The sequence below is a fragment of the Faecalibacterium sp. genome, assembly GCF_052358865.1.
GTDB lineage: Bacteria > Bacillota > Clostridia > Oscillospirales > Ruminococcaceae > Faecalibacterium > Faecalibacterium butyricigenerans.
In genome coordinates, this window is record NZ_DAWCVJ010000005.1 from 1 (window position 1) to 55,019 (window position 55,019).

Genomic DNA, 55,019 nt, shown 5'->3' on the forward strand with positions numbered 1-55,019 from the left:
GAGGCGCGGGAGGCACGAATCAAGGGCTGCTCGCCCTTGATAATCCCGGAGGAGTAGTCGAAACGGAAAAAAGCTAGCCGCTGCGCTAAACGCTTTTTTCTCGTTTCTCCGACTTGCTGCTTCGCAGCTGGTGTTACGCCCTCGCAGGGCGTGAAGTTCAGCAGAGAGGTGAAATTTTCGGCGGAGCTGTAAATAGGAGAAGCACAAAAAAATGCGTTTAGCGCAGCGGCTAGCTTTTTTCCGTTTCGACTTCCTCTTTGGAATTGTTAAGGGCGAGCAGCCCTTAACTCGTTGCGGGGAGAGTGGAGTCCAGAGGTAGGGAGGGGGGAGTCGAAACACCCCTCCCTGCCTCTGGCCCGCGCGGAGCGCAAGCCGCTTGACCGCAAGAAAAAACATTCCCCGCGCCACCAGCGCGAGAACCTACTTAAAGAAAAAAAGCCCTACTGCAACGGCAATCTGCCCCGCACCCACCCAAAAGCAAGAATCCTGTCATAAATCGCTGCCCAATCGAAGAAAGGATGCCCATTATCATGGAAAAAAATATCGCTGTCATCTGGGGCGACTGCTCCAGTCCCGAGATCGTGAAGCAGACCCTCCGCGTTCTCGATAAGGTGGCCGAAAAGTACGGCCACACCTTCCACTACACCGACGCCGCAATGGGCGGCGAGGCCATCGACAAGTACGGCGACCCGCTGCCTCAGCACGAGCTGGACAAATGCCTTGCGGCAGACAGCGTTCTTCTGGGCGCAGTGGGCGGCCCCAAGTGGGAGGGCCTGCCCGGCGAGCAGCGCCCCGAAAAGGGTCTGCTCCGCCTCCGCGCCGGGATGGGCCTCTACTCCAACAACCGCCCGGCAAAGATCTGGCCTCAGCTGGCCCCGGCCAGCCCCCTCAAGCCCGAGATCGTGGCCAAGGGCATCGACTTCATCATCGTGCGTGAGCTGATCGGCGGCGTCTACTTCGGCAAGCACGAGACCTATACGCTGGAAAACGGCGAGAAGCAGGCCGTGGACTCCATGCCCTACTCGGAGCACGAGATCGAGCGCATCGGCCGCATCGGCTTCGAGACGGCGATGAAGCGCCGCAAGAAGCTCTGCTGCGTGGACAAGGCCAACGTGCTGGACACCAGCCGCCTCTGGCGTGCCGTCATGCACCGCCTGCAGGCCGAGTATCCCGAGGTGGAGTACAGCGAGATGTTCGTGGACAACTGCGCGATGCAGGTCGTGAAGGATCCCAGCCAGTTTGACGTCATCGTCACCGAGAATATGTTCGGCGACATCATCTCCGACGAGGCTTCGATGATCACCGGCTCCATCGGCATGATCCCCTCGTCCAGTCTGGGCGACGGCACCCGGGGTCTGTATGAGCCGATCCACGGCTCTGCTCCCGACATCGCGGGCAAGGACATCGTCAACCCCACCGCCTGCATCCTCTCCGCCGCCATGATGCTGCGGTACTCCTTCGGCATGACCGAGGAGGCCGACGCCATCGAGAGCGCGGTGAACAAGGTGCTGGACAAGGGCCTGCGCACCGCCGATAATATGAGCGAGGGCTGCACCTGCCTCGGCTGTACCGCAATGGGCGATGCCATCCTCGCGGAGATCTGAGCCAGAGCAGGCAATGTACGAGCGCCGCAGACGGCAGAGCACAATAGGCTGTTCCGGCAGGCACTGTCTTTGAAACTTGCGATAAAATAAAATGCACCGCCGTCTCTCACGATTTTGTGGGAGGCGGCGGCTTTGTATTGTGCTTTGCAGGATTTTGTGTTATTCTGTAACTAATGCCAGCAATGGCAGGAAAAAGGCGCTGTGTCTAAAACGCAGGCGGCTGACTCCTTACCGGCACCTAAGCGCCGGGCAAGGCAGTTTTTCTTGAAGTTGCCACTCCCCGGATGCTCAAGGGCAGGAAGGGGGTGTGGTTCATGACGTTCTCCGATGTTGCAATTTTACTGACGCTTCTTGGCGGAGCAATTTTTGTTACATTTCAGATCACATGGACGATCGCACATGAGAACCATGACGATAAAAAACGCAAGAAAAAATGACCGCCTCACAGTTCCCCAACTTGGTCGGTCATTTTCTCTTGACTAATCTGGTAAGGAGCTAGTCGTTTTGCAGACACAGCGCCTTTCTATATGTAGTATAGTCAAATTTCTTTGGGTTGTCAAGCGGGGTCGGCATCCTGCACAGACAAATACAATGTTTGCAAATTCCGCTTTCGGCCTTAAAGTGTGAAATAGATTCATTTGACAAATCAAATTATGTAAACTATACTAAGTCCTGTCTTTAACGATGAAAAATACCCCGTGTGCCGGGATGGATAAAAAGAGATAGGATGGGAAAACCGATATGCTGACACTGGATAAGATCTACCACGCCGCCTTTGTCCTCAAGGATGTAGCACGCAAGACAGACCTCATCGAAGCCCCCAAGCTCTCGAAGGACTGCCAGCTCTACCTCAAGACCGAGAACCTGCAGGTGACCGGCAGCTTCAAGGTGCGCGGCGCTTATTATAAGATCAGCCAGCTCTCCAAGGAGGAGAGCGACAAGGGCGTCATCGCCTGCTCGGCAGGCAACCACGCACAGGGCGTGGCGCTGGCCGCTACCCGCCGGGGCATCCGGAGCATCGTCTGTATGCCGGACGGCGCACCCATTATGAAGGTGGAGAACACCAAGAACCTCGGTGCGGAGGTCTGCCTCGTGCCCGGCACCTATGACGATGCCCACGACAAGGCCGTCGAGCTGCAGGAAGAGACGGGCATGACCTTCATCCACCCTTACGACGACGAGCAGGTCATCGCCGGTCAGGGCACCATCGGCCTTGAGATCCTCGACCAGCTGCCCGATGTGGATGCCGTCATCGTGCCTGTGGGCGGCGGCGGACTCATCTCCGGCGTGGCCTTCGCCATCAAGAGTCTCAAGCCGGAGGTCAAGGTCTACGGTGTGCAGGCCGAGGGCGCACCCAGTATGTACCGCTCCCTCCACGAGCACAAATACCAGACCCTTTCTGCCGTCTCCACCTTTGCGGACGGCATTCAGGTCAAGACCCCCGGTGAGCTGACCTACAAGCTCTGCGAGGAGTATGTGGACGACATCGTCACTGTCACCGAGGACGAGACCGCAGCGGCCATCCTCTCCCTGATGGAGAACCAGAAGCTGGTGGCCGAGGGCGCGGGGGCTGTGCCTGTGGCGGCGGCGCTCTTCCACAAGCTGCCCATCGAGGGCAAGAAGGTCGTCTGCCTCATCTCCGGCGGCAACATCGACGTGAACATCCTCAACCGCGTCATCACCCGCGGCCTCGTCATGAGCGGCCGCAAGGCCAACCTGACCATCGCGCTGGAGGATAAGCCCGGCCAGCTGCAGCAGGTGGCCAACATCGTCTCCCGCTGCGGCAGCAATGTGGTGTCCGTCCTCCACGACGGCTCCGACCCCAATATGCCCATCTCCAGCTGCTTCCTCAAGCTGACCCTTGAGACCCGCGACAATGCCCAGATCGAGCAGATCCGGCAGGAGCTTGCCAAGGCGGGCTTCCAGCTGGTGGCAGAGCGCGTATAACGAATCAGAAGACACAGAAAAGCCGCCCATCCGGGCGGCTTTTCTGCGGTTTGTCAGCCGATGATCTCGTACTGGAAATATTCGCACTTGAGCTTGCTGCCTACGTCGATCTCCGGCGGCAGGAGCGCCAGCGCCACCGGGTTCAGCTCATCGCTCTCGATGTCGGTGCGGCGCAGGTTGACGTAATCGCCGTCAAAGCTGACGACTTCATAATACCAAGGCCCCATAGGTGAACTCTCTCTCTCGTGTCAGGTGTCGTTTTCTTTTTCCTGTTTCCGCCAGTGATAGTACGGCCCGAGGATGCAGACCGCCGAAAGGATCATCACGGCGAGGAGGATGCCGGTGACGGTCGGGTCGTCGGAGAAAAGGCAGAACAGCACCTGTACGCCGCCTACGATGAGTTCCAGCACGCCCAGAAGCCGCTGCCAGAGGCGGCGGCCCTCTTCGCTGGATGATTCCAGCCGCCGCGCCAGCACGCCGGGCAGCTGGACGCGGAGGACGTCTGCAATGCCCCAGACGAGGAAGATGACGCCGATGACAAGATGGTGCACCATAAGCCGCGCTCCTTTCTGCGCTGTGCGCTGAACAGAAAAACTTTTACACAGCAAGTATACCATATCCGCCGTCCCCCGGCAAGGATGGGGAACGGGCGGAATAGAATAGAAAGTTTTTGCGGAAGCCCCGGCGGCTCTTGTGGAATCCGGAAAAATATGCTATACTATTTTCTACCGATGCGCCATCGCCAAGCGGTAAGGCAGGGGACTTTGACTCCCCCATCGTAGGTTCGACTCCTGCTGGCGCAACTGTATGAAAAAACTGCACGGACTGCTGGACTTCAGCGTTCGTGCAGTTTTTCTTTTATGCCTCTGTAAAAACAGGAACGGGGGACGGCATCAGAACCGTCCCCCCTCGAAAAGCATTTGGCAGGCGTGGCGTTCTCCTGCATCTCTCAGGGCAGATGCCCTTGTCGTTACCATCGGCGTGTGGCTGCCACGAAATTGACCACCTCAAATGCTTCTCTTATCCAGTATATCATGCCGGATTCATTTTGTATAGAGAAACCGTCCCGCCAAAACGCAAAAAGCCGCCCGGCTTTCATACCGGGCGGCAATGGAGAAGAAAAATCGCAAAAGCGATGAAAATATCAGTTTACAGGATGTCGATGTACTCACCGGCCAGAGCCTTGTTCATGCTGCGGACGGCGCAGAACTTGCCGCACATGGAGCAGGTGTCGCTGTGGTCATCCTCGGGCAGGCGGGCGTCACGGATGGCCTTTGCGGTCTCGGGGTCGAGGGCACAGGCAAACTGTGCGTCCCAGTCCAGCACACGGCGGGCGTCGCCCATCTTGTCGTCGATGTCCCGGGCGTGGGGGATGCCCTTGGCGATGTCGGCGGCGTGGGCGGCGATCTTGGAGGCCACGATGCCCTGCTTGACGTCGTCCACATTGGGCAGAGCCAGATGCTCGGCGGGGGTGACATAGCACAGGAAAGCCGCACCGCTCATGGCTGCGACAGCACCGCCGATGGCAGCGGTGATGTGGTCATAACCGGGGGCGATGTCGGTGACGATGGGGCCGAGGACATAGAAGGGCGCGCCCATGCAGATGGTCTTCTGGATCTCCATGTTGGCGGCGACCTGATTCAGGGGCACATGGCCCGGGCCTTCCACCATGACCTGAACATTGTGTGCCCAAGCCCGCTTGGTCAGCTCGCCCAGACGGACCAGCTCTTCGATCTGGCAGACGTCGGTGGCGTCGGCGAGGCAGCCGGGGCGGCAGGCGTCGCCCAGAGAGATGGTGACATCGTGCTCCTCGCAGATGTCGAGGATCTCGTCGAAGTGCTCGTAGAAGGGATTCTCATTGCCGGTCATACACATCCATGCAAAGACCAGAGAGCCGCCGCGGCTGACGATGTTCATCTTCCGCTTGTGCTTGCGGATCTGCTCGATGGTCTTGCGGGTGATGCCGCAGTGGAGGGTGACGAAGTCCACGCCGTCCTCTGCGTGCAGACGCACCACATCGATGAAGTCCTGCGCGGTCAGGGTGGCGAGGTCGCGCTGGTAGTGGATGACCGAGTCATACACCGGCACGGTGCCGATCATGACAGGGCACTCGTGGGTCAGCTTCTGGCGGAAGGGCTGGGTGTTGCCGTGGCTGGACAGGTCCATGATGGCCTCTGCGCCCATGTTGACCGCGCTCATGACCTTCTGCATCTCGATGCTGTAGTCCTTGCAGTCGCGGGAGACGCCGAGGTTGACGTTGATCTTGGTGCGAAGCATGGAGCCGATGCCCTCGGGCTCGAGGCAGGTGTGATGCTTGTTGGCCGGGATGGCTACCTTGCCCTCAGCGACCAGCTGACGGATCTCCTCGACGGTGCGGTACTCCTTCTTGGCGACCGTCTCCATCTGGGGCGTGACGATGCCCTTGCGTGCGGCATCCATCTGTGTGGTGTAAGTCTGCATGGTTCAAATCCTCCGAAAATACGCTCTTTATTTATCCTGTACAGCGTCTGGGACGCCGTGCATCCAGTTTTCGACCCCTGTGCCGCCCAAGGTGTGGTCCAGCGGGCCGGAGCCTTGGCCCAAGTCGAGCTGAGCGTTCAGCGCGTCGGTCAGATAGGCCTTGGCCCGGGCGATGGAGTCCGCCAGCCCGAAGCCCTTGGCGAGGTTTGCCGCGATGGCGCTGGACAGGGTGCAGCCGGTGCCGTGGGTGTTGGGGTTATCGACCCGCTGCCCCGGGAACCAGAGCAGCTGCCCGTCCCGGAGCGCCAGAAGGTCGTCGGCGTCGGTGTCGCTGTGGCCGCCCTTCAGCAGGACGTTGCAGCCATAGCGGCCGGCGATGGTCTGCGCGGCGCGTACCATGTCATCGCGGCTATGAATGGCCATTTCGGCCAGAACTTCCGCCTCGTGGCGGTTGGGGGTGATAAGCGCCGAGAGGGGGAACAGCTCCCGGCAGAGGGTGCGCACAGCGTCCGAGGCGATGAGGTCAGAGCCGGAGGTGGCTACCATCACGGGGTCTACGACGATGTTCTCTGCCTTGTAGAAGCGGAGGCGCTCGGCGATGGTCTCGATGAGCGGGGCCGAGGACACCATCCCGATCTTGACCGCGCAGGGGCGGATGTCGGTGAAGACAGCGTCGATCTGCTGGGCCAGAAACGCGGGGCTGACCTCATAGATGCCGGACACGCCGGTGGTGTTCTGGGCCGTCAGGGCGGTGATGGCGCTCATGGCGAAGACGCCGTTCATGGTCATGGCCTTGAGGTCGGCCTGAATGCCGGCGCCGCCGCTGGAATCGCTGCCCGCGATGGTAAGTGCAGTTTTCATGGGTTTGCTCCTTTAGATGATCTGTTCCGCCAGCGCCTTCAACTCCCGGCACTCGGCTTCGATGTCCTCGGCACCGAAGATGGCGCTCACGAGGGCCACGCCGTCTGCGCCAGAGCCTTTCAGCTGGAGGATGTTGTCCTTATGGATGCCGCCGATGGCGACGACCGGCACATCCACAGCGTCGCATATCTTTTTCAGCTCGCCCTCGGGCAGGACGTCCACATCCGTCTTGGTGTGGGTGGAAAAGGCTGCGCCGACGCCGAGATAATCCGCTCCGTGGGCCACGGCCAGCCGGGCCTCCTCCACCGAGTGGGCCGACACGCCAAGGAGCATATCGGGGCCGACTTTGGCCCGGACATCGGCTGCGGCCATGTCCTCCTGCCCGACGTGGATGCCGTCCGCATGGCACTGGATGGCGATGTCCACGTTATCGTTGATGATGAAGGGGACGCCATAGCTGCGGCAGAGGGCAGAAAGCTCCATGGCTTCCTGTAAAAATGCCGCGTCGTCCAGCTCTTTTTCCCGCAGCTGGACGCAGGTGACGCCGCCCTTCAGTGCATCCTCCACCTGCTGGCGGAGGGTCTCGCGGCCCGTCCATGCCCGGTCGGTGACGGCGTAGAGAAGCATGGTGTGTTTATCGCATTTCATAGCGTGCTCCTTCCTCGAGCTGCTCTGGGGTCATGTTGTAGATGGCGTCGATGATATAATTGCGGTAGGTGGCGCTGCCGTCCCGCTTCGTAAGGCGGCTGTGGGCCACTTCGCCCGCAAGGCCCATGGCGCAGACAGCCGCTGCCGCAGCCTCCAAGGGCTTGTCGGGGTTGGCGGCGCAGAAGGCCGCCGTCAGGGCCGAGAGCTGACAGCCGGTGCCGGTGACGGCGCTCATCATGGGGTGGCCGTTGCGGATGCAGAACGCCCGCTGGCCGTCGGCCACGATGTCGATGGCCCCGGTGACGGCGATGACCGCCCCAGTGCGGGCCGCGAAGGACTTGACGAAGGCCACGGCCCGATCCAGAGTCTCTTCCGTGATCTTGTCGGATGCGGCGGCGTCCACGCCCTTGGTGGTGCCGCTGCCCACCGCCAGTGTCCGCATCTCGGAGATGTTGCCCCGGATGACGGTAGGCTTTACCTCCCGCAGCAGCCGCAGGGCCGTCTCGGTGCGGAGATGGGACGCTCCCGCACCCACCGGGTCCAGCACGACGGGCCGGCCCAGCCGGTGGGCGGTATGGCCCGCCAGAAGCATGGAGGGGATGGTGCGGCTGTTCAGAGTGCCGATGTTCAGGTTCAGCCCGGCACACAGAGAGGTGATGTCCTCTACCTCGGCGGCATCGTCCGCCATGATGGGGGACGCGCCGCAGGCCAGCACCATGTTGGCGCAGTCATTGACGGTGACGTAGTTGGTGATGTTATGGACGAGGGGGCTTCGGGCCCGGACGTTGGCGAAGATGCTCTGGAACATGGGTCGTGTTACTCCTTCCGCTCAGCTCAGGCTGGCCTGCATGGCGCGGAGCGCGCCTGCACGGGAAAGTGCGGCCAGCAGCACGCCTGCGATGACCGCGCCGCCTGCGGTAGAGACGAGGAAGGGCACGATGTAGGCGTAGAAGGCGATGTCACCGGCGCTCTTGCCCATCAGCAGGATGGCGACGGGATAGGCGCACAGACCGCCGAGGATGGAGGTGCCGAACACCTCGCCCACGAGGGTGGGCAGCAGCTTCTTCGTCTTGTGGAAGACGAGGCCGCAGAGCAGCGCGCCGAACATACTGCCCGGGAAAGCCATCAGGCTGCCCAGACCCAGCAGGTTGCGCAGCAGGGAGGCCACGAAGGCTACGCCCACGCCATAGTAAGGCCCCAGCAGGACGGCACAGAGGATGTTGACCATGTGCTGGACGGGGGCGCATTTGCTGCCGAAAACGGGGAAGGAGAAGACGCTGCCCACGACGGCGAGGGCGCAGAACATACCGGCCAGCGCCAGCTTTTTTGCAGAGTAGTGTTTCATGATGAGTGCTCCTTTTCAATAAAAATATCATGCGGGAGCAGACAGACCGCCGCCCCCGCACACGAACAGAACCGGCACCCGCGCAGATGCCAGAAACGGAAGAAGCGGTCGAGGCTCATTGGCCTCCTCTCACGCCGGAACACGGCTTCCCATCGCAACATATAACCCAGACTCAGGGCGCTCCCCCTCAGCCGGTAACACGAGAAGCCGTTTTCTAAGCGCTGCACGCCGCCTGAGCGGCCTTTTTGCCCGCTTACGAAAACAGCTTCTAACAAAAAACAGGAGACGCCCTCTGCGGCGTCTCCTGTAAAAATCCATAAACAGCGTTATGACTTCCTACGGCGGCATTATCCGCATCAGGTGCAGAGGCTGTCCAAAGACAGCCTCCAAGGGTCGAAGTTCGAGAACTTCCTCTCAGCCTGCGTTTACAAGCTCCCCTGTATTTGTTTGTCGGGAGTATTCTACACCCATCGGGGAGAAAATGCAAGGGTTTTCTTTTTTCGCCGCCTGTTTTGTGGTATACTGAGGGAAAGCCCACGCGCAGAACAGCGGGCAGAAAAAGGAGATATGGCTTATGGGTCTTGTCAAAGCGGCACTGGGTGCAGCATCCGGAGTGATGGGCGACCAGTGGAAGGAATACTTTTATTGCAGCGCTCTCCCGGCGGAGGTGCTGGCCGTCAAGGGACAAAAGAAGGTCTCCGGACGCTCTTCGAACCGTCACGGCACCGAGAACGTCATCACCGATGGTTCCATCGTGGCGGTGGCCGAGGGCCAGTGCGCCCTCATTGTGGAGCAGGGCAAGGTGGTGGACCTCTGCGCCGAGGCGGGCGAGTATACCTACAACACCGGCACCCAGCCCTCTCTGCTGAGCAAGGGTCTGGCCAAGAACATCGACGAGGTCTTTGCAGAGATCGGCAAGCGGTTCAGCTTCGGCGGTCAGGCCGCCACCGACCAGCGCATCTACTACATCAACACCAAGGAGCTGATGGGCAACAAGTACGGCACTCCCAGCCCGGTGCCCTTCCGTGTGGTGGACCAGCGGGCAGGCATCGACATCGACGTGAGCATCCGGTGCTTCGGCGAGTACAGCTACCGCATCGTCAACCCCATCCTGTTTTACACCAACGTCTGCGGAAATGTGGAAAATGAGTACACCCGCGACGCCCTCGAGGGCCAGATGCGCACCGAGATGATGACGGCGCTGCAGCCTGCGTTCGCCCGCATCAGTGAGATGGGCATCCGCTATTCGTCCCTGCCCGGCCACACCGCCGAGCTGGCCGAGGCCCTGAATCAGGAGCTTTCCGAAAAGTGGAGCAAGCTGCGCGGCATCGAGATCGTCTCCCTCGGCGTGTCCGGCGTCAAGGCCAGCGAGGAAGACGAGCAGATGATCAAGGAGCTGCAGCGCAGCGCTGCCTTCATGGACCCCACCCGCGCTGCCGCCCATATGGTGGGCGCACAGGCCTCGGCCATGCAGGCCGCGGCGTCGAACACCTCCGCCGGCCCGGCCATGGCCTTTATGGGGATGAATCAGGCCGCAGCCGCCGGGGGCATCAACACACAGGCCCTCTACCAGATGGGCGCACAGCAGCCTGCTCCCGCCCCTGCCGCCCCGGCAGCGGGCGGCTGGAGCTGCTCCTGCGGACAGAACGGCAATACCGGCAAGTTCTGCACCGCCTGCGGCAAGCCCCGCCCCGAGGCGGGCTGGGTGTGCAGCTGCGGCACACACAACACCGGCAAATTCTGCTCGGAGTGCGGCAGGCCCCGTCCGGCGGCCAAGTGTCCGAACTGCGGCTGGACGCCCGCCGACCCCACGGACCCGCCGAAGTTCTGCCCCGAGTGCGGCAAGCCCTTCGGCGCCTGAAAGGGGGGCTGAACGATGGCAGAAAACACCACGAATTACCAGTGCCCGGCCTGTACCGGCCCGCTGCGGTTCGACAGCGCCAGCGGCAAGCTCTGCTGTGATTACTGCGGCTCGACCTACGATGTCGCACAGGTAGAGGCCCTCTACGGCGAGAAGCAGACACAGGCAGACAAGGCCGCCGAAGCAGCCGAAAAGGCTGCGGCCAATGGCCCGGTCTGGGGAGAGCGGGAGGCCGGAGGCCTCAGCAGCCGCACCTGCACCTCCTGCGGCGCAGAGCTGGTCTGCGGCCCCGAGACAGCAGCCACCACCTGCCCCTACTGCGGCAACCCCACCGTGCTGGGCGGACAGCTTTCCGGCAAGCTCAAGCCGGAGTACATCATCCCCTTCAAGATGGACAGGAAGACGGCCATCGAGAACCTGAAGAAGTATTATAAGGGCAAGGCCTTCCTCCCCAAAGCCTTCAAGGACGGAAACCACATCGAGGAGATCCAGGGCGTCTATGTGCCCTTCTGGCTCTACGATGGCCGGATGGAGGCCCGGGGCGCTTACAAAGCCGAGATCAGCGAGAGCCACCGCGAGGGCGACTATGTCGTCACCACCACCAAGCACTTCGATGTGGCCCGCGTAGGCGATGCGGACTTCGTCCGGGTGCCGGTGGACGGCTCCAGCAAGATGCCGGACACCCACATGGACGCCATCGAACCCTTCGACTACAGCGCCCTCAAGCCCTTCTCCACGGCCTACCTGCCCGGCTTTCTGGCCGACCGGTATGACGAGGACGACAAGAAGTGTGCCGCCCGCGCTCTGGGCCGGATGAAGCACAGCGCCGAAGCGGCCCTCCACGGGACGCTGGGCGGCTACACCAGCATCCAGACCCTCTCGGAACAGATCGACCCGCGGACCCTCGAGCCGCACTACGCCCTGCTGCCGGTCTGGATGCTCCACACCCGCTGGAAGGAGCAGGACTTCCTCTTTGCCATGAACGGCCAGACCGGCAAGCTCATCGGCGACCTGCCCGTGGATAAGGGCAGGGTGGCCGCGTGGTTTGCCGGCATCAGCATCCCGCTGATGATCCTGACGGCCCTGTTCATGCTGCTGTGAGAGGGGGAGACGGGAATATGAAACATTGCAAAAAACTGTTTGCCCTTCTGGCGGCGGCCCTGCTCTGCATGGCCCTGACCCTGCCGGCCGGGGCAGCCGCCCCGCTGGTGCGGGACGAATGCGGCATCTTCGACGCTGACACGCTGGCCGACCTCGAAGAGGAAGCTGAGAGCGCCTCCGACGGCCACGGCGTGGATGTCTATTTCCTCGTGGTGGACAGCATCGGCGACGCAGACCAGCGGGAATACGCCAAGAATTATTACATCTCCAACGGCCTCGGCTATGGCGACGAGCAGAGCGGCATCCTCTTCCTGCTGGCCGTCGGCTCCCGCAAGTATGTCACCATTACCTACGGCGGGGGCGTCACCGCCTTTACCGACTACCGCATCGAGCAGCAGGAGGACGAGATCGTCCCACTGCTCTCCGATGAGGAGTGGGAGGACGCGGCAGATACCTACATCGAGATGTGCGGTGAGGCGCTGGACTACTACGCCGACCACGGCGAACCCATCGACATAGACAATGACCGTGGCTGGGACGGCAGAGCTGTTTTTCTGTGGAGAGGTGAGACGATATAATGAAGTACTGCAAAAAACTGTTTGCCCTTCTGGCAGCGGCCCTGCTCTGCATGGCCCTGACCCTGCCGGCCGGGGCAGCCGCCCCGCTGGTGCGGGACGAATGCGGCATCTTCGACGCTGACACGCTGGCCGACCTCGAAGAGGAAGCTGAGAGCGCCTCCGACGGCCACGGCGTGGATGTCTATTTCCTCGTGGTGGACAGCATCGGCGACGCAGACCAGCGGGAATACGCCAAGAATTATTACATCTCCAACGGCCTCGGCTATGGCGACGAGCAGAGCGGCATCCTCTTCCTGCTGGCCGTCGGCTCCCGCAAGTATGTCACCATTACCTACGGCGGGGGCGTCACCGCCTTTACCGACTACCGCATCGAGCAGCAGGAGGACGAGATCGTCCCACTGCTCTCCGATGAGGAGTGGGAGGACGCGGCAGATACCTACATCGAGATGTGCGGTGAGGCGCTGGACTACTACGCCGACCACGGCGAACCCATCGACATAGACAATGACGTCGGGCTGGGAGACCTGATGGTTGCCATGCTCTTTCCCCTCGGCATCTCGGCCATTATCTGCTTTGTCCTGTACAGCCAGATGAAGACGGCCAAGCGGAAGACCCGGGCCGATGAGTATATGCCCGGCTTCGCCCTGCGGGTCAAGCGCGACCGCTACACCCACACCACCCGAGAGCGGGTCTATGACCCGCCCAAGAAGGAGTCAAGCTCCTCCGGCGGCTCGTCCACAGACTCCGACGGCTTCGGCGGCTCGTCGGGAGGGTCGTTCTGAAATAACCTCTCCGTCAGGCGTGACGGAGAGGTTTAACAAAAAAGCACCATGCTGCGTCATGCGGCATGGTGCTTTTTCGATCTCGGATTTACAGCATCTTGGAAAGGAATGCCTTCAGGCGGGGATGCTTGGGGTTGGTGAACAGCTCCTGCGGCGGCTCATCCTCCTGAATGCGGCCCTCGTCGATGAAGATGACGCGGTTGGAGACTTCGCGGGCGAAGCCCATCTCGTGGGTGACCACCAGCATGGTGATGCCGGTATGGGCCAGCTCTTTCATCAGCTCGAGGACCTCGCCGACCATCTCGGGGTCGAGGGCGCTGGTCGGCTCGTCGAAGAGGATGACGTCCGGGTCCATCGCCAGCGCACGGGCGATGGCGATGCGCTGCTGCTGACCACCGGACAGGCTCTTGGGGTAGGCGTTGGCCTTGTCGGCCAGACCCACGCGGGCCAGAAGCTCGTCGGCGCGGGCAGAGATGGCCTCTTTGTCCTTGAGCTTGAGGAGGCTGGGGGCCAGTTCGAGGTTCTTCTTGACGGTCAGGTGGGGGAAGAGGTTGAAGTGCTGGAACACCATGCCCATCTTCTGGCGGACGGCGTCGATGTGGTCATCGTCCACCTCCACGCCCTCAAACTTGATGCTGCCGCCGGTGGGGATCTCCAGCCGGTTCAGGCAGCGCAGGAAGGTGGACTTGCCGCAGCCCGAGGGGCCGATGAGGCAGACCACGTCGCCGCGGTAGATGTCGATGTCGATGCCCTTCAGCACGTCGAGGGTGGGGGTGGGCTGCTTTGCGCCCTTCCGCTTTTCGCCGCCGTAGGTCTTGGTCAGACCGCGGACTTCAAGGATCTTATCGGTCACTTTGTGCCAGCCTCCTCTCAAACTTTGCGAGCAGCCATGTGAACAGCATCACCAGCACCAGATAGATGAGGGCGACGCCGCACAGGGGGAACATGGCCTCGTAGGTGCGGTTCATGATGCCCTGTGCCGCATACAGCAGCTCCTTGCCGCCGATGACGGTGATGAGGGACGTATCCTTCAGCAGCATGATGAACTCGTTGCCGAGGGCGGGAAGCACGGCGCGGATGGCCTGCGGGATGATGATGACCACCATCGTGGTTATGTAGTTGAGGCCGAGGCTGCGGCCGGCCTCCATCTGGCCGGGGTCAACGGCCATCAGGCCGCCGCGGATGATCTCGGAGACATAGGCGCCCGAGTTGATGCCCAGCGCCAGCGCGCCGACCATCGTGAAGTTGCGGCTGTTGGCAAAGATGACCATGCTCATGATGAGCAGCTGCACCATCATAGGCGTGCCGCGGATGATGGTGGTGTACACCTGACACACCGCGTTGAAGAAGCCCAGCACCGGGTTCATGCGGCCGGTGCGCTGCTGGTCGTGGGCCACACGCACCAGCGCCACCACGCTGCCCAGCATGACGCCCATCGCCAGCGCGATGGCTGTGACCAGCAGGGTGGTGCCCACGCCGTTGATATACTGGAGCCAGCGGTCCTTCAGGATGAATGCCTGATAAAACTTAAAGAAAATGTTCTGCCCGAAGCTGAGCGGCGTCCCGCTGTTGAGAAGCTCTTTCAGCAGCTCGTATTGTGCGGCCATTCGCATCCTCACCTTTCTTTTTGTAAAAATTTTGTAACCGGTGGATTTCAAAAAAGGGGAGGAGCCTTTTCAGGCCGCCTCCCCCTGACGCGGAAAGAAACGCGCTGATTATTCAGCGGTGATGTACTTGTCCACGATGGACTGCAGGGTGCCGTCTGCCTTCAGCTCTTCCAGAGCAGCGTTGACAGCGTCTTCCAGAGCGGTGTTGCCCTTGGCCATGCCGATGGCGTAGTCCTCCTCGGCGTAGCTGGTGTCCAGAAGAACCAGACCGGGGTTGGCAGCGACGAACTCCTTGGCGGGGGCATTGTCGATGACGACAGCGTCCACCTGACCGTTGTTCAGAGCCTGCACAGCGGTCAGACCATCGTCGTAAGCCACGACTGCATCGTCGCCGAAGTCATCGGAGCAGTAGATGTAGCCAGTGGTGCCGCGCTGGGTGCCGATCATCTTGCCGGCCAGATCGTCGGGAGAAGCGATGTCAGAACCCTCGGGCACGATGATGGACTGGATGCCGGTAGCGTAGCTGTCGGAGAAATCCATGACGTTCTTGCGCTCGTCGGTGACGGTGACGCCAGCCATGGCGATGTCGGCCTTGCCCTGCTGGACGCTCAGAAGAGCAGCGTCAAAGTCCATGTCGTCGATCTGCAGCTCGAGGCCCAGCTTGTCGGCGATGGCCTGAGCGGTATCGATATCAATGCCCTCAAATGCGCCTGCATCGGTGGTCATCTCGTACGGAGGGAAGGCGGCGTTGGTGGCCATGGTCAGCTTGCCAGCCTCAACGGTGGTCAGCTCAGCAGCGGCAGCGCTGGTGGAAGCAGCCTCGGAAGAAGCAGCCACAGAGCTTGCAGCGGAAGAAGCGGTGGAGGCAGAGCCGCCGCAGGCAGTCAGAGCCAGAGCAGCAATGGTCAGACCGGAAGCAGCGAGAAAGCTGCGGCGAGAGATCTTTTTCATATTCAAACACTCCTCTTTATGTGCATATCATTTGCAGTTCTCTGCTGCGATGCGATTCATCGAAAAATCAGAGAGCGTGTTTAGTATAGGTTGTACAATTTGAAAAGTCAAGTGTTGTGCAAAAATTCCATCAAATTGAAACCGAATTGCAAACAATTATGCAGAATAAAGCCGAGGAACGATGTATATATGCAAAACCTCTCCGTCACGGCTTCGCCGTGCCCCTGCCCGGGTTGCGGCTCCCAGCGTCTGCATCGCTGTCGCTTGCATCTTGCTGGCCGCTGCCCCAACAGCGACTCCCTGTTTCCGCCACTGGCGGCGGTCGTCGCCGTTGCCTACCGAGGAGAGGCCTTGGCATTCCGTAAAGCTTCATCTCTTCGCCAGAGGCTCCCCTACAAGGGGAGCTGTCTGCGAAGCAGACTGAGAGGTTGTACGAAGGAGCGCCTGTCCTACGCCGTCAGGCGTGACGGAGAGGTTACACGCTCCGCGCCAGCTCCTCCCTGCTCCGTTTGGGCACACAGTAGTTGCGGTCCTCGTCCAGATAATATTTGATGCCCGTCTCTTCGGTCATGGGCACGACCTTGGCGGTGTGGGCGGGATAGCCAAGCGCCACCATGAAGGCCAGCTTGTCCGGCTCGGCGATGCCCAACAGCTCGCTCAGGGCAGGCTTGTTGATGGCGCCCATGATGCAGCTGCCCACGCCCTTGTCCCACGCGGCAAGGGTGATGTTGGCCAGCGCGATGCCGGTGTCGGTGTTGAGGTCGCCGGGGATGGCGCTGTCCTGCACGACGGCCAGATACATCACCGGCTGCTCGTCGGCTTTTGGCGTGCCCTGCTCCGGCGGCAGATAACCGGCCCACTTGACCAGCGGGTGGACTTTCGCCACCATTTCAGGGCTTTGCACCACCACCAGCTTCACGGCCTGACGGTTCGCGCCGCAGGACGAAAGGCGCAAAGCCTCGACCATATCCTCCACCACATCCTGCGGCACCGGCTTCTGGGCGAAGCGGCGGTAGGTGCGGCGGGCGGCAAGCGTTTCCATAATAGACATCAGCGGACACTCCTTTACTATATAAGTACAGCCTGATTATAGCATAGGAGCAGGCACAGTGCAAGAAATTTGGAATCAGCGGAAAACACGGGAAAGGCCTGTCTGAGGAATGAAGAAATGAGAGAAAAATCCATAAACCGGAGATAAAAAATGATGATATAATGTTAATGAACGCTAACATACTGGAAAAATATTGACAAAAAGCAGGAGATGACCTATCATTAGTTATAGCAAACTAACCGCCTTTTGCGGAGACGCGCAAAGGAAAACAAGAAGAAACAAAACAGTTTATGAGGTGCAAGAAAATGACTAATATGACTCGTCGTAATTTCCTGAAGAGCGCTGGTGTGATGGCTCTGGCCGTGGCAGCAGCGGGTGTTCTCTCTGGCTGCGATAGCAGCAAAAACCCTGTGATGGCAGATGTTGAAGTCCAGTACTGGTATGAAAGCCTCATTTTGGGTCAGAAGCAGGTTGACGACGGCTCGTATACAGAAACCGTCAGTGTCGTCAAGGGCGGCACGGTCAAAAAGGAGCAGATCGACGAGACCCTGAAAAAAATTCGGGTGAACAATAGCTTTAAGATGGCAGATGAAACGCTGACAGAGTTTGACGTTGACTGGACGGCACAAAAGCCTGTTGCGAAAATTAAGATGGTCACTGCATAATTGAAACTGCGCGATAAAGCGCATTTTTGAACAAAGAAACACCCGCAGCACGTTTCCATATCATGTGGAAACAGCACTGCGGGTACTTTTTGTTGTTACAGCTTATTTACTCTTCCACCTATGCCCCTTCGGCATGGGCAGGCCCAGCACCAGCGCGATGCCCACGGCCAGCGCGACGGCGACCTTGAAGGTGGAGATGCCGTTGGCCAGCGAGAGGGCGTTTTCGCCTTGGATGAAGTAGTAGGCCGTGTAGTAGATGCCTGCGCCGGGCACGAGGGGGAAGATGCCGGTGAGCAGAAAGACCGTTACCGGCGTTTTGAGCAGGATGGCGAAGAGCCGGGACACCAGCGTCAGCGGGATGACCGCGATGAGGGAAGCCGCCGCGGCATCGGCTCCGTACAAGACCGCCAGCTCATAGACGAACCAGCCCGCTGCGCCCACCAGTGCGCAGCAGGGGAGGGTGCGCCGGGGGCAGGCGAAGAGGATGGCGAAGCTCAGCGTCCCCGCCCCGGCCAGAAAGAACTGGGCCACCAGCTGGCCGATCTGGGCATTTGTCAGCGTCATCATACCACCGTCACCCCCGTCAGGATCGAAGTAAGGCTCAGCACGAGACCGGTGCCGATGGCGATGCTGGCCGCGATCAGCAGGGCGTCGATCATCCGGATGGTCCCCGAGAGGTAGTCGCCCTGCACGAAGTCCCGGATGCCCATGGTGAAAGCGATGCCGGGGGTCAGGATCATCAGGGTGCCGATGATGGCATGGCTGGACTCGATGCCCAGCAGGGAGCACCCGACGATGCAGACCAGCGTGATAAGGGCCGCCGCCGAGATCTTGCGGAAGCCGCTGGATAACCCCTTTTTCTCGCAGAGCAGCAGATAGCCGCTGACGAGGAAGCCGGCCACAGCCGCCGCCAGCGCCGAGCGCACCGTGCCGCCGAAGATGAGGGCGAAGCAGGCTGCGCCGCTCATCCCGGCCAGAAGCTGGGTCCGGCCCTTGGGAAAGGGGATGCGCCGGGCCTCGGCCAGACGGCACTCGGCCTCGTCCAGCGTGACGCCCCCGGCGGCGATCTGACGGGAAAGGGCGTTCACCGCCACCACCCGGCCCAAGTGGGTCGTCCGCACCGGTACGTTCCGCACCTCGGCGATCTCCGCCGTGCCTGCGCTGGCGAAGATGCCGTTGGTCAGCACATAGACGTGGAACTCCCGCAGATGGAAGCTGCGGGCCATGATCTCCATCGTCTGCTCCACCCGAAAGACCTCCGCTCCGTTTTCCAGCAGCGTCTCGCCTGCCGCCATGATGAAATCCATGATGCGGCGGCGCTGCTCGTCGGTGGGGTATAACTCTCTGCTGTCCATTCCGGCCCTCCTTGTCCTGCCTGTCAGAGGCGGACCTGTTCTCTCCTGCTATACTTTATCACAATTCCCGGAGCTTGCAAAGGCGTCTTTTCACATTTTCGCACAACTTCCGTCCTTGCCGTCGGGGGCACAGTGTGTTACACTGATACTGACTATGGAAATGTCGAAAACGACAGGAGGAAAATGACTGTGAAGCAGAGTCTGAGTTTCGCGCGCCGTCTGGCGGCGCTGGTGCTGGCAGCGGTGATGCTGTGTGTGGCTGTCCCGGCGGTGTTTGCCGAGGATGCCGCGCCCGGGGCCACCACCATCGGCGGCGCAAACACCACCCTCGTCCCGGGGGAAGAAGAAAATTGTCTGAGCTGGCTCTTCGGCTCCAAAGATAAGATTACCATGCCCTATCTGAACATCAAGGGCAAGGGCCTGCGCAGGAACGTGACCCTCGACCTCGTGGACTGCCTCGTGGGCATCACCTACACCGAGCTTGGCTCCATCGGCAGCTATGTCAGCGCCAGCGCGGCGCAGGAGGCGTGGAAAGCGCAGGCCGTGGCCATCCACTCCTACCTCGAGTACCACAAGCAGTACGGCTCTTCGGCCAACGCCCTCATCTACACCCCGGTGGAGGACATCCCCGCCTCGGCCCGCTCGGCCATCCGTAAGGCGGTGGAGTCGGTGAAGGATGAGGTGCTGACCTACAACGGCAGCGTCATCGATGCCGTCTGGTCGGCCAGCGCGGGCTATAACACCCAGACCGGCGTTTACGGCACCTGCTCCAGCCTCGATGCGTGGGGTTCGGATGTGCCCTACCTCAAGAGCGTCGAAAGCCCCTACGAGCGCCAGTACCACGAAAAGCTCCGCCGGGTCATCGGCAAGGACTACGACTACACCGAGTACAAGGACAGCCGCACCGGTGAGCCTTACCAGAGCGCCGATACCACCCACAAAGACCTCGGCGGCTTCGTCCAGTACAACACGCTGGTGTCCAACGGCCGCAGCTACCGCTACATCAACCAGTTCGTGTCCTCCCGCTACTGCTTCGATTTCAGCGCAGATGCTGCGGGCGTGCCCTGCATGAACTACTATGGCTTCGGCCACGGCGTGGGCATGAGCCAGTGCGGCGCAGTGGGCTATGCCGCCGAGGAGGGGATGGGCTACCGCGACATCCTCAAGCACTACTACTCCGGCGTTTCCATCCGGACGGTGGGCAGCGGCAGCTCTTCCGGCGGCGGACTGTTCAGCTGGCTGCGCCGCCTGCTCGGGATGTAAAAAACGAAAGGAATTGCGCAAAATACTTCTCAAATGAGGCGCGATTTGGTATACTGTACACGTTTGTACTCAAGAAACGGCTCTTTTGCGCTTCACGTCCCGAAATCGCTGGGACGATACGATAAATGATATTAGGTGGAGAGAACGGAATGCAGTTGGAGAAGGAAAAGAAAGAAAAGCAGGAGCGGGAGCGCTGCCGTGCACTGGCGCAGCGCATCGCAGAGGAGGCGGCTGCCGCCTCGGCGGCCCTGCTGGGAGAGCAGAGCCTTCTGCTGACCAAGGCGCTGTGCCGGGCAGGCGTAGCGGCAGAGGCGTGGGCGGAAGGCTCGGAGGCAGAGCTTCTGGTCGTGGTGGACCCGGCTTATGAGACGCTGCCGGAGAAGCTGCCCGCCCGGGTGCTGCTGGTGAGCAGCGAGAGCACCGTCATGGCGGGCTGGGCCGAGCAGCTGGCGCAGAGAGGATATTTCCGCGACTTCGGCTGGCGCAGCAAGGGCCGCGCCCAGCAGTCCGCCCTCTTCTGCGTCTCCCAGCCCACCGGGTATAAGATGGTGCGGGGCTATGAGCTGGAAATGGACATCCTGCGCGACCGGATGGTGCGCGCCGAGCGCACCTGCGGCGAGGAAGCCGAGCTGATCGCCAGGCTGCGCAGCGACCTTTCCCTCAGCCGCAGCCACGAGCAGCAGCTGGAAAAGACGCTGGCCGAAGTGACCGGCTCGACCTTCTGGAAGATGACATGGCCCATGCGCTACGCCGTCAGCAAGAGCCGCCAGCTCTGGCACACCCTGCCCCTCTTCGTCCTGCTGCGGGAGCTGCGCCGGGGCGGGATCGAGGGCTTGCGGGAGCAGGCCCGTGCCCGCCGCGAGTATGCCGCCCTCTTCCCGGGCAGGGTCATGCGCGCGGACCGCTTCGCCTCGGTGGAGCTGCTGGTGCATCAGGCGGAAGATCAGCCCGCAGGCCCCAAGATCAGCATCGTGGTGCCCCTGTACAACACCCCGCTGGACTTCCTCGAGGAGCTGCTGGACTCGGTCGTGAACCAGACCTACCGGAACTGGGAGCTTTGCTGTGTGGACGCCGGCACCGCCCCGGGCGTGGGGGAGATGGTCCGGCAGCGTGCCGCCGCAGACCCCCGCATCCGCTACCAGAAGCTGGAAAAGAACGAGCTGATCCCCGGCAACACCAATAAGGGCATCGAGATGGCCACCGGCGATTTCATCGCCCTGCTGGACCACGACGACATCCTCCACCCCTGCGCCCTCTGGTATGCCGCCAAGGCCATCGCCGAGCAGGGGGCCGACTTCGTCTACACCGACGAGGCGACCTTCGAGGGCAAGGTGGAGAATGTGGTGCTCTACCACTTCAAGCCCGATTTCATGCTGGACAACCTCCGCTCCAACAACTATATCTGCCACCTGACCCTCTTCAGCCGTCGGCTGATGGACGCCGCAGGCGGCCCCGAGCGGATGGAGTACAACGGCAGTCAGGACTACGAGCTGTTCCTCCGCCTGACGGAAAAGGCGAGGAAGATCGTCCACATCCCCCATGCCCTCTATTACTGGCGCTCCAGCCCCGGCAGCACGGCCAGCGACATCTCCGCCAAGACCTACTGCATCGACGCGGGCATCGCGGCCCTCAAGGCCCATTATGCCCGCTGCGGCGTGGCCGTGGACGATGTCTCCCTCATCCCGGGTACGCCGGGCTATTACAAGACCGACTACACCATCGCCCATCCGGGCCGGGTGAGCATCCTCATCCCCACCTGCGATCACATCCACGATCTGGAGACCTGTGTGGAGTCCATTTATGCCCGCACGACCTATCCGGATCTTGAGATCATCCTCATCGAAAACAACAGTAAGGCCCCCGAGACCTTCCGGGCCTACGAGCGGATGCAGAAGGAGCACCCCGACACCCTCAAGGTCGTCACGTGGGAGGGCAAGGGCTTCAATTACAGCGCCCTGAACAACTTCGGCGAGAAGTTCGCCACCGGCGAATATCTGCTGCTCCTCAACAACGACACTGAGGTCATCACGGCCGCATGGCTGGAAGAGATGGTCATGTACGCCCAGCAGAAGCGGGTGGGCTGCGTGGGCGCAAAGCTGCTCTACCCGGACGATACCATCCAGCACGCCGGCGTCGGCTTCGGCATCGGCGGCGTGGCAGGCCATCTGCACAAGTATTATCCCGCCAGCTCCGACGGCTATATGGGACGGCTGAACTATGTACAGGACGTCTACGCCGACACTGCCGCCTGTCTGCTCATCCGCAAGGAGATCTACGACGAGGTGGGCGGTCTGGATGAGAGCTATGCCGTGGCCTTCAACGATGTGGACTTCTGCGTCCGCGTTCGTCAGGCAGGCTACACCAACGTCTTCACTCCCTTCGCCCAGCTCTACCACTACGAGAGCAAGAGCCGCGGCGTGGAGGACAACCCCGAAAAGCAGAAGCGCTTTCAGGGCGAGGTGCTGCGTTTTCAGGCCCGCTGGGGCGACCTGCTGGCTGCAGGCGACCCCTGCACCAACCCCAACTTCGACATCCAGCGCGAGGATTTCAGCCTGAAGATCCTGCCGCTGGAATAAACAAAAGAGGAACAACCTCTCAGTCTCGCTTCGCTCGCCAAGGCCGGGTTGCGGCTCCCAGCATCCGCGGCGCTTCGCTCGCGTCTTGCTGGCCGCTGCCCCAACAATGACTCCCTGTTTCCGCCACTGGCGGCGGTCGTCATTGTTGCCCCATCGAGGGGGAGCCTTTGGCATGGCGGAAAGGTCTGAGCCATAAAACAAGGAGCATAAAACTTGGAACTCTCTGCTTGCATCGTTGTTTATAACGGCTGCGACGAAGCCCTCCGGGCGGCGCAGACGGTGCTGCAATATACCCGCCGCCACCCGCTGACCCTCTATCTGGTGGACAACGCCAGCCCCGACGGCAGCGGTGCACGGCTGGAAGCCGCTGTCCGGAGCGGCGCTCTGAGCACCCTGCCGGGCCAGCGGGTGGAGGTGCGCTGCCGGAAGGAGAACGGCGGCTTCGGCACCGGCCACAACACCATCCTGCCCGAGCTGACGAGCGACTATCACTTCATCCTGAACCCCGACATCCAGCTCACCGCCGACACCCTCAGCGATCTGGCCGACTGGATGGCCGCCCACCCGGATGCTGTGATGGCCCGGCCGGGGCTGTGCTTCCCGGACGGCCGCACCCAGCATCTGCCCCTGCGGCGCTGCGCCCTCCGGCCGATGGTCTACCGCCAGCTGCCGTTCCTGAAATTCTGGGAGAAATATAACCGCGCCTATCTCATGGAAGGGGAAGACTTGTCTGCCCCCGTGGAGATCGAGTTCTGCACCGGCAGCTTCTCGGCGGTGCGGACGGCAGAGTTCAAGGCCGTGGGCGGCTTTGATGAGCACTACTTCATGTATGTGGAGGATGCGGACCTGACCCAGAAGATGCGCACCAAGGGAAAGGCTTATCTCGTGCCCCAGTACACCGCCATCCATGCATGGCATCGTGCGGCCCACCGCAGTCTCAGGCCCTTTCTGTGGCAGACCGGGAGCCTGCTGCGGTATTTCTGTAAATGGGGGTTCAAGTTCTGAATCTCTGCCGCGACGAAACAAGAGAGCGCCCGCCACAAAATTTTTGAGGCGGGCGCTCTTTCCTTGCTTTTTTTTCGATTTGATAGTAGAATAAGGTGTAATACTATCGCAAGCCTGTACGGTGAGCAGAGTGTATTGCGCAACATTGTTTACAGCGGACGCAGCTCCGCTTTGAATCCATACAGGGCAGGGCGGATACGCCGCCGTGCCTTGTACAAGCTGCACAACTTTTTTATTTCATAATATAAGGAGTGCACAAAATGAAAGGTATCATTCTGGCCGGCGGTGCCGGCACCCGGCTTTATCCGCTTACGATGGTCACCAGCAAGCAGCTGCTGCCCGTCTACGACAAGCCGATGATCTACTATCCTCTGTCCACCCTCATGCTGGCGGGCATTCAGGACATCCTCATCATCTCTACCCCCACCGACACGCCCCGCTTCGAGGCGCTGCTGGGCGATGGCAGCCAGTACGGCATCCATCTGCAATATAAGGTCCAGCCGTCTCCGGACGGTCTGGCGCAGGCCTTTATCCTCGGCGAGGAGTTCATCGGCGACGACTGCTGCGCCATGATCCTCGGCGACAACATCTTCTACGGCAACGGCTTCTCCAAGATCCTGAAGACCGCCGTGGCCAACGCGGAGAACAAGGGCCGCTGCACCGTCTTCGGCTACTATGTGCCGGACCCCGAGCGCTTCGGCATCGTGGAGTTCGACGGAAACGGCAAGGTGCTCAGCGTCGAAGAAAAGCCCCAGCACCCCAAGAGCAACTACGCCATCACCGGCCTGTACTTCTACAACAAGGAAGTCGTCCGGATGGCAAAGCAGGTCAAGCCCTCCGCCCGCGGCGAGCTGGAGATCACGACCCTGAACGATATGTACCTCAAGCAGGATGAGCTGGACGTCCAGCTGCTGGGCCGTGGCTTTGCATGGCTGGACACCGGTACGATGGACAGCCTCGTGGAGGCAGCGGACTTTGTGCGGATGATCGAGAAGCGTCAGGGCATCAAGATCAGCGCCCCCGAGGAGATCGCATTCAAGTACGGCTGGATCGACCGCGACACCCTGCTGGAAAGCGCCGAGCGCTACGGCAAGAGTCCCTACGGCCAGCACCTCAAGAATGTGGCTGACGGCAAACTGAAGTATTAAGAGAGGCGGTATCCGCATGAAAATCATTGTTACCGGCTGCAAGGGCCAGCTTGGCACCGAGATCATCAAGCAGCTCCGGGAGGGCCGCAGTGAGCTTGGCCCTCTCCCTGAGAAGCTGATGAACGCCACGGTCATTCCGGTGGATCTGCCGGAGCTGGACATCACCAACTATAAGATGGTGGACGACTTCATCCGCCGCCAGCGCCCGGATGTCATCATCAACTGCGCCGCCTTCACCAACGTGGACGGCTGCGAGGTGAACCATGACACCGCCTTCAAGGCCAACGCCATCGGCCCCCGCAATCTGGCGCAGGCTGCCACCAAGACCGGCGCACGGCTGGTGCACGTCTCCACCGACTATGTCTTCTCCGGCCGTGAGAACGGCGGCATCCCGCAGGATGAGGCCACCATCCCCGGCCCCATCAGCGCCTACGGCTCCACCAAGCTCATGGGTGAGAAGTACGTCGAGCAGTTCTGCCACCGTCACTTCATCGTCCGCACCGCATGGCTCTACAGCTACTACGGCAAGAACTTCGTCAAGACCATCGTGAACGCAGGCCGAAAGTTCGGCAAGCTGGAGGTCGTCAACGACCAGTGCGGCAACCCCACCAACGCCGTCGATCTGGCCCACGAGATCTTACAGCTCTGCGTCACCCACGAGTACGGCCTGTACCACTGCACCGGCGAGGGCATCTGCTCCTGGTATGATTTCGCGTCTGAGATCATCCGTCTGTCCGGCGTGGACGCCACCGTGGCCCCCTGCACCAGCGAGGAGTACAAGTCGAAGCACCCGGACAGCGCCGACCGCCCCAAGTGGAGCGCTCTGGACAACCGGATGCTCCGCTGCACCGTCGGCAACGATGTCCGCGACTGGAAGGACGCGCTGGCCTGCTTCTTCGAGCACTGGGACGGTGACAACGGGATGAAATAATAGCCCTCTCAGGCCGCTTCGCGTCCAGCTCTCCCAGAGGGAGAGCCACTGGCGTGCCGGGCAGGCAAAGCTGGACGCCGGAGGTCTGATTGGGCAGAAGCTGCCGGGCCTTGCGACAGAGGCCAACTGCTGTAAATCCAGACAGCGGAGCACTGAGGCTTCCGATAGAAAAAACTTTGTTCAGTCAGAAAGGGCTTTGCCGACACGCCAGTGGCTCCCCCTTTGGGGGAGCTGTCACCGAAGGTGACTGAGAGGGCAAGGCCGCTGAAAAAGAAGAGAACACTGAGGAATATATCATTATGAAAAAATATCTTATCACCGGCTGTGCCGGTTTTATCGGCTCCAACTTCGTGCATTATATGCTCAAGAAGTACCCTGAAATTTTGCTGGTCAACCTCGACAAGCTGACCTATGCCGGCAATCTTGAGAACCTGAAGGACGTTGAGGGCGACCCCCGCCACGTCTTTGTGCAGGGCGACATCTGCGACAAGGAGCTGGTCGAGAGCCTGTTCGCAAAGTACGATTTCGACTATGTCATCAACTTCGCCGCCGAGAGCCATGTTGACCGCTCCATCAAGAACCCCGAGATCTTCGTCCAGAGCAACGTGATGGGCACCGTCAACCTGTTGCAGCGTGCCAAGGAGGCTTGGTACGACGCCGACGCCAAGACTTGGAAAGAGGGCAAGAAGTATCTGCAGGTGTCCACCGATGAGGTCTACGGCGCTCTGGGTGCCGAGGGCTTCTTCATGGAGACCACCCCGCTCTGCCCCCACAGCCCCTACTCCTCCTCCAAGGCCAGCGCCGATATGTTCGTTATGGCATTCCACGACACCTATGGTATGCCTATCAACATCACCCGCTGCTCCAACAACTACGGCCCCTACCAGTTCCCCGAGAAGCTCATCCCGCTGATGATCAACAACGTCAAGCACCACAAGCAGCTGCCCGTCTACGGCGACGGTATGCAGATCCGCGACTGGCTGTACGTTGAGGACCACTGCAAGGCCATCGACATGGTCTGCAACGGCGGCAAGGTCGGCGAGGTCTACAACGTCGGCGGCCACAACGAGCGCCCCAACATCTTCATCGTCAAGACCATCATCGAGCAGCTCCACGACCGCCTCAAGGACGACGGCATCAGCGAAGACCTCATCAAGCACGTCGCCGACCGTCTGGGCCACGACCGCCGCTATGGCATCGACCCCACCAAGATCAAGAACGATCTGGGCTGGTACCCCGAGACTCCCTTCGAGAAGGGCATCGTCCTGACCATCGACTGGTACCTCGACCACGAGGAGTGGATGGAGCACATCACCAGCGGCAACTACCAGAAATACTACGAGGAAATGTACAAGAACAAGTAACTTCTTGTATATTCGCAAGTGAAAAAAGGAGCACTCCCGCATCGACACGGGAGTGCTCTTTTTTGTATGGCACTGTTTTACGGTGCATTAGAAAAGTGATCCGAACCGCTGGAATGTGGGACTCAGCCGAGGCTCACGCCCATCCGGCGGGCGACGGTGAGCAGCTCGCAGCCTTCGGGGACGTTGCGGGTCTTGCCGGCGATGTCCTCGAGGCGGTTGGCGATGACGCGGTTGTTGACCATGGCGACAGTGACGCCGTAGCGCTCCATCTCCACCAACTTGGCGGCGTAGCTGCCGAACTGGGTGGCCAGCACGCGGTCGTAGGCGCTGGGGCTGCCGCCGCGCTGCATATGGCCCGGGATGCAGACGCGGGTCTCCATGCCGGTCTTCTTCTGGACGGCGGCGGCGATGCGGTTGGTGGCGGTGGCACCGTAACCGGCCTCCGTGCGCTTGGCCATCCACTCCTTCCGCTTCATACCGGCCTCTTCGGTGTTGATGGCACCCTCGGCCACGGCGATGATGGAGAAGTTGGAACCCTTGCGGGCGCGGCGCTCGACGGCGCTGCAGACGCGGTCGATGTCATAGGGCATCTCGGGCAGCAGGATGATGTCCGCGCCGCCGGCGATGCCGGAGTAGAGGGTCAGCCAGCCAGCCTTGTTGCCCATGATCTCGATGCACATGACGCGGCTGTGGCTGCCGGCGGTGGTGTGGATGCGGTCGATGACCTCGGTAGCGATGTCCACGGCGGTGTGGAAGCCGAAGGTGACGTCGGTGCCGTAGATGTCGTTGTCGATGGTCTTGGGCAGGCCGATGATGTTCAGGCCCTCCTGCGCGAGAAGGTTGGCCGTCTTGTGGGTGCCGTTGCCGCCGAGGCAGAGCAGGCAGTCGAGCTTGGCGTCCTTGTAGGTCTTTTTCATGGCGGCGACCTTGTCGATCTTGTCCTCTTCCACCACGCGCATGAGCTTGAAGGGGGTGCGCTTGGTGCCGAGGATGGTGCCGCCCAGCGTCAGGATGCCGCGGAAATCGTCCTCCGTCATCTCCTTGTAGTCGCCGGTGATGAGGCCGTGGTAGCCGTTGAGGATGCCCACGATCTCGACGTTCTCGCCGAACCGTGCATACAGGGCCTTTGCCACGCCGCGGATGGTGGCGTTCAGGCCGGGACAGTCGCCGCCGGAGGTCAGGATGCCAACACGTTTTTTCATATTGAATAACCCTCGTTTCTTCCGATTTCAGGAGCAGGTAAATGATACTATAAGAGTATTCCCAAAGGGAGCAGGTGTCAAGAGGCGGGGCCGAAAAAAGCTGTGAAAACGCCGGGGCGGGCGGGGGCGAAAAAACATGAGCAAAAAAATCAAAAAAGTGGTTGACAAATGGGAGAAGAGGCTGTATAATATTCCTCGTCAGCAGCGCTTCGGTGCTGAGGGCGAAACCAAATAGTGGGGATTTGCATAGTGGTAGTGCGGTAGACTCTGACTCTACTTGTGGGAGTTCGATTCTCTCATCCCCAACCAGACCGCAGCCCGTTGGGTTGCGGTATTTTCGGGGCATAGCGCAGTTGGTAGCGCGCCTCGTTCGGGACGAGGAGGCCGTGGGTTCAAATCCCGCTGCTCCGACTTAAAAAATCCAGTACACATTTGTGTACTGGATTTTTTATTTAGTCGAGCGCGGGATTTGAACAGCAGCAGAGCCGACCGCCGCCTGCGGCGGAAACAGGGAGGCGAGGCTGGGGCAGCGCTCCGTTTTTTCAAAGCCCCGCCAAGAGGCTGCGGAAAAAGCGGCAAGCGCAACTCGCAGGCGGCGCAGCAAGGCAAGCAATCAGCCCAGTGGGCTGTTGCTTAGCCCGCGGGTCCCAACGGCTAGGAATGTCAACAGTTGGTGACTACCGTACACATTTGTGTACTGGATTTTTTATTTAGTCGAGCGCGGGATTTGAACAGCAGCAGAGCCGACCGCCGCCTGCGGCGGAAACAGGGAGGCGAGGCTGGGGCAGCGCTCCGTTTTTTCAAAGCCCCGCCAAGGGGCTGCGGAAAAAGCGGCAAGCGCAACTCGCAGGCAACGCAGCAAGGCAAGCAATCAGCCCAGTGGGATTTTTAGGTTTCTCTATCTCTTTCCCTGAAAATATGGTAGAATAGTACCACTACGACACAGGGAGGTCTTTCTATGCTCAAACGTCTGCGCAGCGCCCACCCGATGCTCTACTGCCTCGGGGCCGAGGTGCTGTTTCTGGGGATGCTGTTCGTGGCGTCGATGGTGTCGCTTCTGGGGATCTTATTCGTCCTGCGCGACCTCGAGATGGCCGACGACTATCTGCTGACGACCCTGCAGGAGGCGGCGGGCATCCTGACGGCCTGCTTCCTTCTGGCCCGCACCGGGAAGATCGGCCTGCTCCGCCGCCGGGGCAGCGGCTTCTTCAACGGCCTGCTGGTGGGCCTGTACCCCATCGCACTCATCAGCTACAACGCCTACAACACCCTGCTGTTCGGCCGCCCGGAGGGCGATATGCTGCCCGCGTGGCGCATCGTGTGGTTCCTGCTGGGCATGACCAGCGTGGGCGTGGCCGAAGAGTTTCTGTTCCGGGGGGTCATCGCCCAGACCCTGCTTGAGCACTTCGGCACCAGCCGGGGCGGCGCCTGGAAAGCCTGTCTGCTGTCGGGCCTGTACTTTGGCGCGGCCCACCTGACCAACCTCACCGGCAGCGCGCCGCTGGGCGTGCTGATGCAGTGTGTCTTTGCGGCATCGCTGGGCACCCTGCTGGCGGCAGTCTATTTCCGCACCGGCAACATCTGGGTGACGGTGTTCATCCACGCCGCGATGGACATCACTTCCATGCTGGTGGGCGGATTATACGGCACCCAGTCGGTGGCCGACAGCATCAGCACCTACGACATCACCATGCTGGCGTCGGTGGCGGTCTATCTCATCCCCACAGCGTTCCTGCTGCGGAAAAAGAAGATCGGCGAAGTGGAGCTTTACTTCGGACGGGATGCGGTGTCAGAGAATGCATAAGAAAAAGGAGCCGTGAGGCTCCTTTTTTCGTTATACCTTATTCGTAATCAATGGGCAGCGTGGGCAGGCCGTTCAGCTCCAGCCCGGCGGTATGGCCTGCGATGTACTGGTAATACCCCTGCGCCGCGATCATGGCGCCGTTGTCGCCGCAGAACTTCAGCTCAGGCAGATAGACCTTTGCGCCCAGCTTCTGGGCACCGTCGTTGACCAGCTGGCGCAGACGGCCATTGGCTGCGACGCCGCCCGCGAGGCAGACCTGCTTTGCGCCGGTGTCGGCGGCGGCGAGGAGGAGCTTTTCGGCGAGGATGCCTGCGATGCGCTCCTGAAAGCTGGCCGCAAGGTCGGGGACATGGATCTCAGTGCCCTTCATCTGGGCCTGATTCACCTCGTTCAGCACAGCGGTCTTGAGGCCGGAGAAGCTGACGTTGTATCGGCCCTCGACGTGGGGGACGGGCAGGCGGTAGGCCTTCGGGTCTCCGGTTTTGGCGGCGTTGGCGACGCTGGGGCCGCCGGGATAGGGCAGGCCCAGCGTCCGGGCCACCTTGTCGAAGGCCTCACCGGCGGCATCGTCCACCGTGTGGCCGAGGATGTGGTAGTGGGTGTAGTCCTGCACCTCCACGATGTGGCTGTGTCCGCCGGATGCCACGAGGCAGAGGAAGGGCGGCTTCAGCTCGGGGTGGGTGAGGTAAAGGGCCGCGATGTGGCCCCGCAGATGGTGGACCGGCACCAGCGGCTTGCCCGCCGAGTAGGCGAGGCCCTTGGCGAAGTTGACACCCACCAGCACCGCGCCGATGAGTCCGGGCGCGAAGGTGACGGCCACGGCGTCCACATCGTCGATGGTCTTTCCGGCGTCCAGCAGAGCCTTTTTGACGGTGGCGCTGATGAACTCGCAGTGGCGGCGGCTGGCGATCTCGGGCACGACGCCGCCATAAAGCGCCTGTTCCTTGACGCTGGTGGAGATGACGTTGCTCAGCAGATGCCGGCCATCCTCCACCAGAGATGCGGCGGTCTCGTCGCAGGTGGATTCGATTCCTAGAATGATCATGGTCTTAGTGGGCCTCCAGCCAGTTTTTGCCCTGATGCACCTCGGTGCTCAGGGGCACAGCGTAATTGACACAGCCTTCCATCTCTTCTTGTAAGATAGAAGCGGCCTTTGCGGCCTCCGCCTCCGGGGCCTCCACGATGAGTTCGTCGTGGACGGTCAGGATGAGGCGGCTCTCCATCTTCTCGTCCCGCAGACGCCGCCAGACCCGCACCATCGCCAGCTTGATGACGTCGGCGGCAGTGCCCTGAATGGGGGTGTTGCGGGCCATCCGCTCGCCGCTGGCCCGGATGTTGTGGTTGTTGCTGGTCAGCTCGGGCAGGGAGCGGCGGCGTCCGAAGAGGGTGGACACATAGCCGCAGGCCCGGGCGTCGGAGATGGTCTTGTCCATATAGCCGCTCACCTTCGGGAAAGTGGCCAGATAGTTTTTCAGGAAGGCGTCGGCCTCCTTGACGCTGACGCCGATGTCCTTCGAGAGGCTGTAAGCGCCCTTGCCGTACATGATGCCGAAGTTGATGGCTTTGGCAGAGGAACGGAGACGGGGCGTGACCTGCTCGAGGGGCAGGTTGTAGATCTTCGCGGCGGTGCTGCGGTGGATGTCCTCGCCGGTCAGGAAGGCCTGCTGCATATGCTCGTCGCCGGTGACGTGGGCGAGGATACGCAGCTCGATCTGGCTGTAATCGGCGTCCACCAGCACGCAGCCGGGCCGCGCCACAAAGTAGGCGCGGAGCTGGCTGCCCAGCTCGGTGCGGATGGGGATGTTCTGCAGGTTGGGGTTGTCGGAGGAGAGGCGTCCGGTGCGGGCTTCGGTCTGGTTGAAGCGGGTGTGGATGCGGCCATCCTCCGCGATGACCTTCAGAAGACCCTCGACATAGGTGGAGTTGAGCTTCTGGTAGGCACGGTACTGCAAAATGTCCTCCACCAGCGGGTAGTCCCGCAGAGACTCCAGAGTCTCGGCGTCGGTGGACCAGCCGCGCTGGGTCTTCTTGCCGTGGGGCAGGCCCATGGTGTCGAAGAGCATCTCGCCCAGCTGCTTGGGGCTGTTGGGGTTGAAGCTGGCGCTGCCTGTCTCCATATGGATGCGGGTGAGGACGTCTTCCAGCTCGGCCCGCATTTTCACGCCGAACTTCTCGATGCCCTCCCGGTCCACGAGGATGCCGATGCGGGTCATGTCGGCCAGCACCTGTGCCAGCGGGAACTCGATGTCGTTGTAGAGCGCGTCCTCGCCCAGCGCGGTGATCTCCGCCTTCATCTTGGCGAAGAGGTCGGCCAGAGCACCGGCGTCCGGCCATGCCTCACAGGTGAAGGCAGCGTCGGCGCGGTAGCGGATGATCAGCTCGGAGAGGTTGTACTTCGAGGCCGAAGCGTCCAGCAGATACGCCGCCAGCTTGCCGTCCCAGATGATGCTGCTGCCCCAGCCGCCCGCCGCCATCGCACGGGCGTAGAGTGGGGCGCTGTCGAAGACGTCGAGGGTGACGTCCGCGTTGTCCAGCAGGCGGAGGAGGTCGTCGGCCTCCAGCGGGAAGACGGTCCTGTCCTGCACGGCATACCATGCGGCGGGCTGCAGCTCCACGATGCGGGTGCCCTGCTTTCCCATGACGGCAGGCCGGGCCGCCACGAGGTAATGGCCCTTTGGCTCTGCGGGCAGAGCGGCGATCCCGGCCTCCGGCAGCGGCCCGGCGCTGGCCTTGGCCGGGTCGGCAGCAGGCGCGACGTCGCTGAGGCCGAAGCGGGTGATGAGGGAGTGCAGCTCCAGCTCCTGCATCAGCCGGACGGCCTCGGCCTTGTTGCCCTCACCCACGACATACGCACCCTCGGCGGTGTCGATGGGGGCGTCGGTGCGGATGGTGCCCAGCGTGTAGCTCAGCTCAGCCATCGCCCGGTCTTCGGCCAGATGCTCCCGCTGCTTGGGCTTGATGGTCTTGTCAGCGGTGTCGTCGAGGTGGGCGTAGACCCCTGCGAGGCTGCCGTATTTCTGGATGAGGGTGACGGCACTCTTCTCGCCGATGCCCTTGACGCCCGGGATGTTGTCGGAGGCGTCGCCCATCAGGCTCTTGATGTCGATGAGCTGGCGGGGGGAGACGCCGTATTTTTCCTTCACGGCCTCCACGTCCATGGTGACGGTCTTGCTGCGGCCCATGGCGGTGGTAGCCAGCAGGACGGTGGTGGTGTCGCTGACCAGCTGCAGGCTGTCCCGGTCTCCGGTGGCGAGGAAGCAGTCGTCGCTGCGGGCGGCGCAGGCGGCGGACAGGGTGCCGAGGATGTCGTCGGCCTCCCAGCCCTCCGCTGTCACCTCGCGGTAGCCCAGCGCAGCCAGAAGCTCTTTCAGCACCGGCATCTGTGCGGCCAGCTCGTCGGGCATCTTGTGGCGGGTGGCCTTGTAGCCGTCGTACATTTTGTGGCGGAAGGTGGGGGCCTTGAGGTCGAAGGCCACGGCCACCTCGTCGGGGTCACATTCCTTGAGCAGGGAGAGCAGGATATTCAGAAAGCCGAAAATGGCGTTGGTGTAGCGGCCGTCCTTGGTGGTCAGCAGCTTGATGCCGTAAAAGGCACGGTTGGCGATGCTGTTGCCGTCGATGACCAGTAAACGCATAGCTTGTGGTCCTCCATTCCATAATTTCACATCTTATAGTATAGCACGAACGGCGCAAAGAAAAAAGAGACTGCGGAATAAACCTCTCCGTCACGGCTGACGCCGTGCCACCTCCCCTATCGAGGGGAGGCTTTGGCATGGCGCAGGGCTTTCTCTCTTCGCCAGAGGCTCCCCTCGGTAGGGGAGCTGTCGAGCGAAGCGAGACTGAGAGGTTTAGTCCAGCAGTCCCTTTGATATAGCTGCTTTATTCCACCCTTATCGCCCCCACGGGGCAGGCGTTGGCAGCGTCTACGGCCAGCGGGACTTCGTCGGGCGGGATGTCGCCGGGGATGGCGACGGCCAGCGTGCCCTCCATCTGGTACACGCCGGGGCAAAGCCCGGCGCACTGGGTGCAGCCGATGCAGAGTTCAGGGTCTACGAAAGCTTTCATAAAAAGCACCTCCCATGCGTTCACGCAGAGCGTGTTGAGAGCAGTTTGGTCCGGACGGGGGCAAAATATGCGCGCAGGTATAGGCTTTCGGGCGCAGATATGCTACAATAGAACAGAATCAACAGGAGGGTAAGACCATGAACATCCAGATCTTCGGCACCACCAAGTGCTTCGATACCAAAAAGGCGCAGCGCTATTTTAAGGAGCGCGGCATCAAATTCCAGATGATCGACCTGAAAGAAAAAGAGATGAGCCGGGGCGAGTTCGAGAACGTGTCCCGGGCGCTGGGCGGCTGGCAGGCGCTGGTGAATCCCAACGCCAAGGACAAGCAGACGCTGGCGCTGCTGGACGCGCTGGTGGACTGGCAGAAGGAAGACAAGCTCTTTGAGAACCAGCAGCTGTTCCGCACCCCCATCGTCCGCAATGGCCGTCAGGCCACCGTGGGCTACCAGCCCGACGTCTGGAAAAGCTGGGATTGAGAAGCTGTTTTCATAACCATTGCGCACCATCTGGGCGGTCTTTTCGCTGGCATACTGCGTTGTTTTCCCTTGCAATCCGCCAAGGATTGCTGCGGAAAATCGCCTTGTCTGCCGGCGAAAAGCTTCGCCCATCTGGCACACTCTGGCTATAAAAACAGCTTCTGAGGCAGTTTCACCAAAATAACACCGGCGGGGTTTTGCACCCTGCCCGGGAATGTGGTATACTGTTTCTATCTGAAAAGTGCAATAACGCAGGAGACGATAATCATATGAAGATGGAAATGACCCCGGAAGAACACGCCCGGCTCCACCGCCGCCGCGGCCGTCAGGCCCTCGGGCTGCTCATCGCCGTGCTGGTGCTCATCGGCACGCTGACGGTGCTGCACGCAGGTGTGAGCGCTGTGGCAAAGCTGTTCGACGACACCGCCCAGCGGCAGGAATACGAAGATAAACTGGAGGGCCTTGTGCTGTTCGACCCGGTGCCCTTCGACGGCATCGAGAACATCGACGACCTGACCCTCCGCGAAGCCGCAGTCTGGGGCTGTGTGTACAGCATTCAGGAGACGCAGGGCGGCTTCGAGGGCTACAACACCGACCCCGATACCGAACAGCTGCTCATCCCGTCGGTGGATGTGGACGCCTACCTTGCAAAGCTCGTAGGCCCCAGCTTCCGCATGACCCATAAGACGTTCGAGATGGAGGATATGACCATCGAGTTCGACGACGCCACCCAGTGCTACAAGATCCCCGTCACCGGCGGCGTGGGCAGCTACCGAGCCACCGTCACCAAGCTGTTCAAGAAGGGCGGCCTTCTCCACGTCACCGTGGGCTACATCCCCACCCAGAACGCGGACGACAGCATCCTCGTCACAAATTCGGACACGCCGACCAAGTATATGGACTACCTCTTCAGCCGTCAGAGCGGCAGCTGGTATCTCACCGGCCTGACCGAGAGCGAGACAAAGCCGGAGCAGACGGCGGCATCTGCCGCCAGCCAGCCCGCACCGATGGCGGACAGCGATGTGGAGGATGCCATCCTCGCTACCGGCGGCGAGGCCCCGGCAAGCTCCGCAGCGGCCTCTGCGGAAGCCGAGCCGCAGGCCGAGCCGCAGGCCGAGAGCGCAGCCAGCCCGGCGGCGTAAAGACGCAGAAGAAAATCCCATGTCTGTACCATACGGTATCGGACATGGGATTTTTGTGTACAGAAGTATTCTTTTGTTGGAACGTGTGGTATACTCGGCTTAGTTCAACAAATCGGAATTTGTGGAGGTAAGTATGATAGTACCTGTAGATGAAACAAATCTTCTTCAAGCCGCAACCATCCATTCAATATCCTGGAAGGAATCGCATCGTGCATTTTGTACTCCTGATTTCATAGAAACACACACGCCAGATCGGCAACAGGAGTATTTGAGAAACAAGATGAACAACGGAACAAAGCTTTATATGCTTGTAGAAGAAAAACCAATAGGGGTTGTTTCTGTAACAAAGGGTTTAATAGAGGATCTTTATATTCTTCCAGATATGCAAAACATGGGTTATGGAACGAAATTGTTACTATACGCAGTAGGCCAATGTACGGATACCCCTACGCTGTGGATTCTTGAGAATAATATAAATGCTGGGAGACTCTATCGTCGAATAGGCTTTAAGGAGACAGGGAAAAAGAACGCAATAACAAATAAACTTGATGAGATTGAGTTCGCATTGACATAAATTCCAGTTTGTATGAGTAAGCCCGCCCCTGCTGTGGCTTTCACAGTGGGGCGGGCTTATTGTTATTTCAGATCAAATCTCACGACCACCAGCCGGTACCACAGATAGGGTACCATGTTCCAGATCATCCACAGCTCCATGAGGATGTAGTTGGGCAGGTCACGCAGGCGGAAGGGGCGCTTGCCGAGGCGACCGCTTCGGAGCAGGTCGAAGGCCTCGTGCATCCCCTTGTCCCATGCTTCGCCGAAGCCCTGCTTGTGGAACTTGTAGCACTTGAGCAGATAGCCCAGCGCCAGCGGGATGAAGTTGAGGAGGAGCATCAGAAGAGGCTCGTTTTTGAGGGGGAGGAGGATGCTGTTCCGACCGCTCTGCTGGCTTTTGAAGGCGTTGTACCGCACCGCGCCGGTGCTGGCCCCGCAGATGTGGTAGCACTTGGCTGTGGGGCAGAGGATGTTTTTGTAGCCCGCGTTGTTGGCCCGCCAACTGAGGTCTACGTCCTCGAAGTAGGCGAAGAAATTTTCATCAAAGACGCCGATCTCGTCAAGGATGCTCTTGCGGTAGAGGGCCGCGCCGCCGCAGGCCGAGAAGATGCGCTTCTGTCTGGTGTACCGGCTGGCCCGGCGTCCGTCGCCGGTCTTGCAGGCAAAGCCCATCCATGTGACGTAGTCACCGGCGTCGTCGGCCAGCTCCCGGTCGAAGTGGCGGATCATAAGGCTCTGGACGGCAAAGATCTTCTCGTCGCTCTCGGCGGCGCGGAGCAGCTCGGCCAGCCACTGAGGCTCGGCAAAGGCATCGTTGTTGAACAGTACCACGAACTCGCTCTTCGCCCGGGCAATGCCCTGATTCACGGCATGGGAGAAGCCGGTGTTGCAGCCGTTCTCGATGAGGGTGAAGTTGGGCCGGCTGCAATAGCTGCGGGCCTGCTCGAGGCTCTCGTCGGTGGAGCCGTTGTCCACCACGATGAGTTCGAAATCCTGTTCGGTCTGGGCGTAGACCGACTCGATGGAGTCTTTGAGCCAGCCTTTGCCGTTGATGTTGGGGATGATAATGGTCGCTTTCATAGTTTTCTGTGCTCCTGCGCATTTTCCTGTAGCATACAAGAGATAGTATAGCATATTTTGCAGGGATTGGAAATTCCCCTCTTGACAAAAAACCAAAAACGAGTATTATTGTATTAAGCACTTAGTACAGCAACACAAGGAGATGAGAGGATGGGAGAACGATTCGACACGAGCCGCCCCATTTATGCGCAGATCGTGGAACGTCTCAAGGCAAAGATATTGGCGGGGGTCTATCCGCCCGGCGGGCATCTGGACTCGGTGCGTGATCTGGCGGCGGCAGCGGGGGTCAACCCCAACACCATGCAGCGGGCGCTGGCCCAGCTGGAAGCGGAGGGCCTCGTCCGCACCGAGCGGACAACGGGCCGCTTCGTCACCGAGGACACCGCTTTATTGGAAAAGCTGCGGGATGAGACGGCCCGGGCTGTGACCGCTGAATATCTGGAAAAAATGCGCGGCATCGGCTACGGCCCGGCACAGGCCGCCGCGCTGGTGACGGGCTGGGAAACAAAGGAGAGTGAACGGAATGAATGAACTTCTGACCTGTGAGGGACTGACGAAATCCTACCAGAAGGGGACGAACGCCCTCGACAGCATCGACCTGCACATCGGCTTTGGCCGCATCGTGGGCCTGCTCGGCCCCAACGGCAGCGGCAAGACCACCCTCATCAAGCTGGCGAACGGCCTTTTGCAACCCACGGCGGGAAGCATCAAAGTGGCGGGCATGGCTCCCGGCCCGGATACCAAGGCCATCGTCTCCTATCTGCCGGACGCCCAGTGGCTGCCCGACTGGATGCGGGTGGAGCAGCTTGTGGAGATGTTCCGGGATTTTTACGCCGACTTCGACACCGCAAAGGCCAGTGAGATGCTGGAAAAGCTGGAGCTTTCGCCCAAAGCCATCCTCAAGAGCCTCTCGAAGGGAAACAAGGAGAAGGTCCAGCTCATCCTCGCCATGAGCCGGAACGCCCGGCTCTATCTGCTGGATGAACCCATCGGCGGCGTGGACCCGGCGGCACGGGATTACATCCTGAACACCATCCTCACCAACTACAGCCGGGATGCCTCGGTCATCCTCTCCACCCACCTCATCGAGGATGTGGAACCGGTGCTGGACGAGGCGGTGTTCCTGAAAAACGGAAAAGTCTTCGCCCATCGGTCGGTGGAGGAACTCCGTGAGACTGAGGGCATGAGCGTGGATGCGTATTTCCGGGAGGTATTCAAATGCTGAAAAAATTACTGAAACATGAGTTCCGGGCCACGGCCCGCACCTACGGCGGGCTGTATCTGGCTCTGCTGGCGGTGTCGGTGCTGTTTGGTGCCTCGATCCGGGGCTGGAACGGCACAAACAGCGACGCCTATTCTACCGCCGTGGGCCTGCTGAGTCTTGCGTACACGGCGGTCCTCATCGGCACGGCAGTCGTCACCGTCATGACCATCGTGCAGCGGTTCTACGGCAACCTGCTGGGCCGGGAGGGCTATCTGATGCATACCCTGCCGGTGACGGAGGCTCAGCTCGTGGGTGCAAAGCTCATCTCGGGCACGGTGTGGAGCGTGTGCAGTATCTTTGCGGCGGGCCTCTCCTTCGGCATTCTGGCCATCCTGATGATGGCGGAGATAGACCTGCTCGACCAGCTGCCGTGGATGCTGTCGCAGCTCCGGGAGGCATTTGCGCGGTACGACATGGCGTTCTGGGAGATGATGCTCTTCAGCGGCCTCGTCTGCTTCGTGCGGATGGTCAGTGCCATCGCCTGCATCTACGCCGCCTGCATGGTGGGCCATCAGTTCAAGAGCCATCCTGCGCTGGCGGGCATCCTGAGCTTTTTCGGGATGCAGTACGTTCAGGGCTGGATCGAAAAGCTGCTGCGTGTGGGTGCCAGAGTCTATGAGACGGCCCTCTATACCGTCGTGGGCGATGCCGGCAGCATCCAGACCGCCCTCTCTGCGCTCATGGGCTGCGCGGCCCTCACGCTGGGCATCGCGGCAGCGTTCGGGGTGTTCTGGTTCGGGCTGACGGTCTGGCTGATGCGAAACAGGCTCAACATGGAGTGACACAGCGTGAAAAAATCTGACGGAAAATTTGAGATTTCCTCTTGACTTTACACAGATAAAGTGTATAATGCAATCAAACCGATGAGGCGGAAGAGAACCTGCACAGCGCATCTTCAGTGAACCCGGACAGTGAAAACGGGTGAGAGCGGGGCAGAGATTCGTGGGCCGCCGAGGGCCGGGCAAATGAGGCAGAGCCTCTAGTAGCTTGGGACGGAAGCCTCCGTTACAGGGCAGGGGAGTGTTGGCTCTCCGTGAGGGGCTTTGCAGCTTCCGAGGGAAGACGGGCAAAGCAAGCAAGGTGGCACCGCAGATTCGAATTTCTCGACTCTGTCCTTGTGGATGAACACACAGGGACAGGGTCGTTTTGTTATACGAGAACAAAAGCCCGTCCCGCAGGTGGAGCGGGTTTTTATTTTATATGCCGCCCGCTCCAAGGAAGGAGCAACCGCTATGAAAACCATGAACATGATCTCCCGCCGCAGTTTTCTGAAGGTGGCAATGGCCGCCGCCACGGTTTCCGCTCTGGGCCTGACCGGCTGCGGCTCTTCGGCCTCGGGCACTGCGTCCGGCACCGCTTCCAGCGCAGCAGCTTCTTCTGCTGCCGCCAGCGAGGCAGGGCAGACCTTTAAGGTCGGCATCGTCAACTATGTGGACCACGCCTCCCTGAACCAGATCGTCGAGTCGGTGGAGAGCCGTCTGGATGAGGTGGCCAAGGAGAAGGGCGTCACCTTCGACTACGCCGACTATTACGCCAACGCACAGGCCGACCAGACCAACCTGAACCAGATCGGCGCCGACCTCGTGGCCGATGGGGTAGACGTCATCGTGGCTGTGGCCACTCCCACCGCCGCTACCATGCTGGCTGCAGTGGAGGACACCGACATCCCCGTGGTCTACTCTGCCGTTACCGACCCCGCCGCCGCCGGCTTCGACACCGAGCCGAACATCACCGGCACCTCCGACGCCCTGAACACGGACGCCATCATGAACCTCATTCTGGCCGTCAACCCCGACATCGACACCATCGGTCTGCTGTACGACCTGAGTCAAGATGCCTCCACCCAGGCCATCGCCGACGCCAAGGCCTTCTGCGATGGCAAGGGCATCAAGTACATCGAAAAGAACGGCACCACCACCGCCGAGGTGCAGATGGCCGCCGAGGCCCTCATCGCTGCCGGTGTCAAGGCCGTCTTTACCCCTACCGACAATACCGTCATGACCGCGGAGCTGTCCATCTACGAGACCTTCATCGAGGCAGGCGTCCAGCACTACACCGGCGCGGACAGCTTCGCACTGAACGGCGCATTCGTGGGCTACGGCGTCGATTACGTCCAGCTGGGCGAGGCCACGGCCGATATGGTGGTGGAGCTGCTCTGCGACGGCAAGACCCCCGCAGACCTGCCCTTCCAGACCTTCGACAACGGCATCGCTACCATCAACACCGAGACCTGCGAGGCTCTGGGCCTCGATCTCGACACCGTGAAAAAGGCCTTTGCGCCCTACTGCACCGAGGTCGTGGAAGTGACCACGGCGGAGAACTTTGGCTGAACTGTACATTAACTGTTAAAGGAGCACACCATGCTGGCGAGTATCTTTTCGCTCAATGTCATCCAGACCGCGCTCGAGCTGGGCTGCATCTACGCCCTCGTTGCACTGGCTCTGTTTCTGAGCTATTCCATCCTGAATATCGCGGACCTGTCCACCGACGGCTGCTTCACCCTTGGCTGCGCCGTCGCCTGTCAGGTGGCGCTGACCGGCCACCCCTTCCTCGCCTTGCTGGCGGCGATGGCGGCTGGCGTGTGCTCTGGCTTCGTTACGGCTTTTTTGCAGACCCGGCTCGGGGTCGAGAGCATCATGGCCGGCATCATCGTCAACACCGGCCTGTATACGATCAACCTCGCGGTGATGGGCTTCTCCTCCACCATGTCGCTGGTCAAGACCGAGACGGTCTTTTCCATCGCCAAGCGCGCCCTGAGCTTTACGGGCGGCTGGTATAAGCTGGTGCTGGCGGCGGCGGTCATCGCACTGGCCGGGGCCGCGATGGTGGGCTTTCTCGGCACCCGCCTCGGCCTGTCTATCCGCGCCACCGGCGACAACGCCGCGATGGTGCGGGCTTCCAGCATCAACCCGGCCTTTACCATCACGGTGGGCCTGTGCATCTCGGGCGCACTGACCGCCCTGTCCGGCGGTCTGCTGGCCCAGTACCAGAAGAGCTGCGACATCAACGTGGGCACCGGTATGGTGACCATTGCGCTGGCCTCCCTCATCATTGGCGAAACGCTGGTGGGCAGGCGGACGATGGTGCGCCGGGTGCTGGGCGTCGTCTTCGGCAGCTGCCTCTACCGCTTCATCGTGGCGGTGGCCCTCCGCTTCAACGTCCCGGCGGCTGCGATGAAGCTGGTAAGCGCCATCATCGTGGCTGTGGCCATCTCGATGCCTGCGATCAAAGAAAAAATCGCCTTTGAGAAGCGCCGCAATGCGGCCCGGACCCGGAAGGAGCGTGTGTGAGATGGAGATGCTTGAGCTTCGCGGTTTGCACAAGACCTTCAACCCCGGCACCGTCAACGAAAAGATCGCCCTGAACGGTGTCAGCCTGACGATGGAGGCGGGAGACTTCGCCACCATCGTCGGCTCAAACGGCGCGGGCAAATCCACCCTCTTCAACGCCATCACCGGCGGTTTCATCGCCGACGAGGGCAGCATCACGCTGGGCGATGAGGACATCACCTTTACGCCGGAATATCAGCGCAGCCGGGTCATCGGCCACCTGTTCCAAGACCCCCTCAAGGGCACAGCCCCCAACATGACCATCGAGGAGAATCTGGCGCTGGCCTATCTGCGCGCCGGAACTGCCCCCAACGCCATCTTCTCCCGCATCTCCCGCAAAGACAAGGAGATCTTCCGCGAAAAGCTGGCCCTGCTGGACATGGGCCTCGAAGACCGGATGAAACAGCCGGTGGGTCTGCTGTCGGGCGGTCAGCGTCAGGCGCTGACCCTGCTGATGGCCACCCTCGTCACCCCGAAGCTCCTGCTTCTGGACGAGCACACCGCCGCCCTCGACCCCGCCACGGCGGAAAAGGTGCTGGATCTGACCAAGAGCATCGTGGCCGAGAAGAAGATCACCTGCCTGATGGTCACGCACAATATGCATCAGGCGCTGGAGCTGGGCAACCGCACCCTTATGATGGATGCAGGACGCATCGTTTTCGACGTCAAGGGCGAGGCCCGGAGCCGGATGACGGTGGACGACCTGCTGGAAAAGTTCCGCGAGAACGCAGGCAAGGCCCTCGACAACGACCGCATCCTCCTGAGCAAGGTGGAAAAGGAGAACTGAAACCAAAAAAGACCTCTGCACGAGATGGCGTGCAGAGGTCTTTTGCTGTCTTTACAGCTTGTCTTCCTTCAGATAGCGGATGAGCAGGGGCAGCTCGTAGATCAGCATGGAGAGCCAGCCGATGCCGTAGCTCACGGGCAGGAACCGAAGCTCGACTTTGAGCAGCAGGATCAGAATGGCGGCGGCCAGCACCCGGAAGCCCATGTTGAGCATACTGCTGGTCAAGGTGATCTTCAGGTCGCCCAGACCCCGGAAGCCGCCCTGAATGCCGTTGGTCACGCCGGGCATCAGATAGAAGAGGGAGGCGCACCGCAGGAACTGGACGCCCAGCTCGACGACGGCGGGGTCGTCCACGAAGAGGGAGATGATGGGGCGGGCAAAGAGCAGGCAGACTGCCATCAGGAGCAGGCCGTAGACAAGCTCGATGCGCAGGCCGCAGAAAAAGCCCTGCCGCACCCGCTCTTTTTTGCCTGCGCCGTGGTTCTGGGCCATCAGGGTGGTCATGGCGTGGGCGATGTTCTGCTGGGGCATATAGGTGAAGTCGTCCACCCGACTGGCGGCGGTGAATGCCGCCATGGCGTTGACGCCCAGCGTGTTGACGATGGCTTGCACGGCAATCTTGCCCAGCTGGACGGTGGCCTGCTGCATGGCGCTGGTCCAGCCGTACTGGACGGTGCTGCGCAGCAGCGAGCTGTCAAAGACCAGCCAGCGCCGACCCAGCTGAAGGACAGGAATCCTGCACTGGATGTAAATGACGCAGAGCACGCAGCAGAGGGCCTCGCTGAGGACGGTGGAGAGGGCGCAGCCCTCGCTGCCCCAGCCCAGCACCTCGACGAAGAACAGGTCGCCGCCGATGTTCAGCACAGAGCTTATCATCAGGAAGTAGAGGGCGCTCTTGCTGTCCCCCAGCGCCCGCATGGTGGCCGCGAGGAAGTTGTAGAAGAAGGTGAAGATGAGTCCGGCAAACACGATGCGGAGGTACTGCACCGCGATGGGCAGGATCTCCGTCGGCACCTGCATCAGCCGCAGCAGGGGCGTCGCCAGCAGGACGCAGAGGGCCGAAAAGACCAGCGAGAATACGGTGCCCGCGATGGCGGTGGTGGAGACCTGACGCTCCACCCGCTGGGTGTCGCCCGCGCCGTAGGCCGTGCTGACGAGGATGCCCGCGCCGAGGCAAAGCCCGTTGATGAAGAGGATGGCCAGCGTCATCAGCGGATTGGAGGTGCCGACGGCGGCGAGGGCGTCCTCGCCCACGAATTTGCCCACGATGATGCTGTCGGCGGCGTTGTAGGTGAGCTGGAACAGGTTGCCCAGTACCAGCGGAACGGTGAAATCGACCAGAAGGGGCGTGATGGCCCCGGTCGTCATGTCTTTTGTCATGCGTCCTTCTCTTTTCCTTTTATATTGAATATGCTTATAAGATGCTCTGCCGCCCGCTGAACACCGCCAGCGCCGAGCGGCTGGTGCCGTTGGCGATGAGCTGCGCCGCTGCATGGAGGGCTGCGCCTGCGCTGGGGGAGGCCGGGATGGCGTCGGTGCGCAGGACCCGCTGCGCGGCCCGGGCTGCGTCGGCGGTGGTGACGGCGGCGATGTTGTCCACGACGTAGGCGTTGTAGTTGCCGGGCACGAGGCCGAAGCCGATGTCCGGGATGCCGTGAGGCCCGGTGAGTCCGCCGCTGAGGGCCTGACTCTCGTATGGCTCCACCGCCACGATGCGGACATCGTTCGTCCACGCCTTGACCGTCTCGCCCACGCCGGTGATGGTGCCGCCGCTGCCCACCCCGATGACGATGCTGTCCACGATGCTCGAGCCTTCCCGGGCGATGGAGCGCACCAGCGCAGGCCCGGTGACCCGGCGGTGGTAGGTGGGGTTGTCGTCACTGCGCAGCCAGTCCATGTAGAACCAGCCCTTCTCGGCGGCCTTTGCCTCTGCCTCCGTCCGTGCCCCGGCAGGGCCTGCCTGCGCGGGGGTGTGGAGGATCTGTGCCCCGAGGCGGAGCAGGCTTTCCTGCCGCATGGCGGGGGCATCCTCCGGCATGACCAGCACCACCGGGTGGCCAGCCGTCTGTCCCGCCAGCGTCAGCGCCGTGGCAAAGGGGCCTGACACGGCCTCCACGATGGGCTGGCCGGGGGTCAGCGCCCCCCGCGCAAGGGCCAGCGCCAGCATCCCCTCAGCCAGCTCGTCCCGGGCGGTGCCGGTGGGGCCGTTGTAGTTCAGATAGGCGTACAGCCGTCCCCGCAGCCCGCAGGCCGCAAGATAACCCCGCAGCTCGACGATGGGGCCGGGCAGCAGGGTCTGGTAGATGTTGGGGTAGATGGGCACGGGCGGCCTCCTTTCGTCTTCCGGGATACAACAAGGGTCAGCACCTATAACTTTAGCGCAAAGGGCCGGAAGCGTCAAGCGGGATTTGGGCAGAAAAGAGAAAAATGTGGAGAAAATCTGGCAAAATGACGCAAAAAGTTCTTGACAAAGGGGGCGGCGTCTGCTATACTTCGTATGTAAAGCAAAAAACCTTTACAAACAGCGGAGGTCAGAGCAGGACAGAACATGGCAAAAGACTTTGAAATGGGCTATCTGCTCGATTTTTACGGCGAGGTGCTCACGCCCAAACAGCGCGAGATGCTGCGCCAGTATTACAACGACGACCTCTCCCTCAGCGAGATCGGAGAAAACTTCGGCATCACCCGGCAGGGGGCGCGGGACGCCATCAAGCATGGCGAAACGACCCTCAAGGAGCTGGAAGACAAAGTGGGCTTTGCTGCCCGGTACCGCCGGGTGCAGCAGACACTGGAAGAGCTGGAGCAGCTGGTCATCGACGCCCGGTTCGAATGCACCGGCCCCGGTGCCCGGCTGACCACCACCGAGTATGCCGCCACCCTGACCAAGATGCTGAGGCTCATCCGCTCCATCGACGAAGTGAATGAGAGCTGAAAATGGATTTGAGAGGAGCACCGCACAATGGCATTTGAATCTTTGACCGACCGCCTTGCCGGTGTGTTCAAAAAGCTGCGCGGCCACGGCAAGCTGAACGAGGCGGACATCAAGGCCGCTATGCGTGAGGTCCGGATGGCCCTGCTGGAAGCCGACGTCAACTACAAGGTGGCGAAGGACTTCTGCGCAAAGGTCTCGGAGCGTGCGATGGGGCAGGAGGTCATGGAGAGCCTGACCCCCGCCCAGCAGGTGGTCAAGATCGTCAACGAAGAGCTGATCGCTCTGATGGGCGGCGAGGAAGCCCCCCGTCTGGTCATCAAGAACAAGGGCCAGACCATCATCATGCTCTGCGGCCTGCAGGGCAACGGTAAGACGACCCACGCAGCCAAGCTGGCCAAGTATTACATCAAGCAGGGCCGCCGCCCGATGCTGGTGGCCTGCGACATCTACCGCCCCGCCGCGATCGATCAGCTGCAGGTGGTGGGCAAGCAGGCCGGTGCGCCGGTGTTCACCCTGCCGGGTGCCAAGCCCCCGGAGATCGCCCGCAAGGCGCTGTCCCACGCCAAGGACTACGGCAACGACATCGTCATCCTTGATACCGCGGGCCGACTGCAGATCGACGAAGTGCTGATGCAGGAGCTGGTCCAGATCAAAGAAGCCGTCCCCGTGGACGAGACGCTGCTGGTCGTGGACGCCATGGCCGGTCAGGACGCGGTGAATGTCGCAAAGACCTTCAACGAGACGGTGGGCATCGACGGCATCATCCTCACCAAGACCGACGGCGATACCCGCGGCGGCGCAGCTCTCTCGGTGCTGTCCGTTACCGGCAAGCCCATCAAGTTTCAGGGCACCGGCGAAAAGCTGGACGACCTTGAGGTCTTCCATCCCTCCCGCATGGCAAGCCGCATCCTCGGCATGGGCGATGTGCTGAGCCTCATCGAGCGCGCACAGGACGCCGCCGACGAGAAGCTGGCCGAAGAGACCGCCAAGCGGATGATGGAAAACAAGTTCGATATGAACGATATGCTGGCCCAGTTCGCCCAGATCCGCAAGATGGGCGGCGCAGGTGCCATGCTGAGCATGCTGCCCGGGATGTCCGGCATCGACGCCAGCCAGATCGACGAGAAGGCCTTCGACCGCATCGAGGCCATGATCTACTCGATGACCAAGGCCGAGCGAGAGGACCCCTCCATCATCAACCCCAAGCGCAAGCGCCGCATCGCAGCGGGCAGCGGCACGCAGGTGTCTGACGTCAACAAGCTGCTCAAGCAGTTTGAGATGATGCAGAAGATGATGAAGCAGCTCAAGAAAAGCCCGAAGGGCTTTGCCCGCAAGCTGGGCGGCATGATGGGCAACCCGGGCGCCTTCCGGGGCATGAAATAATTACGGTATACACCCCGGCACGGGGTTGTACAGATAGATTTAACCCCCGCAAGCCGGGGAACAAGAAATTTTTGGAGGATATTACCATGGCAGTTAAGATTCGTCTGCGCCGCGTCGGCGCCAAGAAGGCTCCCTTCTATCGTGTTGTTGTCGCTGACAGCCGCTTCCCCCGCGACGGCCGTTTCATCGAGGAGATCGGCACCTACGATCCCAATCAGGAGCCTTCCGTTGTGAGCATCGACGGTGAGAAGGCCAAGGCTTGGATCGCCAACGGCGCTCAGCCCACCGACACCGTCCGTGTGCTGCTGAAGAAGTCCAACATTCTGTAAGGTGGAGGGCTGACTCATGCAGGAGCTGTTGCTGGCAGTTGCCCGCGGCCTCGTGGAGGATAAGGACGCCGTCAAGGTCACGGTGGACGCCCCCCGCGAGGACGGCACCATCGTCTACCACCTGAGCGTGGCAGAGGGAGATATGGGCCGTGTCATCGGCAAGCAGGGCCGGATCGCAAAAGCCATTCGTGTGGTGATGCGCGCGGCTGCTGTGCGGGTCGATGAAAAGGTCCTTGTTGAGATCGACTAAGCACCCTACAGGCCCTTTGCTGTAATGGCAAAGGGCCTTTTTGATTTATAAACGAGCTTGCCCTCTCAGGCGCTTGCGCGCCAGCTCCCCCAAAGGGGGAGCCAAAAGCCTCTCCCTTTGGGAGAGGTGGCAATGCGAAGCATTGACGGAGAGGGCAAGAACGCTAAACAGGAGCGAATTTATGCAGCAATATCTGGAAGCAGGCAAGGTCGTCACCACCCACGGCGTGCGCGGCGAAATGAAGCTGGAGCTGTGGTGCGATGGCGTGGATTTCCTCAAAAAGACGGGCCGCCTCTATGCCTCGGCAAAGGGCGGCAAGTGCTATAACATCACTTCCATCCGCCCGCAGGGGCAGATGGCGCTGCTCCAGCTGGAGGGCGTGAATGACATGGACGCCGCCCGCGCCCTGCGGGGGCAGGTGTTCTACTTCGACCGCAATGACGCCACCCTGCCGGAGGGCCGGTGGTATGTGGCCGACCTCATCGGCTGCGAGGTGCGGGACGCCGACACCGGCAAGGTGTACGGCGTCGTCACCAGCGTGGACCATCCCGGCGCACAGGACATCTACACGGTCAAAGCCCCCGGCGGAAAAGAATATATGTTCCCCGGCGTGGACGCTTTCCTGAAAGAGCGCAACCCGCCCGAGGGCTATATCCTCGTCACACCCATCCCGGGCCTGCTGGATGACGACTGTGACAGTGAGCGGGAGGGGGAGTGAGCGATGGGAATGCGCGTGGACATCGTGACCCTTTTCCCCGAAATGTGCCAGCAGGTGCTGGACGCCAGCATCATCGGCCGCGCGGCCAAGCGCGGCTATATCGAGACCCACTGCCATCAGATCCGGGACTACACCCTCAACAAGCAGAAGCAGACCGACGATTACCCCTACGGCGGCGGCTGCGGCATGGTGCTCTACGCCCAGCCCATCGCCGACTGTCTGCGGGCCGTCCAGAAGGAAGTGGCGGAACAGGGGCGTCCTGCCCCGCATATCGTGTTCTTGACGGCGGGTGGTCAGCGCTACACCGAGGAGCACGCCCGCAGACTGGCCGAGTACGACAACCTCACGCTGGTCTGCGGCCACTATGAGGGCATCGATGAGCGGGTCATCGATGCTTTTGCGGACGAAGAGATCTCCATCGGCGACTATATCCTCACCGGCGGCGAGCTGGCCAGCCTCGTGGTGGCCGACAGCGTGCTCCGCCTCAAGCCCGGCGTTCTGGCCGAGCAGAAGGGCTACGAGGAGGAGAGCTACTGGGACGGCCTGCTGGAATATCCCCAGTATACCCGCCCTGAGGTCTGGGAGGGCCGTGCCGTGCCCGACGTCCTGCTGGGCGGCGACCACCAGAAGATCGACGCATGGCGGGGCGAAAAGAGCCGGGAGCGCACCCGTCTGCGCCGCCCGGAGCTGTATGAACAGTGGTGTGAGACCCACCCCATCACCGAGCTGCCCAAGTGGAAACGGGGCGAAAACGTCCGCCTCGTCCGGACGGAGGAACAGTATCAGGCGGCGGGGAAGCTCTTTTGTGAGGGACGCCGCACCATCTGCGCCGGGAACTGGACGGCAGAGTATTGTGCGGGTCTGCGGGAGGAAGCCTTCCTCGCCCAGCTCAAGGCAGAGAAAAAAGAGGGCTGGGCCTGCTATCTCCATACCACGAAGGATGTGCCGGACGGTATGGTGAGCGTAGACCACAAGACGGGCCGTATCGAGCATCTGTTCGTCGCGGCAGACGCCCGGGGAAAGGGCATCGGCCAGAAGATGCTGGACTTTGCCCGCAAAAAGCTGGAAGAGCATGAGCATCCGACCCTGACCGTGCTGGACCAGAACACCCGCGCCATCGCCCTTTACCGCCGGATGGGCTGGAAGCTGACCGGGGAGGCGGCACGGGTCTTTGACCCCGCAGAGGACGGCTTCGTGCAGCGGCGCTGTGAGCTGCTCGTGATGCGCTGGGAGGGCTGAAAAGCCTGTCGGACGCAGTCAGAGGAGCAGGAAGAATGTCATAGTACGGCCTGTGGTCGAAAAAATGTTGAAAACTTTTGTATTGCCTCGCCAACACTGGGGGAATAATTTTGTTGTCTTTGTATAAAAGGTGAAAAATGCCCCCCTCATCCTTGGGAAAACCGCCAAAAATGCGTCCGGGGTCTGTACAACGGTTTCGCTTTGCGCTAAAATAATCACAACGCAACAGGCGCGAAACATAATTACATTCCTTAGAACGATAATAGATAGGAGCGTTTTACTATGTACGTCAAAGAAGTTACCGTTGAAAATCAGGTTGGTCTGCACGCCCGTCCGGCAACCTTCTTTATTCAGAAGGCCAATGAGTTCAAGTCTTCCATCTGGGTCGAGAAGGAAGAGCGCCGCGTGAACGCTAAGAGCCTTCTGGGCGTCCTGTCTCTGGGCATCGTGGGCGGCACCACCATCCGCATCATCGCCGATGGCGCCGACGAGCAGGCTGCTGTCGATGGCCTCATCAAGCTGGTCGAGTCCGGCTTTGCAGAGTAATCCAGTTCCATTCGTGTATGAGCGGCGGGGGTCATCCTTGCCGCTTTTTTGGTATTTTGCGTCAGAACAAAGGGAGGCATTTCCATGAAAAGACTGAGTGAAGAGACCCTGCGCAAGTATGTTGATTTCTGCGATTCCGGTCGTCCTTGGTATTTTGCGCTGGGTGTTTTTGTGACCCTGCTCATCGTGCAGACGGCGCTGTGGTTTGCGGCCGATGAGGACGAGAAGCCCAGCCAGTGGGCCACTCTGCCCGCATGGTTCGGCATCTTCCAGTCCATCGGCTGCATCCGCAAGGCCCGCGAGAACCGGAAGCAGAGCGCAGAATGACCAAGGCGGAGCTATACCAAAAGGCGTGTATGCTGCCGCTTTTGCCCGGAGTATATATCATCCGGGACAAAAGCGACACCATCATCTATATCGGCAAGGCCAAGCGCCTGCGCATCCGGGTGAGCCAGTATTTCCGGGAGGGCGTGCCCCACGACAACAAGGTCAGCCAGATGATCGCCCATGCCTACGCCTTTGATGTCATCGTCTGCCAGAGCGAGTTTGAGGCGCTGGTGCTGGAAGCCAGTCAGATCAAGGCCCACACCCCCAAGTACAACATCCTGCTCAAGGACGATAAGGGCTACAGCTATATCAAGGTGACGAAGGACGAGTGGCCCCGCCTCTCGTTTACCCTCCAGAAGGAGGACGACGGCGCGGAGTATATCGGCCCCTACACCTCGAGCTTTGCGGCCCGGCAGATGGCCGAGACGGCGATGGACGCTTTCCTGCTGCCCCGGTGCAACCGGCGGTTCCCGCAGGAGATCGGCCGGGGACGCCCCTGTCTGAACGCCCACATCGGAAAATGCATGGCTGTGTGCAGCGGAAAGATCAGCTGCGAGAACTACAACGAGGCCGTCAAAAGCGCCGTCCACCTCATCCGTTACGGCAAGAAGGACATCCTGAAGCTCCTCAGCGAGCGGATGCAGGAGGCCTCCGACCGGCTGGAATTTGAGACAGCGGCCCTCATCCGCGACCAGATCGCCGCCATCACCAAGGTGACGGCGGGGCAGAAGGTCGTGGTGGACCCCGACGTGGAGATGGACGTGGTGGCGCTGGCGGGCACGCCCGGCAGCGTCTGTGCAGCCGTTCTCCGGTTCCGGGAGGGACGGCTGACGGACAAGAGGGAGTTTCTTTTCCACGATACCGCCGACATCCCGGCGGTGCGGGAGGAGTTCCTGCCCCGGTACTACCTTGACGACGAGCAGATCCCGAAGGTCATCGCTGTGGACGAGCTGCCGCCGGACGCCGACGCCCTGCAGCAGGCCCTCAGCGAAAAGCGGGGCAGCGAGGTGCAGCTTTACGTCCCCCAGCGGGGCGATAAGGCGCATCTGGTCGAGATGGCCCACACCAACGCCGTCGAGCGTCTGGCCCGGGAGAGCGGCCGCTATGCCCGGGAGGAAAAGCTTCTGGACGAGATGGCGCAGGTGCTGGGCCTGCCGAAGCCTCCCCGCACCATCGAGAGCTACGACATTTCCAACTGGGGCGACGGCACCAGCGTCTGCGGCATGGTCACATTCCGGGACGGTAAGCCCTATAAGGCGGGCTACCGGAAGTTCCGGATGAAGACGGTGGCCGGTACGGACGACTACGCCTCGCTGGCCGAGACCGTCTCCCGCCGTGCGGCTGAATACGAAAAATACTCCGGAATGGCCGCAAATGGCGAACCCAGCAGCAACTATTTCGGCCAGAAGCCGGACCTGCTTCTGATGGACGGCGGCAGGGGACAGGTGAGCGCCGCCAAAGCCGCTCTTGCCGGGACCACGCTGGCGGATGTGCCGCTCTATGGCATGGTGAAGGACGACCACCACCGCACCCGCGCCATCGTGGACAGCGAGGGCCGAGAAATCGCCATCAACATGAACCGGGGGACGTTTACCTTCATCACGGCCATTCAGGACGAGACGCACCGCTTTGCCAATGCGTACCGCAGGCAGCAGATGAACAAAAAGAGCTATTCGTCCACCCTTACCGAGGTGCCGGGCGTCGGCCCCAAGACGGCCAAGGCCCTGATGGCCCAGTTCAAGAGCGTGGGAGCCGTAAAAGAGGCGACCCCCGACCAGCTGGAGAACACCCCCGGCGTGGGGCGGCAGATGGCCCAGACCATTTACGAATATTTCCACCCGCAGGGGTGAAGCAAGTGGAAAAGTCCGGCGCAGACCAGTCTGTGACCGGGCTTTTTGCAGGGAAGGAGTTCTTATGTACCAGTTCCAATACGACATCCGCCCGGGCCGCTACCGGCACTTCAAGGGCAACGAGTATCAGGTCCTCGGGATGGCCCGCCACAGCGAGACCGAGGAGGAGATGGTGGTCTACCGTCCCCTGTACGGTGAGGGCGGGCTTTGGGTGCGCCCGGCGGCCATGTGGGCCGAGGTAGTGGAGCGGGATGGCAGACGTCAGCCGCGCTTTGCCTATATCGGCGAGTGAGGGCTTGCACTGTCTGCCGAAACGCGATACAATGGGTTTTGCAGGGCAAACAGACCTGCGAGACGGGATCCATAAAACTTCGGCATAGAAAAAGAAAAACTTCGGAGGATAAAAGCTATGGCTTGTACTACCATCCTTGTGGGCAAAAAAGCCTCGTATGACGGCTCGACCATGATCGCCCGGAACGACGATTCCGGCTCCGGCCACTTCACTGCGAAAAAGTTCGTCGTCGTCCAGCCGGAGGAGCATCCGGCTGTCTATCAGTCGGTCCTCTCCCATGTGGAGATCCCCCTGCCGGGCAATGCCCTGCGGATGACCGCAATGCCCAACGCCGTGGAGGGCAAGGGCATCTGGGCCGCTTCGGGCGTCAACGCCGCCAACGTGGGCATGACCGCCACCGAGACCATCACCTCCAACCCCCGGGTGCTGGGCGCGGACCCGCTGGTGGTCTACCAGCCCGCGCAGGACGGTCAGCCGGAAGTGCCCGGCGGCATCGGCGAGGAGGACATCGTCTACCTCGTCCTGCCCTACATCCACTCTGCCCGGGAGGGCGTGCTTCGTCTGGGCAGACTGCTGGAAGAGTACGGCACCTATGAGATGAACGGCATCGCCTTTCAGGACGTGGACGAGATCTGGTGGCTCGAGACCATCGGCGGCCACCACTGGATGGCCCGCCGGGTGCCGGACGACGCCTATGTGGTCATGCCGAACCAGCTGGGCATCGACGCCTTCGACCTCGAGGATGCTTTCGGCGCACAGGAAAACTATCTCTGCTCGTCCGACCTGCGGGAGTTCATCCGGGACAACCACCTCGACCTTTCGCTGGACGGCTGCCTGAACCCCCGGGACGCTTTCGGCAGCCACGACGACGCCGACCATGTCTACAACACCCCCCGCGCATGGTTCATGCTTCGCCACCTCAACCCGAATACATGGGTCTGGGACGGCCCTGCCGCCGACTACGGCCCCCGGTCGGACGACTTGCCCTGGTGCATGGTGCCGGAGCGGAAGCTGACCCCGGAGGACGTGAAGTATGTGCTGTCCTCCCACTATCAGGGCACTCCCTTCGACCCCTACGCCAGCTATGGCGACAAGAGCATGAAGGGCGCTTACCGCTCCATCGGCATCAACCGCAACGACTTCATGGCCCTCATCCAGATGCGGCCTGACCTGCCCGAGGACATCCGTGCAGTGGAGTGGATCGCCTACGCCTCCAACGCCTTCAACACCATGGTGCCATTCTACGCCAACGTGGAGCGTACCCCGGCCTACCTCGCCTGCACCACCGGCGAGGTCTCCACCGACAGCTTCTACTGGGTGAGCCGGATGATCGCCGCCATGGCCGACGCCTCCTACGCCAAGAGCCTCATCCATGTGGAGCGGTACGAGGAGGGCGTCCTTTCCGCCAGCCGTGCCCTGCTGAACCAGTACGACAGAAAGATCTCTGCCGCCGAGGAGGGCCAGCGTGCCGCTCTGCGGGAGGAGGCCAACACCGCCATCGCCGCCGAGCTGAAGAAGCGTGCCGCCGATACGCTGGACAAGGTCCTCTTTGAGCTGAGCAGCGGCATGAAGAACGCCTACGCCCGTTCGGACGCTTGAGAAGCCGTCAAAATCGGTCAGACAGAGTCATAAAATCGCCATTCGCCCCGGGACAGAACGCTCCGGGGCGGATTTTTTGTGCTCTTTTGCAGGTTGTATCCTACCGTTTGTGCAGAGTGACTGATTTTAGGAGATATATTTTGGCAGATGAATTGACGGAAAGTGATTGATTTTGACGGAGGATTTGCTATAATACAGACAGAAACAGTCAAAACGATTCAAACACAACCAGAATCGTGCAACAGGAGGGATAAAGATGTTGGCAGAAGAGAGGCTGGCCCGCATCATGAAGCTTCTGAGCCAGCAGCGCACCGCGACGGTGCAGGAGCTTTGCGAGGCGCTGGATGCCAGCGAATCCACCATCCGCCGCGACCTGAACGAGCTGGACCGGATGGGCAAGGTGAACAAGGTGCACGGCGGCGCGACGCTGCCCGACAGCCAGTTCCTCGCCGACGAGCCGACGATGGCCGCGAAGGAAGCACTGGCCGTCGCCCAGAAAAAGTGCATCGCCAAGGCGGCTGCGGCCCTCATCACCGCAGAGGACTTCGTCTTTCTGGATGCAGGCAGCACCACGCTGGCCCTCGTCCGGGAGCTGAACGGCCCGGCGCTGGATGCCCGGTACGTCACCAACGGCGTGGCCCACGCCCGGACGCTGGCCCAGAAGGGCTGCAAGGTCTTTCTGCTGGGCGGGCTGCTGCGGCCCGAGACAGAGGCCATCATCGGCGCTGCGGCCCTTTACAGCCT

56 protein-coding genes and 3 tRNA genes (1 of these 59 running past the window's edge) are annotated in these 55,019 nt (G+C 61.1%); 39 read left to right on the forward strand and 20 right to left on the reverse strand.

Annotated features, from left to right (window positions below; translation table 11 throughout):
• Window positions 1–530 precede the first annotated feature (530 nt).
• The 3 genes from leuB to ilvA all read left to right on the forward strand — a co-directional run bounded on the left by leuB (window position 531) and on the right by ilvA (window position 3,551).
• Window positions 531–1,604 (forward strand): 3-isopropylmalate dehydrogenase, encoded by a 1,074-nt coding sequence (gene leuB, locus ACT8X9_RS01665; protein WP_227621864.1) that lies wholly within the window; start codon window positions 531–533, stop codon window positions 1,602–1,604.
• A 314-nt stretch (window positions 1,605–1,918) separates the two neighbouring features.
• A complete protein-coding gene (locus ACT8X9_RS01670; RefSeq protein WP_256466375.1) occupies window positions 1,919–2,041 on the forward strand; it encodes a hypothetical protein in 123 nt (40 codons plus the stop codon).
• A gap of 304 nt (window positions 2,042–2,345) precedes the next feature.
• A complete protein-coding gene (gene ilvA, locus ACT8X9_RS01675; protein WP_227621861.1) occupies window positions 2,346–3,551 on the forward strand; it encodes a threonine ammonia-lyase in 1,206 nt (401 codons plus the stop codon).
• A gap of 53 nt (window positions 3,552–3,604) precedes the next feature.
• On the opposite strand, the gene ACT8X9_RS01680 is transcribed toward ilvA, so the two are convergent.
• Together ACT8X9_RS01680 and ACT8X9_RS01685 are read right to left on the reverse strand one after the other, a co-directional pair.
• Window positions 3,605–3,778: a hypothetical protein gene (locus tag ACT8X9_RS01680; protein ID WP_015565547.1), complete on the reverse strand. Its 174-nt coding sequence runs from the start codon at window positions 3,776–3,778 to the stop codon at window positions 3,605–3,607.
• 21 nt (window positions 3,779–3,799) lie between these two features.
• Window positions 3,800–4,105, reverse strand: coding sequence for a hypothetical protein (locus tag ACT8X9_RS01685; RefSeq protein WP_444267915.1), 306 nt, complete (start codon window positions 4,103–4,105; stop codon window positions 3,800–3,802).
• 178 nt (window positions 4,106–4,283) lie between these two features.
• On the opposite strand from ACT8X9_RS01685, the gene ACT8X9_RS01690 reads away from it, so the two are divergent.
• Window positions 4,284–4,354 (forward strand) — tRNA-Gln (locus tag ACT8X9_RS01690).
• Window positions 4,355–4,700: 346 nt separating this feature from the next.
• Here the strand turns inward: ACT8X9_RS01690 and thiC are convergent.
• The 5 genes from thiC to thiW are packed head-to-tail and all read right to left on the reverse strand — an operon-like array spanning window position 4,701 to window position 8,865.
• Complete coding sequence (thiC, locus tag ACT8X9_RS01695; RefSeq protein WP_444267916.1) at window positions 4,701–6,011, reverse strand: phosphomethylpyrimidine synthase ThiC; 1,311 nt, start codon at window positions 6,009–6,011, stop codon at window positions 4,701–4,703.
• A gap of 27 nt (window positions 6,012–6,038) precedes the next feature.
• On the reverse strand, window positions 6,039–6,872 hold the full coding sequence (gene thiD / locus ACT8X9_RS01700; protein ID WP_227621858.1) for a bifunctional hydroxymethylpyrimidine kinase/phosphomethylpyrimidine kinase: 834 nt from the start codon (window positions 6,870–6,872) through the stop codon (window positions 6,039–6,041).
• A 12-nt stretch (window positions 6,873–6,884) separates the two neighbouring features.
• Window positions 6,885–7,520, reverse strand: coding sequence for a thiamine phosphate synthase (gene thiE / locus ACT8X9_RS01705; protein WP_444267917.1), 636 nt, complete (start codon window positions 7,518–7,520; stop codon window positions 6,885–6,887).
• Complete coding sequence (gene thiM / locus ACT8X9_RS01710) at window positions 7,507–8,328, reverse strand: hydroxyethylthiazole kinase (protein WP_444267918.1); 822 nt, start codon at window positions 8,326–8,328, stop codon at window positions 7,507–7,509. The genes thiE and thiM overlap by 14 nt, the downstream gene beginning before the upstream one ends.
• A 21-nt stretch (window positions 8,329–8,349) precedes the next feature.
• Entirely contained in the window at window positions 8,350–8,865 is a 516-nt protein-coding gene (gene thiW, locus ACT8X9_RS01715; RefSeq protein WP_227621855.1) for an energy coupling factor transporter S component ThiW, read from the reverse strand.
• A gap of 574 nt (window positions 8,866–9,439) precedes the next feature.
• Here thiW and ACT8X9_RS01720 point away from each other — a divergent pair.
• Genes ACT8X9_RS01720 through ACT8X9_RS01735 form a run of 4 tightly spaced genes read left to right on the forward strand, consistent with a single transcriptional unit; the run spans window position 9,440 to window position 13,187 of the window.
• A complete protein-coding gene (locus ACT8X9_RS01720) occupies window positions 9,440–10,726 on the forward strand; it encodes an SPFH domain-containing protein (RefSeq protein WP_444267919.1) in 1,287 nt (428 codons plus the stop codon).
• A gap of 15 nt (window positions 10,727–10,741) precedes the next feature.
• Window positions 10,742–11,827 carry a hypothetical protein gene (locus ACT8X9_RS01725; protein WP_444267920.1) on the forward strand — a complete coding sequence of 362 codons (1,086 nt, stop codon included), beginning with the start codon at window positions 10,742–10,744 and terminating at the stop codon, window positions 11,825–11,827.
• Between the two features lie 17 nt (window positions 11,828–11,844).
• The gene (locus ACT8X9_RS01730; protein WP_444267921.1) at window positions 11,845–12,405 is read left to right on the forward strand and encodes a TPM domain-containing protein; all 561 of its coding nucleotides are present in this window, start codon (window positions 11,845–11,847) and stop codon (window positions 12,403–12,405) included.
• Window positions 12,405–13,187, forward strand: a complete 783-nt coding sequence (locus ACT8X9_RS01735; RefSeq protein ID WP_444267922.1) for a TPM domain-containing protein — start codon at window positions 12,405–12,407, stop codon at window positions 13,185–13,187. The genes ACT8X9_RS01730 and ACT8X9_RS01735 overlap by 1 nt, the downstream gene beginning before the upstream one ends.
• Before the next feature lie 88 nt (window positions 13,188–13,275).
• On the opposite strand, the gene ACT8X9_RS01740 is transcribed toward ACT8X9_RS01735, so the two are convergent.
• The 4 genes from ACT8X9_RS01740 to ACT8X9_RS01755 form a co-directional block, all read right to left on the reverse strand.
• Window positions 13,276–14,040, reverse strand: a complete 765-nt coding sequence (locus tag ACT8X9_RS01740; protein WP_330221117.1) for an amino acid ABC transporter ATP-binding protein — start codon at window positions 14,038–14,040, stop codon at window positions 13,276–13,278.
• Window positions 14,030–14,794: an amino acid ABC transporter permease gene (locus tag ACT8X9_RS01745; RefSeq protein WP_444267923.1), complete on the reverse strand. Its 765-nt coding sequence runs from the start codon at window positions 14,792–14,794 to the stop codon at window positions 14,030–14,032. Before ACT8X9_RS01745 ends, ACT8X9_RS01740 begins: the two co-directional genes overlap by 11 nt.
• Before the next feature lie 108 nt (window positions 14,795–14,902).
• A complete protein-coding gene (locus tag ACT8X9_RS01750; protein ID WP_412590196.1) occupies window positions 14,903–15,745 on the reverse strand; it encodes an amino acid ABC transporter substrate-binding protein in 843 nt (280 codons plus the stop codon).
• A gap of 475 nt (window positions 15,746–16,220) precedes the next feature.
• Window positions 16,221–16,796 (reverse strand): nitroreductase family protein, encoded by a 576-nt coding sequence (locus ACT8X9_RS01755; RefSeq protein WP_444267924.1) that lies wholly within the window; start codon window positions 16,794–16,796, stop codon window positions 16,221–16,223.
• Between the two features lie 305 nt (window positions 16,797–17,101).
• On the opposite strand from ACT8X9_RS01755, the gene ACT8X9_RS01760 reads away from it, so the two are divergent.
• Window positions 17,102–17,461, forward strand: coding sequence for a twin-arginine translocation signal domain-containing protein (locus ACT8X9_RS01760; RefSeq protein ID WP_444267925.1), 360 nt, complete (start codon window positions 17,102–17,104; stop codon window positions 17,459–17,461).
• Between the two features lie 102 nt (window positions 17,462–17,563).
• Here the strand turns inward: ACT8X9_RS01760 and ACT8X9_RS01765 are convergent, their stop codons facing one another.
• Window positions 17,564–18,025, reverse strand: coding sequence for a threonine/serine exporter family protein (locus tag ACT8X9_RS01765; protein ID WP_444267954.1), 462 nt, complete (start codon window positions 18,023–18,025; stop codon window positions 17,564–17,566).
• On the reverse strand, window positions 18,025–18,816 hold the full coding sequence (locus ACT8X9_RS01770) for a threonine/serine exporter family protein (protein WP_227620549.1): 792 nt from the start codon (window positions 18,814–18,816) through the stop codon (window positions 18,025–18,027). The genes ACT8X9_RS01765 and ACT8X9_RS01770 overlap by 1 nt, the downstream gene beginning before the upstream one ends.
• A gap of 183 nt (window positions 18,817–18,999) precedes the next feature.
• Here ACT8X9_RS01770 and ACT8X9_RS01775 point away from each other — a divergent pair, with 183 nt between their 5' ends.
• The 6 genes from ACT8X9_RS01775 to rfbB all read left to right on the forward strand — a co-directional run bounded on the left by ACT8X9_RS01775 (window position 19,000) and on the right by rfbB (window position 27,103).
• Window positions 19,000–20,079, forward strand: a complete 1,080-nt coding sequence (locus ACT8X9_RS01775; RefSeq protein ID WP_412590191.1) for a SpoIID/LytB domain-containing protein — start codon at window positions 19,000–19,002, stop codon at window positions 20,077–20,079.
• A gap of 149 nt (window positions 20,080–20,228) precedes the next feature.
• A complete protein-coding gene (locus ACT8X9_RS01780) occupies window positions 20,229–22,655 on the forward strand; it encodes a glycosyltransferase family 2 protein (protein WP_444267926.1) in 2,427 nt (808 codons plus the stop codon).
• A 213-nt stretch (window positions 22,656–22,868) separates the two neighbouring features.
• The gene (locus ACT8X9_RS01785) at window positions 22,869–23,660 is read left to right on the forward strand and encodes a glycosyltransferase (protein ID WP_227620546.1); all 792 of its coding nucleotides are present in this window, start codon (window positions 22,869–22,871) and stop codon (window positions 23,658–23,660) included.
• A 260-nt stretch (window positions 23,661–23,920) separates the two neighbouring features.
• Window positions 23,921–24,808 carry a glucose-1-phosphate thymidylyltransferase RfbA gene (gene rfbA / locus ACT8X9_RS01790; RefSeq protein WP_227620545.1) on the forward strand — a complete coding sequence of 296 codons (888 nt, stop codon included), beginning with the start codon at window positions 23,921–23,923 and terminating at the stop codon, window positions 24,806–24,808.
• Between the two features lie 16 nt (window positions 24,809–24,824).
• On the forward strand, window positions 24,825–25,739 hold the full coding sequence (rfbD, locus tag ACT8X9_RS01795) for a dTDP-4-dehydrorhamnose reductase (RefSeq protein WP_444267927.1): 915 nt from the start codon (window positions 24,825–24,827) through the stop codon (window positions 25,737–25,739).
• 299 nt (window positions 25,740–26,038) lie between these two features.
• Window positions 26,039–27,103, forward strand: coding sequence for a dTDP-glucose 4,6-dehydratase (rfbB, locus tag ACT8X9_RS01800; protein ID WP_158395064.1), 1,065 nt, complete (start codon window positions 26,039–26,041; stop codon window positions 27,101–27,103).
• Window positions 27,104–27,225: 122 nt separating this feature from the next.
• Here rfbB and ACT8X9_RS01805 read toward each other — a convergent pair whose 3' ends face one another.
• A complete protein-coding gene (locus tag ACT8X9_RS01805) occupies window positions 27,226–28,305 on the reverse strand; it encodes a 6-phosphofructokinase (RefSeq protein ID WP_227620539.1) in 1,080 nt (359 codons plus the stop codon).
• Between the two features lie 235 nt (window positions 28,306–28,540).
• On the opposite strand from ACT8X9_RS01805, the gene ACT8X9_RS01810 reads away from it, so the two are divergent.
• From ACT8X9_RS01810 to ACT8X9_RS01820, 3 genes are all read left to right on the forward strand, one after another.
• Window positions 28,541–28,614, forward strand: a tRNA-Gln gene (locus ACT8X9_RS01810).
• A gap of 29 nt (window positions 28,615–28,643) precedes the next feature.
• Window positions 28,644–28,716: transfer RNA gene (locus ACT8X9_RS01815), tRNA-Pro, on the forward strand.
• 547 nt (window positions 28,717–29,263) lie between these two features.
• Complete coding sequence (locus tag ACT8X9_RS01820) at window positions 29,264–30,109, forward strand: lysostaphin resistance A-like protein (protein ID WP_444267928.1); 846 nt, start codon at window positions 29,264–29,266, stop codon at window positions 30,107–30,109.
• Window positions 30,110–30,146: 37 nt separating this feature from the next.
• Here the strand turns inward: ACT8X9_RS01820 and tsaD are convergent, their stop codons facing one another.
• The 3 genes from tsaD to ACT8X9_RS01835 form a co-directional block, all read right to left on the reverse strand.
• Complete coding sequence (gene tsaD / locus ACT8X9_RS01825; RefSeq protein WP_249233558.1) at window positions 30,147–31,154, reverse strand: tRNA (adenosine(37)-N6)-threonylcarbamoyltransferase complex transferase subunit TsaD; 1,008 nt, start codon at window positions 31,152–31,154, stop codon at window positions 30,147–30,149.
• Between the two features lie 4 nt (window positions 31,155–31,158).
• The gene (polA, locus tag ACT8X9_RS01830) at window positions 31,159–33,744 is read right to left on the reverse strand and encodes a DNA polymerase I (RefSeq protein WP_444267929.1); all 2,586 of its coding nucleotides are present in this window, start codon (window positions 33,742–33,744) and stop codon (window positions 31,159–31,161) included.
• Between the two features lie 244 nt (window positions 33,745–33,988).
• Window positions 33,989–34,174, reverse strand: a complete 186-nt coding sequence (locus ACT8X9_RS01835) for a ferredoxin (RefSeq protein WP_227620535.1) — start codon at window positions 34,172–34,174, stop codon at window positions 33,989–33,991.
• Window positions 34,175–34,311: 137 nt separating this feature from the next.
• Here ACT8X9_RS01835 and ACT8X9_RS01840 point away from each other — a divergent pair, with 137 nt between their 5' ends.
• The 3 genes from ACT8X9_RS01840 (at window position 34,312) to ACT8X9_RS01850 (ending at window position 36,369) form a co-directional block, all read left to right on the forward strand.
• Window positions 34,312–34,653 (forward strand): arsenate reductase family protein, encoded by a 342-nt coding sequence (locus ACT8X9_RS01840; RefSeq protein ID WP_249233556.1) that lies wholly within the window; start codon window positions 34,312–34,314, stop codon window positions 34,651–34,653.
• A gap of 269 nt (window positions 34,654–34,922) precedes the next feature.
• The gene (locus ACT8X9_RS01845; protein WP_444267930.1) at window positions 34,923–35,795 is read left to right on the forward strand and encodes an Ice-structuring protein; all 873 of its coding nucleotides are present in this window, start codon (window positions 34,923–34,925) and stop codon (window positions 35,793–35,795) included.
• 133 nt (window positions 35,796–35,928) lie between these two features.
• Window positions 35,929–36,369, forward strand: a complete 441-nt coding sequence (locus tag ACT8X9_RS01850; protein WP_444267931.1) for a GNAT family N-acetyltransferase — start codon at window positions 35,929–35,931, stop codon at window positions 36,367–36,369.
• Window positions 36,370–36,431: 62 nt separating this feature from the next.
• Here ACT8X9_RS01850 and ACT8X9_RS01855 read toward each other — a convergent pair whose 3' ends face one another.
• On the reverse strand, window positions 36,432–37,430 hold the full coding sequence (locus ACT8X9_RS01855) for a glycosyltransferase family 2 protein (RefSeq protein ID WP_412590165.1): 999 nt from the start codon (window positions 37,428–37,430) through the stop codon (window positions 36,432–36,434).
• Between the two features lie 150 nt (window positions 37,431–37,580).
• Between ACT8X9_RS01855 and ACT8X9_RS01860 the strand changes: the two genes are divergently transcribed.
• The 6 genes from ACT8X9_RS01860 (at window position 37,581) to ACT8X9_RS01885 (ending at window position 42,810) form a co-directional block, all read left to right on the forward strand.
• Window positions 37,581–37,961 (forward strand): GntR family transcriptional regulator, encoded by a 381-nt coding sequence (locus ACT8X9_RS01860; protein WP_412590162.1) that lies wholly within the window; start codon window positions 37,581–37,583, stop codon window positions 37,959–37,961.
• Entirely contained in the window at window positions 37,954–38,655 is a 702-nt protein-coding gene (locus ACT8X9_RS01865) for an ABC transporter ATP-binding protein (RefSeq protein WP_444267932.1), read from the forward strand. The genes ACT8X9_RS01860 and ACT8X9_RS01865 overlap by 8 nt, the downstream gene beginning before the upstream one ends.
• A complete protein-coding gene (locus tag ACT8X9_RS01870; protein WP_444267933.1) occupies window positions 38,649–39,476 on the forward strand; it encodes a hypothetical protein in 828 nt (275 codons plus the stop codon). Before ACT8X9_RS01865 ends, ACT8X9_RS01870 begins: the two co-directional genes overlap by 7 nt.
• Window positions 39,477–39,926: 450 nt before the next feature.
• Window positions 39,927–41,024: an ABC transporter substrate-binding protein gene (locus ACT8X9_RS01875; protein ID WP_227620521.1), complete on the forward strand. Its 1,098-nt coding sequence runs from the start codon at window positions 39,927–39,929 to the stop codon at window positions 41,022–41,024.
• 30 nt (window positions 41,025–41,054) lie between these two features.
• Window positions 41,055–41,984, forward strand: a complete 930-nt coding sequence (locus ACT8X9_RS01880) for an ABC transporter permease (RefSeq protein WP_444267934.1) — start codon at window positions 41,055–41,057, stop codon at window positions 41,982–41,984.
• A 7-nt stretch (window positions 41,985–41,991) separates the two neighbouring features.
• Window positions 41,992–42,810 carry an ABC transporter ATP-binding protein gene (locus ACT8X9_RS01885; RefSeq protein ID WP_444267955.1) on the forward strand — a complete coding sequence of 273 codons (819 nt, stop codon included), beginning with the start codon at window positions 41,992–41,994 and terminating at the stop codon, window positions 42,808–42,810.
• 51 nt (window positions 42,811–42,861) lie between these two features.
• Here the strand turns inward: ACT8X9_RS01885 and ACT8X9_RS01890 are convergent, their stop codons facing one another.
• Both ACT8X9_RS01890 and ACT8X9_RS01895 read right to left on the reverse strand, forming a co-directional pair.
• Window positions 42,862–44,190: an MATE family efflux transporter gene (locus tag ACT8X9_RS01890; RefSeq protein ID WP_444267935.1), complete on the reverse strand. Its 1,329-nt coding sequence runs from the start codon at window positions 44,188–44,190 to the stop codon at window positions 42,862–42,864.
• Window positions 44,191–44,224: 34 nt separating this feature from the next.
• Window positions 44,225–45,133 carry a PLP-dependent cysteine synthase family protein gene (locus ACT8X9_RS01895; RefSeq protein WP_444267936.1) on the reverse strand — a complete coding sequence of 303 codons (909 nt, stop codon included), beginning with the start codon at window positions 45,131–45,133 and terminating at the stop codon, window positions 44,225–44,227.
• A 225-nt stretch (window positions 45,134–45,358) separates the two neighbouring features.
• Here ACT8X9_RS01895 and ACT8X9_RS01900 point away from each other — a divergent pair, with 225 nt between their 5' ends.
• From ACT8X9_RS01900 to ACT8X9_RS01955, 12 genes are all read left to right on the forward strand, one after another.
• Complete coding sequence (locus tag ACT8X9_RS01900) at window positions 45,359–45,742, forward strand: sigma factor-like helix-turn-helix DNA-binding protein (protein WP_227620511.1); 384 nt, start codon at window positions 45,359–45,361, stop codon at window positions 45,740–45,742.
• 27 nt (window positions 45,743–45,769) lie between these two features.
• Entirely contained in the window at window positions 45,770–47,125 is a 1,356-nt protein-coding gene (ffh, locus tag ACT8X9_RS01905) for a signal recognition particle protein (protein WP_444267937.1), read from the forward strand.
• Window positions 47,126–47,211: 86 nt separating this feature from the next.
• The gene (gene rpsP / locus ACT8X9_RS01910) at window positions 47,212–47,454 is read left to right on the forward strand and encodes a 30S ribosomal protein S16 (RefSeq protein ID WP_015565585.1); all 243 of its coding nucleotides are present in this window, start codon (window positions 47,212–47,214) and stop codon (window positions 47,452–47,454) included.
• A gap of 16 nt (window positions 47,455–47,470) precedes the next feature.
• Window positions 47,471–47,704: a KH domain-containing protein gene (locus tag ACT8X9_RS01915; RefSeq protein ID WP_015565586.1), complete on the forward strand. Its 234-nt coding sequence runs from the start codon at window positions 47,471–47,473 to the stop codon at window positions 47,702–47,704.
• Window positions 47,705–47,885: 181 nt separating this feature from the next.
• Entirely contained in the window at window positions 47,886–48,422 is a 537-nt protein-coding gene (gene rimM / locus ACT8X9_RS01920) for a ribosome maturation factor RimM (protein WP_227620507.1), read from the forward strand.
• A gap of 3 nt (window positions 48,423–48,425) precedes the next feature.
• Entirely contained in the window at window positions 48,426–49,661 is a 1,236-nt protein-coding gene (gene trmD, locus ACT8X9_RS01925; RefSeq protein ID WP_444267938.1) for a tRNA (guanosine(37)-N1)-methyltransferase TrmD, read from the forward strand.
• Between the two features lie 282 nt (window positions 49,662–49,943).
• Window positions 49,944–50,207: an HPr family phosphocarrier protein gene (locus ACT8X9_RS01930; RefSeq protein WP_005920365.1), complete on the forward strand. Its 264-nt coding sequence runs from the start codon at window positions 49,944–49,946 to the stop codon at window positions 50,205–50,207.
• Window positions 50,208–50,291: 84 nt separating this feature from the next.
• Window positions 50,292–50,534 carry a hypothetical protein gene (locus ACT8X9_RS01935; protein ID WP_227620504.1) on the forward strand — a complete coding sequence of 81 codons (243 nt, stop codon included), beginning with the start codon at window positions 50,292–50,294 and terminating at the stop codon, window positions 50,532–50,534.
• Window positions 50,531–52,384: an excinuclease ABC subunit UvrC gene (gene uvrC / locus ACT8X9_RS01940; protein ID WP_444267939.1), complete on the forward strand. Its 1,854-nt coding sequence runs from the start codon at window positions 50,531–50,533 to the stop codon at window positions 52,382–52,384. Before ACT8X9_RS01935 ends, uvrC begins: the two co-directional genes overlap by 4 nt.
• 64 nt (window positions 52,385–52,448) lie before the next feature.
• Window positions 52,449–52,676: a DUF1653 domain-containing protein gene (locus ACT8X9_RS01945; protein WP_227620500.1), complete on the forward strand. Its 228-nt coding sequence runs from the start codon at window positions 52,449–52,451 to the stop codon at window positions 52,674–52,676.
• A 117-nt stretch (window positions 52,677–52,793) separates the two neighbouring features.
• Entirely contained in the window at window positions 52,794–54,275 is a 1,482-nt protein-coding gene (locus tag ACT8X9_RS01950) for a C69 family dipeptidase (RefSeq protein WP_444267940.1), read from the forward strand.
• A gap of 256 nt (window positions 54,276–54,531) precedes the next feature.
• On the forward strand, window positions 54,532–55,019 hold the 5' portion of the coding sequence (locus tag ACT8X9_RS01955; RefSeq protein ID WP_444267941.1) for a DeoR/GlpR family DNA-binding transcription regulator. Its footprint extends 268 nt past the window's final position; only the first 488 of its 756 coding nucleotides appear in the window; the start codon lies at window positions 54,532–54,534; its stop codon lies beyond the right edge, outside the window.

Coding starts and splice junctions, on each gene's coding strand:
- leuB (WP_227621864.1), top strand. CDS start 531: ATGGAAAAAAATATCGCTGTCATCTGGGGCGACTGCTCCAGTCCCGAG.
- ACT8X9_RS01670 (WP_256466375.1), top strand. CDS start 1,919: ATGACGTTCTCCGATGTTGCAATTTTACTGACGCTTCTTGGCGGAGCA.
- ilvA (WP_227621861.1), top strand. CDS start 2,346: ATGCTGACACTGGATAAGATCTACCACGCCGCCTTTGTCCTCAAGGAT.
- ACT8X9_RS01680 (WP_015565547.1), bottom strand. CDS start 3,778: ATGGGGCCTTGGTATTATGAAGTCGTCAGCTTTGACGGCGATTACGTC.
- ACT8X9_RS01685 (WP_444267915.1), bottom strand. CDS start 4,105: ATGGTGCACCATCTTGTCATCGGCGTCATCTTCCTCGTCTGGGGCATT.
- thiC (WP_444267916.1), bottom strand. CDS start 6,011: ATGCAGACTTACACCACACAGATGGATGCCGCACGCAAGGGCATCGTC.
- thiD (WP_227621858.1), bottom strand. CDS start 6,872: ATGAAAACTGCACTTACCATCGCGGGCAGCGATTCCAGCGGCGGCGCC.
- thiE (WP_444267917.1), bottom strand. CDS start 7,520: ATGAAATGCGATAAACACACCATGCTTCTCTACGCCGTCACCGACCGG.
- thiM (WP_444267918.1), bottom strand. CDS start 8,328: ATGTTCCAGAGCATCTTCGCCAACGTCCGGGCCCGAAGCCCCCTCGTC.
- thiW (WP_227621855.1), bottom strand. CDS start 8,865: ATGAAACACTACTCTGCAAAAAAGCTGGCGCTGGCCGGTATGTTCTGC.
- ACT8X9_RS01720 (WP_444267919.1), top strand. CDS start 9,440: ATGGGTCTTGTCAAAGCGGCACTGGGTGCAGCATCCGGAGTGATGGGC.
- ACT8X9_RS01725 (WP_444267920.1), top strand. CDS start 10,742: ATGGCAGAAAACACCACGAATTACCAGTGCCCGGCCTGTACCGGCCCG.
- ACT8X9_RS01730 (WP_444267921.1), top strand. CDS start 11,845: ATGAAACATTGCAAAAAACTGTTTGCCCTTCTGGCGGCGGCCCTGCTC.
- ACT8X9_RS01735 (WP_444267922.1), top strand. CDS start 12,405: ATGAAGTACTGCAAAAAACTGTTTGCCCTTCTGGCAGCGGCCCTGCTC.
- ACT8X9_RS01745 (WP_444267923.1), bottom strand. CDS start 14,794: ATGGCCGCACAATACGAGCTGCTGAAAGAGCTTCTCAACAGCGGGACG.
- ACT8X9_RS01750 (WP_412590196.1), bottom strand. CDS start 15,745: ATGAAAAAGATCTCTCGCCGCAGCTTTCTCGCTGCTTCCGGTCTGACC.
- ACT8X9_RS01755 (WP_444267924.1), bottom strand. CDS start 16,796: ATGTCTATTATGGAAACGCTTGCCGCCCGCCGCACCTACCGCCGCTTC.
- ACT8X9_RS01760 (WP_444267925.1), top strand. CDS start 17,102: ATGACTAATATGACTCGTCGTAATTTCCTGAAGAGCGCTGGTGTGATG.
- ACT8X9_RS01765 (WP_444267954.1), bottom strand. CDS start 18,025: ATGACGCTGACAAATGCCCAGATCGGCCAGCTGGTGGCCCAGTTCTTT.
- ACT8X9_RS01770 (WP_227620549.1), bottom strand. CDS start 18,816: ATGGACAGCAGAGAGTTATACCCCACCGACGAGCAGCGCCGCCGCATC.
- ACT8X9_RS01775 (WP_412590191.1), top strand. CDS start 19,000: ATGACTGTGAAGCAGAGTCTGAGTTTCGCGCGCCGTCTGGCGGCGCTG.
- ACT8X9_RS01780 (WP_444267926.1), top strand. CDS start 20,229: ATGCAGTTGGAGAAGGAAAAGAAAGAAAAGCAGGAGCGGGAGCGCTGC.
- rfbA (WP_227620545.1), top strand. CDS start 23,921: ATGAAAGGTATCATTCTGGCCGGCGGTGCCGGCACCCGGCTTTATCCG.
- rfbD (WP_444267927.1), top strand. CDS start 24,825: ATGAAAATCATTGTTACCGGCTGCAAGGGCCAGCTTGGCACCGAGATC.
- rfbB (WP_158395064.1), top strand. CDS start 26,039: ATGAAAAAATATCTTATCACCGGCTGTGCCGGTTTTATCGGCTCCAAC.
- ACT8X9_RS01805 (WP_227620539.1), bottom strand. CDS start 28,305: ATGAAAAAACGTGTTGGCATCCTGACCTCCGGCGGCGACTGTCCCGGC.
- ACT8X9_RS01820 (WP_444267928.1), top strand. CDS start 29,264: ATGCTCAAACGTCTGCGCAGCGCCCACCCGATGCTCTACTGCCTCGGG.
- tsaD (WP_249233558.1), bottom strand. CDS start 31,154: ATGATCATTCTAGGAATCGAATCCACCTGCGACGAGACCGCCGCATCT.
- polA (WP_444267929.1), bottom strand. CDS start 33,744: ATGCGTTTACTGGTCATCGACGGCAACAGCATCGCCAACCGTGCCTTT.
- ACT8X9_RS01835 (WP_227620535.1), bottom strand. CDS start 34,174: ATGAAAGCTTTCGTAGACCCTGAACTCTGCATCGGCTGCACCCAGTGC.
- ACT8X9_RS01840 (WP_249233556.1), top strand. CDS start 34,312: ATGAACATCCAGATCTTCGGCACCACCAAGTGCTTCGATACCAAAAAG.
- ACT8X9_RS01845 (WP_444267930.1), top strand. CDS start 34,923: ATGAAGATGGAAATGACCCCGGAAGAACACGCCCGGCTCCACCGCCGC.
- ACT8X9_RS01850 (WP_444267931.1), top strand. CDS start 35,929: ATGATAGTACCTGTAGATGAAACAAATCTTCTTCAAGCCGCAACCATC.
- ACT8X9_RS01855 (WP_412590165.1), bottom strand. CDS start 37,430: ATGAAAGCGACCATTATCATCCCCAACATCAACGGCAAAGGCTGGCTC.
- ACT8X9_RS01860 (WP_412590162.1), top strand. CDS start 37,581: ATGGGAGAACGATTCGACACGAGCCGCCCCATTTATGCGCAGATCGTG.
- ACT8X9_RS01865 (WP_444267932.1), top strand. CDS start 37,954: ATGAATGAACTTCTGACCTGTGAGGGACTGACGAAATCCTACCAGAAG.
- ACT8X9_RS01870 (WP_444267933.1), top strand. CDS start 38,649: ATGCTGAAAAAATTACTGAAACATGAGTTCCGGGCCACGGCCCGCACC.
- ACT8X9_RS01875 (WP_227620521.1), top strand. CDS start 39,927: ATGAAAACCATGAACATGATCTCCCGCCGCAGTTTTCTGAAGGTGGCA.
- ACT8X9_RS01880 (WP_444267934.1), top strand. CDS start 41,055: ATGCTGGCGAGTATCTTTTCGCTCAATGTCATCCAGACCGCGCTCGAG.
- ACT8X9_RS01885 (WP_444267955.1), top strand. CDS start 41,992: ATGCTTGAGCTTCGCGGTTTGCACAAGACCTTCAACCCCGGCACCGTC.
- ACT8X9_RS01890 (WP_444267935.1), bottom strand. CDS start 44,190: ATGACAAAAGACATGACGACCGGGGCCATCACGCCCCTTCTGGTCGAT.
- ACT8X9_RS01900 (WP_227620511.1), top strand. CDS start 45,359: ATGGCAAAAGACTTTGAAATGGGCTATCTGCTCGATTTTTACGGCGAG.
- ffh (WP_444267937.1), top strand. CDS start 45,770: ATGGCATTTGAATCTTTGACCGACCGCCTTGCCGGTGTGTTCAAAAAG.
- rpsP (WP_015565585.1), top strand. CDS start 47,212: ATGGCAGTTAAGATTCGTCTGCGCCGCGTCGGCGCCAAGAAGGCTCCC.
- ACT8X9_RS01915 (WP_015565586.1), top strand. CDS start 47,471: ATGCAGGAGCTGTTGCTGGCAGTTGCCCGCGGCCTCGTGGAGGATAAG.
- rimM (WP_227620507.1), top strand. CDS start 47,886: ATGCAGCAATATCTGGAAGCAGGCAAGGTCGTCACCACCCACGGCGTG.
- trmD (WP_444267938.1), top strand. CDS start 48,426: ATGGGAATGCGCGTGGACATCGTGACCCTTTTCCCCGAAATGTGCCAG.
- ACT8X9_RS01930 (WP_005920365.1), top strand. CDS start 49,944: ATGTACGTCAAAGAAGTTACCGTTGAAAATCAGGTTGGTCTGCACGCC.
- ACT8X9_RS01935 (WP_227620504.1), top strand. CDS start 50,292: ATGAAAAGACTGAGTGAAGAGACCCTGCGCAAGTATGTTGATTTCTGC.
- uvrC (WP_444267939.1), top strand. CDS start 50,531: ATGACCAAGGCGGAGCTATACCAAAAGGCGTGTATGCTGCCGCTTTTG.
- ACT8X9_RS01945 (WP_227620500.1), top strand. CDS start 52,449: ATGTACCAGTTCCAATACGACATCCGCCCGGGCCGCTACCGGCACTTC.
- ACT8X9_RS01950 (WP_444267940.1), top strand. CDS start 52,794: ATGGCTTGTACTACCATCCTTGTGGGCAAAAAAGCCTCGTATGACGGC.